This window comes from Herpetosiphon giganteus (genome assembly GCF_016907925.1).
Classification (GTDB): Bacteria; Chloroflexota; Chloroflexia; order Chloroflexales; family Herpetosiphonaceae; genus Herpetosiphon; species Herpetosiphon giganteus.
Window position 1 is genome coordinate 115344 of record NZ_JAFBCZ010000012.1, and the last position, 49131, is coordinate 164474.

The 49131-nt window shown below is 50.1% G+C and carries 48 protein-coding genes and 1 tRNA gene (1 of these 49 cut by a window edge); 20 read left to right on the forward strand and 29 right to left on the reverse strand.

The genetic code is table 11. The annotated features are described in order from the left end of the window. The 3 genes in view from JOD20_RS12905 to JOD20_RS12915 are tightly spaced (each overlapping or abutting the next) and all read left to right on the forward strand, a layout consistent with a single transcriptional unit that may run on beyond the window. Positions 1-273, forward strand: the 3' portion of a protein-coding gene (locus JOD20_RS12905; RefSeq protein WP_204755648.1) for a DUF2270 domain-containing protein. 483 nt of this gene lie to the left of the window's left edge; 273 of the gene's 756 nt are visible here — the last part of the coding sequence; the start codon falls outside the window, past its left edge; its stop codon occupies positions 271-273. Further along, positions 254-1693 carry a 1,4-alpha-glucan branching protein domain-containing protein gene (locus tag JOD20_RS12910; protein ID WP_204755649.1) on the forward strand — a complete coding sequence of 480 codons (1440 nt, stop codon included), beginning with the start codon at positions 254-256 and terminating at the stop codon, positions 1691-1693. The genes JOD20_RS12905 and JOD20_RS12910 overlap by 20 nt, the downstream gene beginning before the upstream one ends. Continuing rightward, positions 1690-2493 carry a PP2C family serine/threonine-protein phosphatase gene (locus JOD20_RS12915; RefSeq protein WP_204755650.1) on the forward strand — a complete coding sequence of 268 codons (804 nt, stop codon included), beginning with the start codon at positions 1690-1692 and terminating at the stop codon, positions 2491-2493. The genes JOD20_RS12910 and JOD20_RS12915 overlap by 4 nt, the downstream gene beginning before the upstream one ends. Here the strand turns inward: JOD20_RS12915 and JOD20_RS12920 are convergent. After that, positions 2438-3187 (reverse strand): class I SAM-dependent methyltransferase, encoded by a 750-nt coding sequence (locus JOD20_RS12920; protein WP_204755651.1) that lies wholly within the window; start codon positions 3185-3187, stop codon positions 2438-2440. The two genes, JOD20_RS12915 and JOD20_RS12920, sit on opposite strands and share 56 nt — an antisense overlap. Before the next feature lie 61 nt (positions 3188-3248). Next, the gene (locus JOD20_RS12925; protein WP_204755652.1) at positions 3249-4019 is read right to left on the reverse strand and encodes a hypothetical protein; all 771 of its coding nucleotides are present in this window, start codon (positions 4017-4019) and stop codon (positions 3249-3251) included. 175 nt (positions 4020-4194) lie between these two features. Here JOD20_RS12925 and JOD20_RS12930 point away from each other — a divergent pair, with 175 nt between their 5' ends. From JOD20_RS12930 to JOD20_RS12940, 3 genes are read left to right on the forward strand one after another with little or no spacing between them, the layout of a single operon-like run. Further along, a complete protein-coding gene (locus JOD20_RS12930) occupies positions 4195-4662 on the forward strand; it encodes a DUF3291 domain-containing protein (protein ID WP_204755653.1) in 468 nt (155 codons plus the stop codon). A gap of 3 nt (positions 4663-4665) precedes the next feature. Continuing rightward, positions 4666-5139 carry a GNAT family N-acetyltransferase gene (locus JOD20_RS12935; protein WP_204755654.1) on the forward strand — a complete coding sequence of 158 codons (474 nt, stop codon included), beginning with the start codon at positions 4666-4668 and terminating at the stop codon, positions 5137-5139. A gap of 52 nt (positions 5140-5191) precedes the next feature. Further along, entirely contained in the window at positions 5192-5704 is a 513-nt protein-coding gene (locus tag JOD20_RS12940; protein WP_204755655.1) for a hypothetical protein, read from the forward strand. Positions 5705-5782: 78 nt separating this feature from the next. Here JOD20_RS12940 and pepF read toward each other — a convergent pair whose 3' ends face one another. The 13 genes from pepF to JOD20_RS13005 form a co-directional block, all read right to left on the reverse strand. After that, positions 5783-7600, reverse strand: coding sequence for an oligoendopeptidase F (gene pepF / locus JOD20_RS12945; RefSeq protein WP_204755656.1), 1818 nt, complete (start codon positions 7598-7600; stop codon positions 5783-5785). 44 nt (positions 7601-7644) lie between these two features. Further along, complete coding sequence (locus JOD20_RS12950) at positions 7645-8403, reverse strand: hypothetical protein (protein WP_204755657.1); 759 nt, start codon at positions 8401-8403, stop codon at positions 7645-7647. Next, complete coding sequence (gene ruvC, locus JOD20_RS12955) at positions 8404-8901, reverse strand: crossover junction endodeoxyribonuclease RuvC (protein WP_204755658.1); 498 nt, start codon at positions 8899-8901, stop codon at positions 8404-8406. 45 nt (positions 8902-8946) lie between these two features. Continuing rightward, on the reverse strand, positions 8947-10098 hold the full coding sequence (locus JOD20_RS12960) for a lipocalin-like domain-containing protein (protein ID WP_204755659.1): 1152 nt from the start codon (positions 10096-10098) through the stop codon (positions 8947-8949). An 80-nt stretch (positions 10099-10178) separates the two neighbouring features. Continuing rightward, positions 10179-10760: a hypothetical protein gene (locus JOD20_RS12965; protein ID WP_204755660.1), complete on the reverse strand. Its 582-nt coding sequence runs from the start codon at positions 10758-10760 to the stop codon at positions 10179-10181. A 3-nt stretch (positions 10761-10763) separates the two neighbouring features. Beyond that, positions 10764-11324, reverse strand: a complete 561-nt coding sequence (locus JOD20_RS12970; protein WP_204755661.1) for a hypothetical protein — start codon at positions 11322-11324, stop codon at positions 10764-10766. A gap of 28 nt (positions 11325-11352) precedes the next feature. Next, positions 11353-11928 carry a hypothetical protein gene (locus JOD20_RS12975; protein WP_204755662.1) on the reverse strand — a complete coding sequence of 192 codons (576 nt, stop codon included), beginning with the start codon at positions 11926-11928 and terminating at the stop codon, positions 11353-11355. Between the two features lie 11 nt (positions 11929-11939). Further along, complete coding sequence (locus tag JOD20_RS12980) at positions 11940-12395, reverse strand: hypothetical protein (protein ID WP_204755663.1); 456 nt, start codon at positions 12393-12395, stop codon at positions 11940-11942. Between the two features lie 131 nt (positions 12396-12526). Continuing rightward, positions 12527-12976: a hypothetical protein gene (locus JOD20_RS12985; protein WP_204755664.1), complete on the reverse strand. Its 450-nt coding sequence runs from the start codon at positions 12974-12976 to the stop codon at positions 12527-12529. Between the two features lie 146 nt (positions 12977-13122). Beyond that, positions 13123-13713, reverse strand: coding sequence for a hypothetical protein (locus JOD20_RS12990; RefSeq protein WP_204755665.1), 591 nt, complete (start codon positions 13711-13713; stop codon positions 13123-13125). Between the two features lie 66 nt (positions 13714-13779). Beyond that, entirely contained in the window at positions 13780-14328 is a 549-nt protein-coding gene (locus JOD20_RS12995; protein ID WP_204755666.1) for a hypothetical protein, read from the reverse strand. A gap of 10 nt (positions 14329-14338) precedes the next feature. Continuing rightward, positions 14339-14929 (reverse strand): hypothetical protein, encoded by a 591-nt coding sequence (locus tag JOD20_RS13000; RefSeq protein ID WP_204755667.1) that lies wholly within the window; start codon positions 14927-14929, stop codon positions 14339-14341. Between the two features lie 99 nt (positions 14930-15028). Further along, positions 15029-15922: a hypothetical protein gene (locus tag JOD20_RS13005; RefSeq protein WP_204755668.1), complete on the reverse strand. Its 894-nt coding sequence runs from the start codon at positions 15920-15922 to the stop codon at positions 15029-15031. Positions 15923-16106: 184 nt separating this feature from the next. Between JOD20_RS13005 and JOD20_RS13010 the strand changes: the two genes are divergently transcribed. Then, positions 16107-17261 carry an acyl-CoA dehydrogenase family protein gene (locus tag JOD20_RS13010; RefSeq protein ID WP_204755695.1) on the forward strand — a complete coding sequence of 385 codons (1155 nt, stop codon included), beginning with the start codon at positions 16107-16109 and terminating at the stop codon, positions 17259-17261. Positions 17262-17415: 154 nt separating this feature from the next. Here the strand turns inward: JOD20_RS13010 and JOD20_RS13015 are convergent, their stop codons facing one another. Both JOD20_RS13015 and JOD20_RS13020 read right to left on the reverse strand, forming a co-directional pair. Beyond that, on the reverse strand, positions 17416-19053 hold the full coding sequence (locus tag JOD20_RS13015; protein WP_204755669.1) for a GAF domain-containing sensor histidine kinase: 1638 nt from the start codon (positions 19051-19053) through the stop codon (positions 17416-17418). A 161-nt stretch (positions 19054-19214) separates the two neighbouring features. Next, on the reverse strand, positions 19215-19622 hold the full coding sequence (locus JOD20_RS13020; protein WP_204755670.1) for a sulfite exporter TauE/SafE family protein: 408 nt from the start codon (positions 19620-19622) through the stop codon (positions 19215-19217). Positions 19623-19697: 75 nt separating this feature from the next. Here JOD20_RS13020 and rlmB point away from each other — a divergent pair, with 75 nt between their 5' ends. The 4 genes from rlmB (at position 19698) to JOD20_RS13040 (ending at position 25027) form a co-directional block, all read left to right on the forward strand. Further along, a complete protein-coding gene (rlmB, locus tag JOD20_RS13025; RefSeq protein ID WP_204755671.1) occupies positions 19698-20438 on the forward strand; it encodes a 23S rRNA (guanosine(2251)-2'-O)-methyltransferase RlmB in 741 nt (246 codons plus the stop codon). 514 nt (positions 20439-20952) lie between these two features. Beyond that, complete coding sequence (locus JOD20_RS13030) at positions 20953-21630, forward strand: M50 family metallopeptidase (protein ID WP_204755672.1); 678 nt, start codon at positions 20953-20955, stop codon at positions 21628-21630. A 66-nt stretch (positions 21631-21696) separates the two neighbouring features. Beyond that, positions 21697-23790, forward strand: coding sequence for an acetate--CoA ligase alpha subunit (gene acs / locus JOD20_RS13035; protein ID WP_204755673.1), 2094 nt, complete (start codon positions 21697-21699; stop codon positions 23788-23790). Positions 23791-23965: 175 nt separating this feature from the next. Continuing rightward, positions 23966-25027: a phosphotransacetylase family protein gene (locus JOD20_RS13040; protein WP_204755674.1), complete on the forward strand. Its 1062-nt coding sequence runs from the start codon at positions 23966-23968 to the stop codon at positions 25025-25027. 75 nt (positions 25028-25102) lie between these two features. Here the strand turns inward: JOD20_RS13040 and JOD20_RS13045 are convergent, their stop codons facing one another. Together JOD20_RS13045 and JOD20_RS13050 are read right to left on the reverse strand one after the other, a co-directional pair. Continuing rightward, positions 25103-27445: a pre-peptidase C-terminal domain-containing protein gene (locus JOD20_RS13045; protein WP_204755675.1), complete on the reverse strand. Its 2343-nt coding sequence runs from the start codon at positions 27443-27445 to the stop codon at positions 25103-25105. A 348-nt stretch (positions 27446-27793) separates the two neighbouring features. Beyond that, positions 27794-28444: an NAD-dependent epimerase/dehydratase family protein gene (locus JOD20_RS13050; protein WP_204755676.1), complete on the reverse strand. Its 651-nt coding sequence runs from the start codon at positions 28442-28444 to the stop codon at positions 27794-27796. A 296-nt stretch (positions 28445-28740) separates the two neighbouring features. Between JOD20_RS13050 and JOD20_RS13055 the strand changes: the two genes are divergently transcribed. Beyond that, positions 28741-29277 (forward strand): methylated-DNA--[protein]-cysteine S-methyltransferase, encoded by a 537-nt coding sequence (locus tag JOD20_RS13055; RefSeq protein ID WP_204755677.1) that lies wholly within the window; start codon positions 28741-28743, stop codon positions 29275-29277. Between the two features lie 11 nt (positions 29278-29288). Further along, positions 29289-30752: a DNA-3-methyladenine glycosylase 2 family protein gene (locus JOD20_RS13060; protein ID WP_204755678.1), complete on the forward strand. Its 1464-nt coding sequence runs from the start codon at positions 29289-29291 to the stop codon at positions 30750-30752. A gap of 146 nt (positions 30753-30898) precedes the next feature. On the opposite strand, the gene folK is transcribed toward JOD20_RS13060, so the two are convergent. The 3 genes from folK to JOD20_RS13075 all read right to left on the reverse strand — a co-directional run bounded on the left by folK (position 30899) and on the right by JOD20_RS13075 (position 33798). Then, positions 30899-31384, reverse strand: a complete 486-nt coding sequence (gene folK, locus JOD20_RS13065) for a 2-amino-4-hydroxy-6-hydroxymethyldihydropteridine diphosphokinase (RefSeq protein ID WP_204755679.1) — start codon at positions 31382-31384, stop codon at positions 30899-30901. Next, positions 31381-32508: a patatin-like phospholipase family protein gene (locus tag JOD20_RS13070; RefSeq protein WP_204755680.1), complete on the reverse strand. Its 1128-nt coding sequence runs from the start codon at positions 32506-32508 to the stop codon at positions 31381-31383. Before JOD20_RS13070 ends, folK begins: the two co-directional genes overlap by 4 nt. 87 nt (positions 32509-32595) lie before the next feature. Then, complete coding sequence (locus JOD20_RS13075; protein WP_204755681.1) at positions 32596-33798, reverse strand: leucine-rich repeat domain-containing protein; 1203 nt, start codon at positions 33796-33798, stop codon at positions 32596-32598. Between the two features lie 197 nt (positions 33799-33995). Between JOD20_RS13075 and JOD20_RS13080 the strand changes: the two genes are divergently transcribed. Next, positions 33996-35021 carry an AAA family ATPase gene (locus JOD20_RS13080; protein ID WP_204755682.1) on the forward strand — a complete coding sequence of 342 codons (1026 nt, stop codon included), beginning with the start codon at positions 33996-33998 and terminating at the stop codon, positions 35019-35021. Here the strand turns inward: JOD20_RS13080 and JOD20_RS13085 are convergent. From JOD20_RS13085 to JOD20_RS13100, 4 genes are all read right to left on the reverse strand, one after another. After that, a complete protein-coding gene (locus tag JOD20_RS13085) occupies positions 35018-35314 on the reverse strand; it encodes a hypothetical protein (RefSeq protein WP_204755683.1) in 297 nt (98 codons plus the stop codon). The two genes, JOD20_RS13080 and JOD20_RS13085, sit on opposite strands and share 4 nt — an antisense overlap. Positions 35315-35413: 99 nt before the next feature. Continuing rightward, positions 35414-35575 carry a hypothetical protein gene (locus JOD20_RS13090; protein WP_160319534.1) on the reverse strand — a complete coding sequence of 54 codons (162 nt, stop codon included), beginning with the start codon at positions 35573-35575 and terminating at the stop codon, positions 35414-35416. A 137-nt stretch (positions 35576-35712) separates the two neighbouring features. Further along, positions 35713-35788: transfer RNA gene (locus tag JOD20_RS13095), tRNA-Arg, on the reverse strand. Between the two features lie 122 nt (positions 35789-35910). Next, entirely contained in the window at positions 35911-36648 is a 738-nt protein-coding gene (locus JOD20_RS13100) for a hypothetical protein (RefSeq protein ID WP_204755684.1), read from the reverse strand. An 894-nt stretch (positions 36649-37542) separates the two neighbouring features. Between JOD20_RS13100 and JOD20_RS13105 the strand changes: the two genes are divergently transcribed. The 5 genes from JOD20_RS13105 (at position 37543) to JOD20_RS13125 (ending at position 44051) form a co-directional block, all read left to right on the forward strand. Continuing rightward, complete coding sequence (locus tag JOD20_RS13105; protein ID WP_204755685.1) at positions 37543-38838, forward strand: glycosyl hydrolase; 1296 nt, start codon at positions 37543-37545, stop codon at positions 38836-38838. Between the two features lie 128 nt (positions 38839-38966). Beyond that, positions 38967-41447: a DNA translocase FtsK gene (locus JOD20_RS13110; RefSeq protein ID WP_204755686.1), complete on the forward strand. Its 2481-nt coding sequence runs from the start codon at positions 38967-38969 to the stop codon at positions 41445-41447. Between the two features lie 153 nt (positions 41448-41600). After that, positions 41601-42785 (forward strand): phosphoglycerate kinase, encoded by a 1185-nt coding sequence (locus tag JOD20_RS13115; protein ID WP_204755687.1) that lies wholly within the window; start codon positions 41601-41603, stop codon positions 42783-42785. A 112-nt stretch (positions 42786-42897) separates the two neighbouring features. Continuing rightward, on the forward strand, positions 42898-43302 hold the full coding sequence (locus tag JOD20_RS13120) for a hypothetical protein (RefSeq protein WP_204755688.1): 405 nt from the start codon (positions 42898-42900) through the stop codon (positions 43300-43302). 308 nt (positions 43303-43610) lie between these two features. After that, a complete protein-coding gene (locus JOD20_RS13125; protein WP_204755689.1) occupies positions 43611-44051 on the forward strand; it encodes a hypothetical protein in 441 nt (146 codons plus the stop codon). A gap of 44 nt (positions 44052-44095) precedes the next feature. Here the strand turns inward: JOD20_RS13125 and JOD20_RS13130 are convergent, their stop codons facing one another. The 3 genes from JOD20_RS13130 to JOD20_RS13140 form a co-directional block, all read right to left on the reverse strand. Further along, on the reverse strand, positions 44096-45490 hold the full coding sequence (locus tag JOD20_RS13130) for a glucose-6-phosphate isomerase (RefSeq protein WP_204755690.1): 1395 nt from the start codon (positions 45488-45490) through the stop codon (positions 44096-44098). A gap of 101 nt (positions 45491-45591) precedes the next feature. After that, positions 45592-45900: a hypothetical protein gene (locus tag JOD20_RS13135; protein ID WP_204755691.1), complete on the reverse strand. Its 309-nt coding sequence runs from the start codon at positions 45898-45900 to the stop codon at positions 45592-45594. Positions 45901-46105: 205 nt separating this feature from the next. Further along, positions 46106-47794 carry an ABC1 kinase family protein gene (locus tag JOD20_RS13140; RefSeq protein WP_204755692.1) on the reverse strand — a complete coding sequence of 563 codons (1689 nt, stop codon included), beginning with the start codon at positions 47792-47794 and terminating at the stop codon, positions 46106-46108. A gap of 536 nt (positions 47795-48330) precedes the next feature. Between JOD20_RS13140 and JOD20_RS13145 the strand changes: the two genes are divergently transcribed. Then, the gene (locus JOD20_RS13145) at positions 48331-48966 is read left to right on the forward strand and encodes a class I SAM-dependent methyltransferase (protein WP_204755693.1); all 636 of its coding nucleotides are present in this window, start codon (positions 48331-48333) and stop codon (positions 48964-48966) included. Positions 48967-49131 lie beyond the last annotated feature (165 nt).

Genomic DNA, 49131 nt, shown 5'->3' on the forward strand with positions numbered 1-49131 from the left:
CCGCAGATTACCAATCGGCCATCGCTGGAAACCTTCATTTATGATGCCAGTTTGGGGCCGTTCGGTGGCAAATTGGTCATTTTATCGGTCTTAGGCTTCTATGCATGCTTGATTATCATGGCCCTGATTACGATTCCCCGTTGGGGTTCGCGCACCGAGATGGTGGGCCATGAACGGGTGCTGCGCAAGCTCGCGCTGCCAGAAGCCATGCCAGTGGGTAAATCCAAACGACGAGGAGGGCGACGTAAATCATATGGAAAAGCCCACGACTAACCAGCCAACCGATCTCTGCATTATTATGCATGCTCACGCGCCGTTTGTGCGCCAACCTGGGCCTTCGAGCCATGGCGAGGAAGAATTGCATGGCTTGATGGCCGATTGCTATATTCCGCTGCTGCGTGGCCTTGCCGACCTGATTGAGCAAAACAAAGCGGTTAAAATGGGCTTGGCCATTAGCCCCATTCTCTTGCATCAATTGAATGATCCTGTCGTGCAAAAGCATATGTTGCATCATCTTGATGAGGCGATTGCGCAGGCCGAGCGCCGCCTTGAAGCTGCCAAGGGTGGCGATGAACATAGTGCCTACTTGGCGCAATTTTATTTGCAATTGCACCAACGCACCTTGCACGTGTTTGAAAAGCAGTGGAGCCGCAATATTGTGGCCATGACCCGCGAGTTGGTCGAGGCCGAAGCGCTCGAAGTGCTGGGCCATACCGCCACCTACCCCGTGCCGCATTTGTACGATCGGCCAACTTTGCGCACGCAAGTGGAAGTTGGCACGATTGCCTTGATGCACATGCTCGGCCAAACCCCAAGCGTGCTCTGGAGCGCCGAAGATCCAGTTACGCCCGAATGGGAGCAGATTCTCAAGCCGCTCGATATGCGGGCCTTGGTGGGCACTGCCAACCCTGAATTGCGCGGCCAAGCGCTTTCGTGGCTTTCCGAAGCTCGCCAAACAACCGTTATTACGCCCGATCAACGTTTATTAACCCATATTCGCTCGGTTGGTTTGGGCTATCCTGGCGATCCGCTGTATCGCACGCCGATGCCAATTCCGCTGGATGATGGCATGCTGAGCCGTGATGGCAACGCCTATGATCCGTTTTATGCCTATGCCCGCGCTCGCCAGCATGCCCGCCATTTTACTGCGGTGCTAACTGAAACTGCCAGCAATGGCCAGCCGTTGGTGATTGTGGCGGATATGGAATTGTTTGGCAGCGGTTGGTTTGAGGGTGGGTTATGGCTGCGCACTTTGCTCGAAGAATTGCCAAGTCATTTTCGCTTAGTTACGCCAAGCACCTTGCTAAAACGGCATAAACCAAGCGTGGTTGTGCCACCACAGCATTTTTCGGGGATTATTGATGGTCGTTTGAGCGCTGCTCATCGCCAATTACAAGCTGCGGTTGCTGAATATCCGCAAGCCTATGGCGACCGCGAACAGGTGCTCAACCAAGCGGCGCGCGAGTTTTTGCTGGCCCAATCGGGCGATTGGGATCGTTGGGTTGGCACGCCAGGCGCTGATTATGCGAATGCCCGCCGTAGTGACCACCTGCAAAAGTTCGATTGGCTGATGCAGTTGTTGCCCCATGAAACCTTGTTGCCAGTTGCAGCGCGTGAATTTGCCGCCTTGCAAGAGCGCGACAATCCTTTTCCTACCCTCAATTATCGGTTGTTTGGGGATTTTGAACGATGACAACCTACACTTGGCTTGGCCAAAACCAGCCACATCTTGATACCATGTTCGTTCATGACCTTGGCTCAATGGTTTTTGCCAGTTTTGGCGGGGTAACCGCCCAAGGCGCACACAAAAACGAAGATGCCGCTGCAATCTTCATCGATCCTGCTGGGGCTTGGGAATTGGCCTTGGTGATCGATGCTCATCATTCGGCTCAAAGTGCGCAGCTGATTTTGAACACGGTGGTTGAAGCCGAAAGCCAACTGCGCGATTGCTTGAACCAACCCTTGAATCAAGCCTTTTTTAGCCTTGATCGGGCTTTGCTTGATTTGTTTCGCAGCAATAGCTTTCGGGCGCAGTGTGCCACAATTCAAGGCGAAGCTTCGTGCCTGTTTGTGGCGCGCAAAGATGAATATGTTTGGTATTGGGCGGTCGGCGATTGCATTGGCTATATTTTTCATCCCAGCATTGCGCGGCTTGGCGAGATGCAGCTCAATCAACGCCGTTTCTACGAATGGATTGGCAATGTCAATACCTGGGATGGTGTGTTGCCCTCGTATTCCACCGGCATTCGTTTGCTGCAACCTGGGCTGACCACGCTGATGCTCACCACCGACGGCTTGCTCGAATGCGGCAAACGCCCATTTGAGCAACCAACCACCTTGTATAACACCGTTTGTTGGCAGCATAGCACGCTGCCTCGCGCCGCCCGTGCCTTGCTCGAACGCGTGCAAACCGAAGGCGGTCGCGATAGTGCAACCGTCATTTTGTGGCAATTTGATAGCACCTGGGCTGGAATGAATCGCGACTTCCGCTAAACAAATGGGCCAAGCCACCCCAAATTGGCTGATGCTCGATGGACAAACCAGCTTGCTTGAAGGCTTGTAGCACATGCTTGCCTGTGCCAAAACGCTGAGCCAACGGTGCAAGCTGACGGTAAGGCAAGCTCGGCGCTCCCAAACCACGTGCCAACAATGGGACAACCGTTTGTAAATAGATATGGCCCAAACTGCTCACCCATGAATTGCCTGTGCCAACCTCAATCAAGCTAAACCGCCCATCTGGCCGCAGCAAACGCCGAATTTCGCCTGCAAAACGCACCAATTCGCTATAACAAAACGTTTTTAATCCAAAACAACAGACTACGCGATCAAGGCTTTGGCTCGGTAGTCTGTTGGCAAAAATATCACAATTGTGTACTTCAATTCGCTCCAGATAAATTGGGTGCTTCAAAGGTTGTGCTACTAGATCGAGGGCAATTAACGAGCCGCGTCCTTGTAACGCTTGCTCCAGCCAGGGCCAAGCCTCGCCGCCGCCACACAGCAAATCACCAACAACCATGCCTGGCTGAATCTGCGCCGTGGCGATACAGCGTTTGCGCCAAGCATTGATAATGCCCAAACTGCCGAGCGAACTAACCTGATCGTATGAGGGAGCCATTTGTTCAAACAGCGCTTGTAAATCGCTGTTATCAAACTGATCGGCTAAGCCATAATTGGGTGCTGAAATCATTGTGGAAACCTCACAAATAGCTGCTTGGTATCCACGATAGCGCTGGGATGTTACACCAATGTTACAAGGCCGCGTTGGCCAAGCGTTCGATCAAGCTGCGCATGCTCGGATCGACCTGCGTATGCTGGGCCAAAAATTCGACAATTGCCAAGGCTGAGGCTGGGCTATGCTGATAGCCTTGGACCCATGTGGCCAGCAACGGCTTCAAATCTGGCAGGCGTTGCTCGATGCGGCGTTCGTTGGCAAAAACATCGCCAGCAACAAGCCCAAATTGCGGCCATGTGCCAATTAATTCCAGCACTCGATCGACCGCAAAATGTTGGATAAAGCGCTGCGCCGAAAGCCACTCACCTCGCTGATAGCGGCACAAGCCAATATACAAACAGGTTAATGCTTCGCCCAATAACCAGCTAGGCTGTTGGCGATTGGGCGTTGGGAGCGCAAGCTGTGGCAAGCCAATCGCAGCATCAACGTGAGCTGCTTTCCAAATAATCTGGCCTGGTGCAAAGGGAATATTGGGCAATTCTGCTGGTTCGAACACCGCAAACTCACAAAAAATCTCGTCGCTATAAAGTACTTTATAGCCATCGACGGTATTTTGAAAGGCATAACTAATTGGCTGAATCGCCGCCAGCCAACCAAGATCATTCAAAAATTGGGCTTTGCTGCCAGCTTCGACGATGGCAAAAAAATCGAGATCTGACCATTGATCAAGCCGTTCGCGTTCTAAGCCAACCGAGCCAAGCCCGATTAAGGCCAAGCCATGGCCACTGGCTGCCAGCGCTTGACCAATCGCAGCCAAGCGTTCTAAAAGTTGTTGGGGGGTAGGCATGGCGTGCCTCCATTGATTAAGCCTCAAACTACCGCATAGCTCTAAGTTTGGGCGATTCAGCCTCGTATGGTAGCATACAACTCCGCCCTAAGCCGCATAGCAATTGTGTCACTGTATGTCACAATGCTGCTGTTTACTAGCAAGCGCATTGCATAGCGTCAAGCAAGGAGGGTTTATGCCCAGCTATCAGCTTGCCCAACTGAATATTGGCACGATTAAAGCGCCATTAGATACACCGCTCATGGCCGATTTTACCAATAATTTGGATCGAATTAATGCCTTAGCTGAAGCAAGCGATGGCTTCGTTTGGCGCTTAAAAGATGATTCTGGCAATGCGACTGATTATCGCCCACTCGACCCGCTGACGATTGTGAATATGTCGGTTTGGCGCGATCTCGATGCCTTGATGCACTATGTCTATAAATCGGAGCATGTGGCGATTATGCGGCGACGCAGAGAATGGTTCGAGCGCATGGATACAGCTTTTATGGTACTCTGGTGGGTTCCAGCAGGCCACGAACCAACTGTCGCCGAAGCCCTTGAGCGCTTAGAATACTTACGCGCCAATGGCGAGAGTAGTGCTGCGTTTAGTTTTCGCAAGCCATTTGCCGCGCCCGACCAACAGCTTTCAGCCGAGGCTTAATCAATGGCTGAACTGTATTTACGCCCAGTCGAAGAGGCCGATCTGCCCAGCTTTTTCGCGCAGCAACAAGATCCAGTGGCGATTCACATGGCTGCCTTTACCGCCAAAGATTCCAGCGATGATGCTGCGTTTCAGGCGCATTGGCAAAAAATTATGGCCGATAGCAGCATCATCAAGCGGGCAATTATCTGTGATAACCAACTGATTGGCCAGATTGCCCAATTTGAACAATTTGGCGAGCCAGAAGTGACCTATTGGCTCGATCGGCGCTATTGGGGCCAAGGGCTTGCCAGCCAAGCCTTGCAACTATTGCTCAACGAAATTACCCTGCGGCCATTGTTTGCCCGCGTCGCCCAAGATAATCACGGCTCGCTCAAGGTGTTAACCAAAGCTGGCTTTCAGATTATTGGTGAAGATTCGGGTTTTGCTCATGGCCGTGGTTGCGACGTAGCCGAATATGTGCTGCGGCTCGATTGATCCACCCTACGTCCGAGTTAGTATGAGTTTGTTTTTTTAGGAGGATAACGCAATGACTCAACCACCTATGCCACCGCAAGGTAGCTACCAATTGCCACCCCAAGGCAATTATCAAATGCCAACCAATGATCAAGCTGGCGGCAGCAAAGCCAAGGCGCTCTTGATTGGGCTGGGCGCTGTTGTTTTGGGTGCAATTATCTGGGGGCTTTTGGCCTATTTCACCGAACGAATCTTTTTCTACGTCGCTATTTTGATTGGGATGGGGATTAGCTATGCCATGATCTCGCCTTTTCGCAAGCCTGTCTCAAAAGCGATCCTTTTTTCCTTGGTTGTGCCAGCAATTCTTTTTACCTTGCTTTCATTGGAAATCGGTAGCCTGATTACCTTGGTGATCTTTTTGCAACGGGAGCCTGGAATTGAAATTCCATTAGGCCAAGCGATTTCGTTTGGCTTCGATGGGCTCTTAAGTGAAGAATGGTACAAAAGCAGCGATCATATTTTGACGGTTGTTTTTGGGGTCTTAGGGGCTGGCTTGGGCTTCTACAATACCTTGAAACGCTCGTAGGGTTTAAGATCCCCTCACCCCCCAACCCCTCGCCCGTGGCGCGGGCGAGGGGTTGGGGGGTGAGGGGATAAAGGAACCTTATTTATTGGCCAGCAATTGCTCCAAGCGATCAACATAGCTTGCCAACACGCGGAAGGCGGCCTCAACTGGCTCTGCTGAAGTCATATCAACCCCAGCCAATTTCAGCGCATCCAACGGGGCCAACGAGCTACCAGCGCTCAAGAATGCCAAATAGTTGCTTTGGGCATCGGGCTTGCCTGCCAACACACCTTCGGCCAAGGCATGGGCTGCGGCAATTCCGGTTGCATATTGATAGACATAGAAATTGGCGTACATATGGCCTGAGAAGGTGGCCCAGGTAATCCCCATGCGATCTGCATCGGGCACAACTTCTTCGCCATAGCCTTCGCGGAACAAATCGAACATGATGCCGTTGAGGGTGGCAGCGGTTAATGGCTCGCCACGTTGGCCGCGTTCGTGAATTTCAAGCTCAAATTGGGCCAAAATTGGCATGATGAAGAAATAGCGATGGAAATTGCTCATGGCTTCTTCAATCAAAGCAATTTGGAAATCTGGGTCTTGGTTGGTGTTAAACAAGTGGTTGCGCACCAAAGCTTGGTTGAAGTTTGAGGCGACTTCGGCCACAAACAAGCCATAGTTGCTATACACCGTTGGTTGGTTTTGCCAGGTCAGATACGAGTGCATCGAGTGGCCAAGCTCGTGGGCTAAGGTGCTCATGCCAAAAATATCGTTGTTGTAGTTCATCAAGATATAAGGCGGCGTGCCTTTCCAGCCACTCGAAAATGCTCCGGCGCTCTTGCCTTTGTTGGGGTAAATATCAACCCAGCGATCGTCGAGCAAGCCGCGTTTGGCAACGCTGGTGTAGCCTTCGCCCAACGGCTTCATGCCTTCAATAATCCAATCAACTGCTTCGGTGTAGGGAATATCAAGCTGTTTGGTGCTCAATGGCGCTTTAATGTCGTAGACATGCAATTGATCGTAGCCCAAGGCTTCGCGGCGTAAGCGCCAGTAGCGATGCCAAGTTGGGTAGTTTTTGCGCACCGTCGCCACCAATTGATGAAACACATCGGTTGGGATGTTGTTTTCGCCCAGTGCTGCGGCCAAGGCTGAGCTATAGTTGCGCACCCGTGCATTGAAGACATGTTGTTTGACACAGGTCGCCATACAATTGGCCATGGTGTTTTTGTTGGCCAAGTGGGCATCGCTATAGTTTTCAAAGGCGGTGCGGCGCACTTCCCGATCGGGGTCGGTCAGCAACAGGCCAATTGTGCCTTGGGTCAATTCCAATTCGGTTGCATCAGGGCCATGGGCCGCTGGATAGGCCAAATCAGCATCGGTCAAAATGCGGTGGGTCGAGTTGGCTGAATCAAAGGCATCACTGACCAAACCCAACACTTGCTCAACTTCTGCTGAACGCACATGGGCTTGGCGACGCTCAACTTCGTTGAAATATTGACCATAGCTGGCCAAATCGACGTTTTCTGCTTGCCATTGCTTCAGCGTTGCAAAGCCAATGCCAATAATTTCTGGCTCGATAAAGGCCGCGCTGGCCATCATGCGGGCATAAACCCCCATAACTCGATCCATTTTGGCTTTGGCTACTTGATCGGTGGTATCGACGCTATAAAACAGGCTGGCGTAAATGTAGAGCTTGCCTAGCCGTTCGTTAAGCTGATCGGCATAGTTTAGCGCTGCCAAGAGGGTTGGCGCACCTTCAGCCAAACGGCCTTGATATTGTTCGATCTCAGCAATCGATTGCGCATAGGCATCGAGTGCTTGTTCCCATTCAGCATCAGAAGCGAAAACTTTGGTTGCATCCCACGTATCGGCGAGGGCTACTTCCTGACGAGTTGGGACTGTTGCAGCGGTTGTCATTCCAAAACTCCTTCAACACACAGGTTTATGGCAATTGGCAACGATTATTCATCGTCATCATCATCAAAATCATCGTGATCATCGTCAAAATCAGCGTCGATGTCACCATTCGCAGGGCGGAGATTCAAGCGATGCAGCAAGCGCACCGCCAAAGCCCAGCCAGCTTCCGAAAAGTGCATGGTTTGTTTGTCGTGGCTGGTGGCCAACAATTCGAGCATCGCCCGATATTGGGGTGGCAAGCTAAATTCGAGTGGCAAGCTGTAACTGCCATCGTCATTGATGCTGCTATCGATTTCAATATCGGCATCGTAGGTGGCATGGGCATAGCCAAGCAACACGCCAGCATCTTCGCTCAAGGTCGCTAATTGCGCGCTATCATTCGGCAAGCGCTCAATCCGAAAATAATCGCCGCCAGTGCGCGAACGACGACGGCGGGCAACCCGATGTTCTTCAAAAGCCACAAACAAGCGTGAGCCGTTGGTTTGGGCTTCGACAGCTTGCCATGTCAACGTTTCGCCATCAAAGCGAAACCATTGATCGCGTGCTCCGGTCTCGATTTGCAACAGATTGCCTGGTGCTTGCACATTCGGCATTTCTGGCAGCCGATCGATTTTATCCTTGAGCGTGACAACCCGATAATTGCGGGTGCGCAAACGGGCAATCAAGCCCAAGCCACGGGCTGATGTGAGGGTAAACGAGTGGCCATTGACTGTGCCCTCGCCCCGCAAAATCGGAATCATCGCCGTATCGGCAATTAAAAAGGTATTGACGCTCACTTCTTCAAGATCTGGCCGACGAACCATCTAGGAATCCTCCTGAATTCGGTTAAGATACGGTGCTGCGTAGGCGTGGCACATGGCAACGGCAAGGGCATCGGCGGCATCATCGGGCTTGGGAATATGATCCAAATTGAGAGTCATTTGCACCAGATGTTGCATCTGCTTTTTGTCGGCGTTGCCATATCCAACCACGGCCTGTTTCACAGACAACGGTTTATATTCAAAAATTGGCAGTTTGGCTTGGCGCAACGCAAGCAAGGCCACGCCCCGCGCATGGCTTACGGCCATGGCAGTTGTCACATTTTTGGCAAAAAAGAGTTCTTCAACTGCCGCAACCACAGGTCGATACTCGGCCAAAACATGGGCTAAATCATTGTAAATGGTCACTAAGCGATCAGGCAATGGCTGTTTGGCTGGCGTGGTAAAAGCACCATAGGCAATCATCGTCAAATCGCTGCCATCAGCCTCAATAATGCCCCAGCCCATAATTGCTGTACCTGGGTCAATCCCGATAATTCGCATTCTGCTTCCTCAATGATCGTGCTGCTTGCATTATAACGGGTTTCGCTATTCAGCCCGTCCGCGTCCTGTATCGCCATAGCCAGTCAGTTCAACGTAGCCATAACCGGTCGCAGTGCCGCTAATCGCCACCGAGCCTTCCCAATAGCGAATCGTCAGCGGCATTTCTTGGTTGGCAACTTGCGGCGTAATGCTCAATTCAAGTTGTTCGCTGGGCAAGCTCAAACGCCATTGGCCTGGATACTGAATGCCTTGCTCGCTTTGCCATTGCTTGGTTACTTCGAGGGTTAGCTCGCTCTGAGCAATTTTGCGGGTCGAGCCATCGGCCAAGGTCAACATTCCACCCGATAGATGGTTGATTGAGCCATCTTGATTGCGAATATTGAAGTAGGTCAGTTCGCGTTGGTCATCAAGCTGGATTGCAAACCAATCCCAGCCAACCGCTTGACCTTCGAGCGCCCCCGAACCCCATTCGTGATCCATCCATGCTTTGCCAGTTACCGCAATTTCGCGACCATCAATGGTCAGCGTGCCGCTGGTGGTCATGTTGGTTAGCGAATAATAATACGAAGCATTGCCCAGCTCAGCACCTTTTTGGCTCAGGCCACGATCGCCTTGCAAGGTTGGGGTTTTGCTCGATTCAAGTTTGAGGTTAAGCGCAATCGGTGCTTGCTGCGCTGTGAGCTGCATGGTCATGCCTTCGGGGCCGCTGCCAACTGCCTGCCAATCTTCAACAAAAACCTTGAAAGGATCACCAGTTGCATTGGCCAGTTGGGGATTGCCACGCATAAAGCGCTCGAAGGCATAAAAGCGTTGATTGGCCACATCGGTTAATCCCAAGTGCGCCATATAAATGTCGCTGGTTGCCAAACTCGCGGTGCGACTAATCACCTGATCGGTGGCGGCTGAGCGAAAAAAGGTCAGTTGAAAGCCAAAACGCTGGCCATCAGCACTGACCAAATTGCCAGTGTAATACCACCATTCGGTGCGATAGCCAGCATGCAGGCCATGATCGGCGGGAAACTGAAATGGTCGTGGCTCGGTTGCGCGCACATAATCGCCCTGATTGGCTTGGCTCAACATCCCAACGGCACTGATCGAGGTTTGAATTTCGGTTTGGCTTGGTTGCAACAGCCACCAAGCGCCACCAGCAAGCACAGCCACAATCAGCAATGAACCTATAATCAAACGTATTCGCATACGACGTTACTCCTTGAAAACAGCAACGCATCCAGTGCAATGCTGGATGCGTTACATAGCAATCGTATCACGAAATTAGCTTATGAGAATAGCCAAATTAGGCCGGCAACCACCAAACTAAGCAAGCCAAAGAGTACAAAAATGCGCCGTTGAACGCGTGAAACACCACTAAAATCAAATGGCACTTGATAATCGTTGGTTGCTGGCAGTTGTTGCAACAACATTGGCCAAAGCTTAGCGATGTTTGCCCAGCGCAATGGATTGATAATCACAATCGTATTGCGCAGATCCTCGCTGGCTAAACGCCGCAGCTGTGGCTCGGGCAAATTGGCATGAGGCTGGCGCAAAATGAGGTAAGGCAGGGCTAGCCCGGCGATGCTCTGCAACGTGCCAACTCCTGCAACCTGCTCCCAATCAATCGTCACGGTATGGCCTGATTGTTTGATGATCAAGTTGGTTGCGCTGATGCTGAGCCGCTGATTCAGCCCCCGCCCAAGCCAAATCAGGATGCCGACTAAAAATAAGAGGCCAATCCCAAGTTTTACGCCTGGCGCAGTTAAGGCTTGTACGATCAGCATAATCAGCAGTGCGCTAGCCAATACAATAAAGCCGATGGTTGGCCACCAAAAACGCGGACGAATAGTTATTATATGTTTGGTCATGGATTATTGTAAGCTCCATGCTAGCAATGCTGCACCTAAACCAAGGATAAAAATTGCATACGGTAATATTGTATCCCAGCTTTTGCCAGCTATAGGCACAAACAACTGGTTTTTGGGTTTAAATGGAACTTTTGTTCGAATACGTTTAATGATTCTTGTATGATTTTCCCAAGCATCTAAAATAATCGCTCGATTACGATAATATTTGGGTAGATTTTGGCTATAGGGTAAATTTGGTAATTTCAGAGGTTGATTTAATGTAATGTAATGAAAATTACGATGGTAATTTGTGAATTCTTGGATATCTTCAATATCATTCCAATATATAAAAATATTCTTTTGAAAAATTTGGTAAATAATTAATCCATTATTAGTAACAGATAGTCTAGCGTATAGCCTATTGATCATATTAATTAAGCCAAGCGATAGATAGATACATAAAAATAATATTGTTTTTAATTCAAATGTATTATCGAAAAATAGAAATAATGGTAAGAAAATACATATAATAATACCAATTAAGATTAATCTATGATCTTTTGTTCGAAAAACTTCGTTTTGCATATATGAAATCCTTTATGGATTTATAATCCTAGCCCCAAAGAATAAGCAGCGGAATCATAATTGGAATCATAATCAGCGAAAATAAAAACACTCGTTTCATATAGTCCGAAAAACTAACCGTAAAAGGTACAATAAAATTATTATCTGCTGCCGATTGCATGTTTTGTTCTGCCAAATGCTTAATTTGCTGATGATTATCCCATTCTTGCAATATTAATGTACGCCGATGATATGGTTTAGGAATAATCGAAGGAAAAAGCGAATCCAACAAATCAATATCACGCTCAAAAAAGATATATTCAATTGGCCGATTGGATAGAATAAAATAGTGTAGATTTGAAATTTCATGCCATTTTGCAGTTTTAGTAGCATTAAACAAGCGTTTAACCGTAATCCCGTGTTCATCGACGATTAATTTTCGATAGTATTCGCTCAATGAAAAATACGCATACAACACAGACATAACAATAAACAGTACTGGAAATTTTCGCAGATTAAACATTGTTTTATAGACGATAATCATAATAATCAATAGAGCAAACCAGCCTATTGTGATTAACATTGTCTTTTTAAGCTTAGCTGCCCTAAATGTCATCGGTTGCATAAATCCCTTACCTAAATCTGAATATTGAATTTAACCCGAACTTGGTCGAATGTTTGCTGTTCGAGCTGCTGCTTGATCAATTCAAGCAATTCTGCGCTACGCTCCCAGCGATCAAGGTAAATCACCCGATAGGCATGATTATCGTTTGTCAGTTGGTTAATCAGTTGCTCGGCCACCAATTGGTTGGCTTGCTGCACGACCAAATATGGCCGTGGTTCGTGATCATGCTCAGTATAATTGATATAGGCAACCTCGTTCCAGCTAACCAACGTGCGCTGTGGCATTTGATACATATCGAGACCATGCTCGCTCACAATAATTCGTTCACGCGATTTCCAGAAGAGATTGATTAATAGCAAAACTAAACCAAGATTAATCACATATAATTCAATTTTTGCTGGCTCGCGAATCAGCCATAAGCTAAACGCTACTAATAAAAATCCACCAATCAAGCCAAAATTTGGCAATAACAAATGATCATTACGCTTAAAAATACGTGTTTACATATTTAGCTTAATCTATATTTGAATAGATAAAAAATAACCATTAGAAAAAATAAATATGTGGAAATTTAACCTTATTTCACAAATATAGTTCCTTAAAACAAGAATATAATTGTTAATGTTGCTACAATAAGACTAACAAGCATAACAATGAGGGCAAGCTTGGTGGTCGCAGTTTGACGGGTGCTGCTAAATGGCACAAACAGCTGATTCTCCGAGTTTTGGGATGGTAGCTGCTGCTTGATTAATTCTTGGACTTTGCTTGCTTGATCCCATAGATTAAGAATTAAGGTTGTTGCTTGGTTGGCTTTTGGTACATCGACATACTCTAATGGTTCGACAAGCGGAATTGGTTTGCGTAAGACGAGATATTGCACTTCTCGCGTGCCAAGCTTAACCTGCTGCTGCCCAATAATATCGGCCCACTCAATTTGAATCGGTTGGCGGAAGATGCGCCGAATAACCAAGCCATCTTGATCAATTAGTAATCGCGTCGTTAAGCCATTAATTTGGCTTAGGATGAGAATAATACATGAGATAAGCACAAATAGACTGCTATAAATATTTGTTGCTAGCCAAATTCCCAGTAAGATAATCGCAACTATCAAAACAAACAGCTTTGTTTTATACTTTGCTAATTTGAATACATGCTCTTCCATAAAAATTCCTTTTTATAATATTGAATCTGATCTTAGATTGAACCGATAATCAGTAGAGCTGTTAAATTTATGATAATAATATAAAAATTGATTTTATCGTAATACATAAAGCTTTTTGGATATTTTTTAATCTCTGGAATGACATGATATGAATCGTGATTTTTATATACTCGATGATAGATTGCTTCAAACAATTGTTGCTGTTTATTCCAACCTTCAAGGGTAATGGTACGGTGTTGTTGCTCAGGTTTTACTTCCATCAGCTTAACTTTTGGAAACTTAGCAATCGGCTCACGCAATACGATAAAGGGAATCAAGGTGAAGAGTTTCCCATTGGCAATCCCTACTGATTCGATTGCATTCCAAGGAATAAAAGCTCGCTGCCAGCCGCGTCGAATCAATAAACCTTTATCGCTAATGCGCAATAATGCGGTTGCTTGAACGAGACTTGGCAGCGCGATGGAAAGAAATATCCATATGACTCTTAATCCCGAAAATTCAAAAGACTGAGCAATTGTATAAATCAAAAATAGGACGATCGCCAAATAGGTTATGCCATAGAGGCGATAAGCCGAGCGAAAATTTAGTTCGGATGATTTAATCGAATCGTTTGCTGCTAGCATGCTGTCTCTCATTGTTCAAATCAATCGCTAGCCATTACGTAGGTAGATCTTTCAAAGTTACAAGCTTTAGCGAAATGTATTTAAGATGAACAGTGCGATTGCAATGGCTAGCGGAATGAGCAATGGTAAGGCTTTGCGCAAATTGTTCTCAACTGTAAATGGCACAAACAACTGATCAGCTGGGCTTTTGGCTGGCAAATGTGGCTCAATTAATGTTAACAAGCGGGTTGGTTGCTCCCAAGCCTCAAGAATAAAAATATTGGCCCGAAATTCCTTGGGTATAAAAATTGGCCTAATTGAGGGTATGGATTTGCGCAAGAGAAGATAGCGGATCTCACGCTGACCAAGGTTGAAATAGTGTTGCTCAAGGATGTCATCCCACGTAATGCGCAGATCGTCACGCAATAAGCGCCGAATAATCAGACCATCCTGATCAACAATTAATTTGATGCTTAACTCATAGATTGTGCTAGGCAAACTGACGAGAATGAGCAGCGTAAAGATCCAATTCAGATCGAAATTACTATAGATTAACATAATAAGCATTAATATTTTAACCAAGCCGATGGCGATAATTATTCGATAATTGTTGACTTTAAATGTAGCTGAATTCAATTTCGTGCTCCTATTTCAAGATTAAATAGACAAAAATCGATATACCGATAAGTAACAAGTAGCGATAAAAATTTTGATATGAATGAAACATTTGCAGACTTTTTGAGAAATCTGGAATGACCTGCAATTGTTGATTAGTCGCATTCAGGCTTGCATGCAAAGCTTTGGCGATTATCTCTGAATTGGCCCAGCCTTCCAAGGTTAATGTTCGTTGCTGTTGTTCTGGGGTTAGTTCTTTGATTTTAACGCTTGGTAAGCCTTTAATCGGCTCGTATAAGACGATATACGGGAGATTGATGCGTTTACCAACGACACCGACACCGAATGCTTCGACTTGCTCCCAATTAATTGCAAAGTATTGCCAGCCCCTGCGCATCACCAAGCCTCTGGCACTAATATCGAGATACGAAATGCTATTGACTAAAAACTGAATAAAGATAATTGGATAGATGATCATATTCAAGCTAGTAGTCCAATTACTTGTTGGATAACCTGTTGTTGCGACTATAAGGATGAACAGGGACAGAGAGATAACTACCAATCCAACTTGGAGGCGATGATAGGGTGGGCGTAAGCGTTGTTTGAACGGTGCTGATTGCATAAGTTCTCTCTCGGTACTCAACAGAATCGCTACTCTTTACGGTATCCAGAAACCAAGGTTGCAGCAGCAACCGGGTTGGCTGCTGCTGCGCGGTTGCGGTTAAATGCCTTGGCTTAGAATAGTATCGATCATAGGGCCAAGCTCTTCAGTGGTAATTCCACCTTCATATTTGTTGACGATCGTGCCATCTTTGCCCAGCAAAAACAACCATGGCTCGCTTTGCAAGCGCCATTCGCTCATTGCTGGCACCAACAACGGCGGATTAGCTTGGACTGATTCGCTAAATGGGAATTTATAAACTTCAACGTGGATGAAGTTCATTTTATCGCCATAGGTTTTTTGCAAACTGCCCAAAACCGTGACGCTTGGCCCACAGGTAGCGGTTTTGCAAAAGCCTGGTGTGCCAAACAAGATAGCGGTTGGTTTGCCGCTCTTAATCGCATCGGCAACACTCAATTGATATAAGGCTGGGTTTGGCTTGGGATCAGAGCTAATTTGGCTGAGATCGGGGTTGGTTTTCACGGTTGGAGTATCGACCGCAATCGCTTTGCTGCCAAGCGCCGGCGTTGGATCTTGGGCGAGCACTGAAAGCCGCAAGGTGCTAACGGTTGGGGTTTGGCCTGGCAAGGTTGCCTCGACCTCAACGCCCCAATCGCCTGCCTTTTTAAAATCGGGGTAAGTTACATAAATGCCTGCTGGCAAGCCTTGGCCAAAATATTCGGCGCTGCCTTCGCCTGCAACTTGGGTTTTCTCAGCATCGGTGCCATCAAGATAGTACAAGCGCAATTTTACCTGCACTTTGGGATCGTTGATTGGCGAGCCATCGACGATCAAGCCAATTGGCAAGCGATTGGGGCCGACCACCAAATTGGAGGCCGCCAACACTGCTTGGACGCGGCTTTTTGTCACAGGGGTTGCGGTTGGAGTTGCTGCGCCACAGCCCACCAAGCCAAAAATAATCACACCATATAAAACACGCCACCAACGCTGCATACTTGTGCTCCTCATACGGATTAATTGGTTATAGCTGCCAGCCAAAAATACTGACAATCTTCACTCTAGCACAGATTCAAGCGAAGACTATCAGTTACGCAACCGACCAAGCGCTCAGCCAGCCAAGGGCTATGCTACAATCGGGCTACGATTGCGATGCCCTAGCAAGGAGGCTGTGATGTCGCTGTATTTTAACTCTGATCATGAAATGTTTCGCCAAACCATCCGCCGTTTTGTCGAACGTGAAATCAACCCATTTGTTGAGCAATGGGAGCATGAACGCTGTTTTCCAGGCCATGCACTCTTCAAAAAATTAGGCGAATTGGGTGCGTTGGGCGTTTCGTACCCCGAAGCCTATGGCGGGGCTGGCCTCGATTATTGGTATAACGTGGTTTTGGCCGAGGAAGTTGGCCGCGCCGATTGTGGCGGTGTGCCAATGGCCATCTTGGTGCATACCGATATGGCCACCCCAGCCTTGGCCGAATTTGGCAGCGACGAGTTGCGCCAACGCTTTTTGGCTCCCGCGATTCGCGGCGAATTGATCGCCGCCGTTGCCATCTCCGAGCCTGATGCTGGCTCCGATGTCGCGTCGATTCGCACCCGCGCTGTGCGTGATGGTGACGAATATGTGATCAACGGCAGCAAAATGTGGATTACCAATGGCACCCAAGCCGATTTTATTACCTTGTTGGCGCGCACCAGCGATGAAGCAGGTTTCAAAGGTATGTCGTTGATTATTGTGCCAACCAACACGCCAGGCTTTCATGTCTCGAAAAAGTTAGAAAAATTGGGCAATCATTCCAGCGACACCGCCCTGTTAGCCTTCGATGATCTGCGTGTGCCGATTGCCAATCGGATTGGTGAAGAAGGCCAAGGCTTTGGGCTGCAAATGCAGCAATTTCAAAAAGAGCGCCTAATTGGCTCGGTTTCGGCGGTTGCAGGTATGGAGAAAATCGTTGCAATGACGATTAATTATTGCCGCGAGCGCCAGACCTTTGGCAAAGCCCTAATTGAAAACCAATATATTCATTTTCGCTTAGCCGAGTTGTTGAGCGAGATTGAAGCCCTGCGCCAGCTTAATTATCATTGCACCCGTTTGTTGATTGCAGGTCACGACATTACCAAAGAAGTTTCGATGGCCAAACTCAAGGCTGGGCGTTTGGTGCGCGAAGTGGCCGATAGTTGCTTGCAGTTCCACGGCGGTATGGGCTATGTTGAGGAATATCCGCTGGCGCGCTATTTTCGCGATTCGCGCTTGCTCTCAATCGGGGGCGGTGCTGATGAAATTATGTTGGGGATTATTGCCAAATATGCTGGGATGATCGGCAAGCGTCGGTAATTGAGCGGAGGAATATACCCTCACCCCAACCCCTCTCCCGTGTGCGGGCGAGGGGCTTTAAACCGTGGTTCTTGCGCAATGCGTCGGTAAAAACGATGCTCCCCCTCGCCCGTGTTTTCGTGGGAGAGGGGGTTGGGGGGTGAGGGAACACCTATCAATCTTGTTGTTCGACCAACATTGGCACACGAATGATGATTTGGGTGCCTTCGCCAGCAGATGAACGAATTTCAAACGAGCCGCCAGCGAGGGTTGCCCGCTCGCCCATATTCAATAATCCAAACGAGCCACGTTCTTCATACGAGGTTGTGATGCTTTGCAGATCAAAGCCGATGCCACTATCGCGCACAACTGCGGTCAGCATGTTGCGCTCGCTATCTTGAAACAGCTCGATCCAGACCATCGAGGCTTTGGCATGCTTGCGGGCATTATTCACCGCTTCTTGAATGATCATAAAGGTTGCGGCGGCGGTTTGTGGAGCCAAGCGGCCAATGAAATTGCCTGGCGTAAACCGCACTTGCATGCCCGAAGGATCGCGGAACTTGCTGGCATATTCGTGCAAGGTTGCAATCAGACCTTGGGTTTCGAGGCCCAGCGGGCGTAGCTCAAACAACAGGGTGCGCAACTCTTGATAGGTTTTTTTGACCAACGAGGCTAACGAATTCAGCTCATCTTCAACCCGCTCAGGCATTGCGTGCATCAATTTTTTGATGAACTCAATATTCATCGAAATCGCTGCGATCGATTGAGTTGGGCCATCGTGCAAATCGCGGTTGATTTGGTGGCGCACTTCTTCTTCTTTGCGAATCAAGCGATCGCGTTCTTCTTTGAGTTTGGTGTAGAGATTGGCGTTTTCAATCGAGATTGCCGCTTGGTTGGCCAGCATCGAAAGCGTGCGCAAATCGTGCTCGGTAAACGGGCCATTGCGCTTGTTGACGGCCTGAATCACGCCGACGGTGCGCTCGCGCGAACGAACTGGCACAGTCAGAATATTGCGGGTTTGGTGGGAAATATCGCTATCGACTTGGCGATAAAAGCGCGCATCGTTCTGCGGATCATCGACGATCAAGCCTTGGCCGTGGGTCACAACCCAGCCAGCAAAGCCTTGGTCGATGGGCATGCGATAGGAGCGTAATTCTTGGTTGTTGCTCGATGGCGTTTCAAAATATAGCTCTTGATGCACGTCATCAACCAACAGCAACGAGGCGCTTTCGCTATCGACAATTTGGGTTACTTTTTCAATAATTGTGCGCAAGAGGCTGCGCAAATCGATGTCGCTGGCAATCGATTGGCTCACTTGATAGAGCAAATTCATCTCATCAAGCTCGCTGCGGGTGGTGTTGAGCAAGGCTACGCGATCGGCGGCTCCGCCAGCAACGCCGACCAAAAGCAGCGCCAATTCGCCCTCGTTTTCTGGTGATACGCGGTCGGCTGAGACAATTAAGTGCAACAGGCCAACCTCTGCATCGCCAGAACGCAAGGTTAATTCGACCAAGGCTAGCTCATCGTTAATCCCATAGACCCCTAAATCCTGCTCGCCGCCAGTGGTGCGCTCAAACACCGATCGAGCCTGTTCAATCATCTCATAGCCATCGGCAGGCAATGCGCCATGCTCCAACGAAAACGGCGCATTCATCGGATCGATATAGAGCAATGCGCCCGCTTGGGCAGGCCAAAATTCAATTAAGCGTTGCAAAAACGATTCAAGCAATGCTTGCGGATTTTGGTAGGCCGTTGCGGTGAGCAACTGACTAAATGTTTGCCAGCGTTGAGCATCGAGAGTTATTGATGGCATTAGCGAGCCTCCTTGCAGTATCAACTCAATCTACCCTAGCCGTGCAACAGCGTCAAGCCTTGAGCATCTATGATTTGGATTAGCAATTGTGAGCAACCCAAACTCAATCAACTAATCGTTATGTTGATTAACTGTGGATGCTCAAGTGCGCAACCCAAGCCTTATTTCCAAAACAGATAGCGCGCACCGATGATAAATAGGAACGCCCCATAGAACTTTTTCATGGTTGCTGATGAAATTGGCGCAGCAATTTTGGCCCCAAAATAGGTTCCGAGCAACAAGCCAATGGCAATAATGATCGATGCTCGCCAATCCAAATTGCCTTCTTTATAGTAAACAAACGCGCCTAGCAAGCCAACAGGCAAGATCTGTGCGCCAATTGAGGTGCCAGTGGCAAATTTCTGATCGAGCGCCAGCAACAAGACCATGGCCGGAACCATAATTGCGCCGCCGCCAATCCCGAACATTCCGCCAGCCACGCCAGCGACCAAGCCAATTAGTAGCAGATTGATAATCATGCCAACGCTTAAGGTAATCACGCGCTTTTGCTCCTTTGGTTGCTGATCCATTGATTCCTCCATTGACAGCTTGACGCTATAATAGCGCAAACCGACGACTAACTTAGCACCGAATAGGAATCTACTTTGGAATTATTATATGGACGAAATGCAGTTTTAGAGGCGTTGCGCGCCAATCGCCGCAAATTGGGCCGTTTGCTAGTTGCCGATGGCATCAAAGAAGGCGAATCGATGCAGGCGATTAATGTGGTGGCTCGCGAACGGCGGATTCAAGTTGCCAAAGTGCAGCGCGGCGAGCTTGATAAACGCACTGCTGGCGCGAATCATCAGGGCATTGCGCTTGAATGTGGGCCGTATCCGTATGTTGAGGTTGATGATATTATCGAGCTAGCCCGTGAGCGTGGCGAGCAACCGCTGATTTTAATTTTTGACCACTTGCAAGACCCGCAAAATATTGGCACGCTGATGCGTACCGCCGAAATTGTCGGCGCGCATGGCATTATTTTTCCCGATCGGCGTTCAGCCAGCATTACGCCAGCAGTGATTAACGCCTCGGCTGGGGCGGTTGAGCATTTGTATGTGGCCCAAATTACCAATATTTCCCAAACCATCAAGCACCTGCAAGAATACAATATTTGGGTCGCTGGCGTTGAGGACGATGAGCGGGCGGTCGATTTTGATCGAGCGAATTTGCGCGGCGCTTTGGCCTTGGTGATTGGCGCGGAAGGCCCAGGCTTGGCTCGCCTAACCCGCGAGCGTTGCGATTTGTTGTTGCGTTTGCCAATGCGCGGCAAAGTTGCCTCGCTCAATGCTGCCACCGCTGGCTCGATTATTCTTTATCACGCTTGGCGAGTGAGGGCACAGTAGAACATAGAACATAGAGCATAGAACATAGGAAATTTGGCTATAGGCTCTTGGCTAGCGGAACATTTTCTTGGATTCTCACAATTGTGCATCCTATAGCCAAAAGCCTGTAGCCCATTACCTATCGATGTTTAACGCAGCGGCGCAGAGAATTAATGGCTATAGGCTATGTGTAATGGTTCATTGGATTGGCAATCAAGAACATGCCCTCACCCCCAACCCCCTCTCCCACTGAACGCGGGCGAGGGGGAGCAGACCCTTTTTACCACGTATTGCGGCAGAACCATGCGGTTAAAGCCCCTCGCCCATTGGATGGGAGAGGGGTTGGGGTGAGGGGATCAGGCCGTAGTTAACCTGATGAACCAGTACAGCTATGGGCTAGCGGAAGATTTGGATTCCAGTGGTCGTGTATCCGCTAGCCAAAAGCCTATAGCCTATAGCCTCATCCTTCGTGGATCAAAAATCAAAAGCCAAAAGCCTTTAGCCCATAGCCTAAATATCGCCCGTGGAGAACCCCATGCTACGCAACAACGAACTCTGGATCGCGATTGCCATCGCGGTAACATCAACGATCATCGCGCGGTTGCCAGTGCTGCATTGGCTGGTGTATCCGTTTGAGCTGTTCAATACGTTTGTGCATGAGCTTGGCCATGGCTTTGCCACCCTGCTGACTGGCGGCAAATTCGATCGTTTCGAGGTGTATGCGAATGGCGAGGGCGTGGCTTGGACAGCTGGCGGCATTCGCTGGATTGTAGCTAGCGCAGGCTATTTGAGCAGTGCTTTGGTTGGCGGAGCCTTGCTAATTCTGTCGGCGCGTGGCATTAGCGCCAATCGGGTGACATTAATTATTGGGATTGCGCTGTTTGTGCTGTGTGGCTTGTTTGTGCGCAATCTATTTGGCATTTTGGTGGGCGTGCTGCTAGCAGGTGCGTTTATTGCTGCCAGTTACAAATTGGCTTTGCATTTGAATGAATGGCTGTTGCTGATTTTGGGTGTGCAGACCATCTTAAATGCGCTCGATAGCTTATGGGATTTGCTGCGGCTCTCATCCTACCGCCGCCACGTAACCAGTGATGCCTTAATTATGCAGCAAGCGACGGGCGTGCCAGCGATTTTATGGGCCTTGGTTTGGAGCGGCATCGCGCTATTAATTTTGTGGCAAGCCATCCGATTTGCCTACTTCCGTGACATTTAGCCCATTCAAGCCGCGCCAGATGTGATATGCTCTAGGGGTGATCGAAGTAACCCGGAGGCAATCGCTATGCTGGAGGAGATTTTCGCTCCGCAATCGGTGGCTGTGGTGGGAGCATCTCCCGATCCATCACGTCTTGGTCACCGTGTCCTCAAAAATGTTATTGATAATGGCTTTCAAGGGCGAATCTACCCGATTCATCCCACCGCCAAAGCAGTTTTAGGCCAAACGGCCTACCCGTCGGTCGCTGCTGTTCCCGATGAAGTTGAATTGGCAGTTTTAGTTATTCCACCGCAGCATGTGCTTAACGTCGCCGAAGAGTGCGGCCAAAAAGGCGTGCGCGGTTTAGTCGTAATCACCGCAGGTTTCAAGGAAGTAGGCGGTGAAGGGGTGAAGCTTGAACACCAATTGGTAGAGATTGTGCAACGCTACGGCATGCGCATGGTCGGCCCCAATTGTCTTGGTGTGATTGATACCGTCAGCCATTTGAATGCTTCGTTTGCAGCATTAATGCCCGCTGATGGCGAAATTGCCTTTATGTCGCAGTCGGGCGCGGTTTGTACCGCCATCCTCGATTGGAGCAAAGAGGCGAATATTGGCTTTTCGCGCTTCGTCAGCCTTGGCAATAAATCCGATGTTGATGAAGTGGCGCTGTTGCAGGCCTGGGGCAACGACCCACAGAATAAAGTCATTTTGGCCTATCTGGAAGGTATTTCCGATGGCCCGGGCTTTATTCAGGCCGCCCGTGAAGTGACCAAACGCACGCCAGTGATCGCGATCAAAAGCGGCACGACGGCTGCTGGCACGCGGGCAATTTCCTCGCACACTGGCTCGTTGGCAGGTAGCGAAAGCGCCTACGAATCGGCCTTTGGCCAAAGTGGGATTGTGCGGGCGCGCACGATGGAGCAATTGTTTGATTTTGCTTTAGTCTTTGCCTATCAACCCTTGCTAGCAGGCCCACGGGTGGCAATTGTTACCAACGCTGGCGGCCCGGGCATTATCGCCACCGATGCGATTGAGCGCGATGGTTTGCAAATGGCCGAATTTACCCCCGCAACCATCAGCCACTTGCAAGCCAACTTACCGCCAACCGCCAATGTCTACAACCCCATCGACGTGATTGGCGATGCTAAAGCTGATCGCTATCGGACAGGGATTGAAATGGCCTTGGCCGACCCCAATGTTGATGCGGTGTTGGTTTTGTTCACGCCGCAAGCTGGCAGCGAAGCCGAAGCCACGGTCGAAGCCATGGCCGAGCTTTCAGCCAACCAAAGCAAGCCGATTGTGGCGAGCTTTATGGGTGCATATAGCATCAAGCCAGCGCTCAAATTGCTCAATCAACATAAAATTCCCAACTACGAATTTCCCGAACGGGCCGTGGCCGCCTTGGCTGCAATGTGGCAACATCGGCGCTGGCGCGAACAACCAGCCCTGACCTATGCCCGTTTTGATGTCGATAAAGACCATGTGCGCGATTTGTTTGCCCAAGTGCGCGAGGCTGGGCGAGTTGAGCTTGGCGAAATTGAGGCCCGCGAAGTGATGGCGGCCTATGGCATGCGCTTGCCCGATAGTCGGCTGGCCCGTTCGCCTGAAGAAGCCGCCGAAATCGCCAAGGAAATTGGGTTTCCGGTGGTGATGAAAATTAGCTCGCCCGATATTCTGCACAAAAGCGATATTGGCGGCGTGCGCGTGGGCATTGCCGACCCCCAAGCAGCCAGCGATAGCTACGAGTTAATCGCCTATCGTGCGCGTAAATTCAGCCCCAACGCCCGAATTTGGGGGGTGTTGGTGCAGGAAATGGCGCGTAAAGGCCGCGAAGTGCTGGTTGGGGTCAGCCGTGATCCGCAGTTTGGGGCATTAATTGGCGTGGGCATGGGCGGCATTTATGTCGAAGTGCTCAAAGATGTGGTGTTTCGACTTGCGCCATTGAGCCGCGAAGAAGTGCGCGAACAACTGCGGGCAATTCGTTCGTTCCCATTGTTGCAGGGCGTGCGGGGCGAGCAAACCGCCGATTTGGAAGCCGTCGAAGATATTGTGTTGCGGGTCAGCCAATTAGTCAGCGACTTCCCCGAAATCGTCGAAATGGATATTAATCCGTTGGTTGTCTACAACCGTGGCGAAGGCGTAATCGTGCTCGATGCCCGCATTATTCTGCAAGGATAGATTGAAAGGATGAGGGATGAAGGATGAATTATGAAGCGCAAGAATCGATCATCGATGGATGATCCAAGCTATCTTCATCCCTAATCTCGCATTATTTGATAAATGCTCGATGGAAAGGATGAGTTTTTCATCCCTCATAATTCATCCTTCATCCTTTTGATAAAGGAGTTTCGCTATGGCAACGCTGTATGTTGCATCAACAGAATCATATGTTGGCAAGAGTGCAGTTTGTGCTGCCTTGCTGCGCCAACTCAAGGATCGCCAGATTGATGCTGGCTATATGAAGCCAGTCAGTGTTTCGGTAACCCATACCCCAGAAGGCGCGTTTGACGAAGATGCTGCTTTTATTCGCGAGAGCTTTGGCCTGAGCGAGCCGTTGGAGCAAATTGCGCCAGTGCTTTTGCGCCGCACCACCATCGAAAGCATTTTGCGCGGCGAGCAGCACGATTGGGCTGGTGCGGTGCAACAGGCATTTCAAAGCATCAGCAATAATCATCAAGTAACAATTGTTGAAGGCACTAATAGCTGGGCCGAAGGCTCGTTGGTCGATCTCAGCGCCGATCGGGTGGCCGATTTAATCGACGCGCCGATGGTGTTGGTTTCGCGCTATCGCACCACCCTGACCGTCGATGCGATTTTGTCGGTGCAACGCTTCGTTGGCAAACGGCTCAAGGGCGTTATTCTCAACCAAATCGAGGAAACTCGGCTCGATTTTGTCCAATCGCACGTCGTGCCATTCCTTGAGCAACGTGGGATTGCGGTGCTGGGCTTGTTGCCGCAAGATATTGCGCTCTCTGGGATTCCAGTTGAGGATTTGGTTAGCGAGCTTGGCGGCAGCGTGATTGGTGCTGAGTATGGTCAAGGCAAAATCGTCGAGTCGTTGATGATTGGGGCGATGGGCGCAGAGGCAGGTTTATCGCACTTCCGCCGCCGCGCCAACAAAGCAGTGATCACAGGTGGTGACCGCACCGATTTGCAACTGGCAGCCTTGGAAACCTCAACCAATGCCTTGGTCTTGACTGGCAACTTCCGCCCGCAGCAATCGGTGATTGATCGCGCTGAACAACGCAACGTGCCGATCATCACGATTGCTGATGATACTTTGACTGCGGTTGAACGGATTGAAAACATGTTTGGCCATGTGCGCTTGCACGAACGCACCAAACTCGAACGTTTCACCAAACTGATGGCCGAGCGCTGCGATTGGCCACGCTTGGATGCGATTTTGGGCTTGTAGTTTGCGCAACAAAACCCCCGTGTTCTATGTTGAACACGGGGGTTTGCTTTTTAGCCTTGAAGCAAAAGATTGAGCCTAGCGGTAGCGCCATTGTTCGTAGTGTTGGCCGACGTTGCCCATTTCTACTTGCCAATCGGCGGGATTGCTAGGCGTGTAGGTCAGCACGCGGCGCTCAAACGCCTGTACCAACACAGTTTGCTCAACGCCGCCAACATAGACTTTGGCCCAGTAGGCTTCGCTGATCGGGTAGCCCAAGGCAAAGACCCAATCCATCACTTGGCCTTCTTGGACTTTGCCGTTTTGATTGACCAAGCCTTGGCGATTGACAAAATTCCAGAAGGCGTTGGGAATGTTGTGGCCAGTTTCGGGCACGTAATGCACCAATTTGGCAGCATCGTTGAGGTTGCCAGCATAGGCACTAACTTTGCCGCTACGGGCTAATTGTTGATCGGCGAATTGGCCAGTGCGATTGCTGGTTGCGCCAAGCAAATTGCTAAAGCTCGCATAGGTTGGAGCCGAAGCATCGCCTAAGTCGCCAGCAATATTAATTTGGGCTGGGGTGCGCTGCACATAATTGCTATCGCCAATTTGAATTTGGCCTTGGATCAATTCCTTGGCCAACAACCCGTTGGTCACAAACCATTGGCTTTGGCGGTCGCTCTCGAAATCGCTAATTTCCATCCGCGATTTATCGAAATATTGTACTTGGCGCAAACCACCAGGCGATTGATCGTAGACTTCGGCGCGAGCTTGGCCGCTGTTTGGCCCCCACAACCACGAGCGCACAGCTTGGCCGCTGGCCACTGGCGAATCGGCGTGCGTCCAAACTTTGTTGAAGGCTGGATCGGCAAATTTGCCATTGCTGCGGGTATCGAAGTTTGGCAATTTGTTGCCCGAAAAATTGGTTGGCGTTGGATAGGCCGAGGTTGGCGTACGGGTTGGCGTGCCCGTTACCGTGCCAGTTGTCGTCGGCGTGCGCTCATCATCGAAGGTTGGAGTCAGATCATCCTCATCGAGGGTTGGCGTAATTTCGCCATCATCAAAGGTTGCGGTTGGCTGCATCGTTGGCTGGCCTTGGTTGGCGTTGCTCTTGATTTGGAAGGTCAAGGTGTAATCGATAAATTGATTGCCAACATCGCCCACGTTCTTGACTTGCACAAAGTAGAAGCCATCGACGACTGGCGCGAAATCGATCCGCGAATCTAAGCCCGATTCATAATCGTCGTTGAAATCGATAATCGTCGTGCCATCACGATCAGCCAGCACCATCACCGTATCGGCACCAACGCTGAGATCCGAGGTAAACAGCGAATAGATTTTGCCCGATTTGCCGAAGAATTTGACCCAATCTGCATCGCCGCGTGGGCACAAACGATGGTTGGGATGCACTTCGCCAACCACAATCAAGGGCGCGATTTCCGGCAAACCATCTGGCTCATACAAATCTTCACAGATTTCGGGGATGAGCGTTGGCGTAGGGCCGTAGCTCTCGCTGTTGAGCACCACCGTGTAGAGCGCGTCCACAAAGCCGCGTCCGGCGGAATCGCGCACTTTGATATAGTATTGGCCGTTGGCTGGCGCGCGCCACGATTGAATCCGTGGTTTGATGTCGCTGGGATCGTTGTTGCGTGGAAAGTCGTCGTTGAAGGCCAATTGATTGCCATTGCTATCGTAAAGCGTCAACGAAAGGTCAAGGCCATCGGTCATTTGCGAGACATCGATGGTGTAGACTTTGCCCTCTAAACCGCCAAACAAAAGCCAGTCTTCGTCGCCAACCGGACAAATTGCATGAATTTGTGGCACATCGACTTCAATTCGGCGCGCTTGGCTACGGGTGTTATCTGGCTCGAATTTATCGTTGAGCGTGCCACCGCTACCGTTACACACTCGCCCTGGCGTACCAGTCGTCGTGGCAGTCGGCGTTGAAGGAGTGGGTGTATTAGTGCGAGTTGGAGTTGCGGTTGGAGCTACGACATTAAGCCGTATATCAGCAGAACGAATAATATTTGAAACTGTAGCTCGTGCTTGAATATTGAATGTAAATAAACCTCTAGCTGTTGCTGGTATCTGAATATTAGCAACAAAACTTGTGGATTCACCCGAAGTAATACCTGGTAATGGGGAGTTTGCTGGATTAAATGTTATCGTCCAGCCTCCAGGTGTATTTGGTTGTAAATAAGTATAGGTTTCTTGCGTGGTATTATCAGGTGCGGTTGAGCTATTACGGACAGTAAAAATAAGTTGAAGAGTTTGTCCTGCAACCGCATCCTGATCAACAATGCTTGGATCGATAAAAAAACTAGGAGCATTTGGTGCTTGGGGCTGAACTTGGGGCGGCGTGACAGGCCGCGCCCACACGCCAAGCGGCGTTAATAGGCCAGCGAGCACCACAAACATCAATAAACGCATCCGTTTCATAGGCAACTTCTCCGCTTCAAGGCAGGTGATTAATTGAAAGACATAGGGTTAAAAAGAGCAGCATTGCTATTCTGGCCCATTATAACGTCAAATATTGATTTTGGGGCAAGCGTTTAAAGGTTCCCTCACCCCAACCCCTCTCCCGTCCAACGGGCGAGGAGCTTTAAACCGCTGGTTCTTGCGTAATGCGTCGGTGAACAATGGATTCCCTCACCCCAACCCCTCTCCCGTCCAACGGGCGAGGGGCTTTAACGCGCTGGTTCTCTCCCAATTCCTTGGCGAAAAATGGTCGGCTCCCCCTCGCCCGCATTCAGTGGGAGAGGGGGCTGGGGGGTGAGGGGATCTCACTTACAACTGGTTAATCATGTTGTTTTCGAGAATTGGCTGAGGCGCACCGTTTTGGGCCACGCGCAGCATGGCTTGGGCCAATTGATCAGTCGTGGTCACATATTGGGGCATAAATCGTTTCAATACAGGATACAATGGGCCAATCAATCGATAGAGCAACCGATAGAGCCGCGTTTTTGAAACCACGCCATGTTGTGGTTGAATAAAGCCCGGGTGTAGCATAAAAGCCTCAAATGGCAATGCCAACAAGGCTTGCTCGGTTTGGCCTTTGATTCGTGCCCACATTGTGCGCGAATTGGGATTGGTTCCAGAGCCAGAAACATACAAAAAACGCGATTGTGGATTGAGTCGGGCCAAGGTTTGAGCTACGTGCATCGTTAAATCGTAGGTAATTGAACGATAGGCTGCCTCAGTCATGCCTGCCGCCGAAACTCCGAGGCAAAACAAACAGGCATCATAGCCAACTAATTCATGTTCAATCGAGGCTAAATCATAGAGATTGCAATGCACAATTTCGCCAAGCTTGGGGTGGCTTTGGCCAGTCGGCGTGCGACCAACACACAACACTTGTTCAACCGCCGGATTCAACAAACTCTCGCGCAACAGCCCTTGGCCAACCATACCAGTTGCCCCAAAAATAATTATTTTCATCGGCAGTTCCTTTGATTTTACGCTAAAGCCTAAAAGCCTTAGCAATCCACAACCTAAATATTAGGGGGTGCAGAGGGATGAAAACCCCTTGCGTTCCCCGCCTTGAGGCGGGGCGGAGGGGTGGTGATCAATCACCATCCACAGATTGTTTCGAAAATACAAAAACTTTATTTAAGCCTAGCACGATTTACTGCCAAACGACAGCCAAAATTAGTGCGAAGAAAAACGGTAGCCGCAAGCCCCAACCATCGTTATACTGAATTCAGTCAATCGGTCATAACCACAGGAGTGTCGCAATGCAACAACTAATGCTCGAACAAGTCGCAACGCCGATTGGCGATGTGGTCATTATCAGCAGCCCTCAGGGCGTGGTGTATCTCGATTTTGGCGATAATCAAGCCCGCTGCCAACGCTTGCTGAGCCAACGTTATGGCTCATTTGAATTAATGCCAACCTCTCAAAGCGATTTGAGCGCAGCAGTTGCCCGCTATTTTGCTGGCGATCTGGCGGCGCTTGATCTAATTAAGGTCGATCTGGCTGGCAGCGAGTTTCAGCGCAAAGTTTGGTTGACCCTGCGCGAAATTGGCGTTGGCCAAACCATGAGCTACGGCCAATTGGCGGCCAAAGTTGGCACGCCCAGCGCTGCCCGTGCCATCGGCATGACCAACGGCCTGAATCCGATTAGCCTGGTTTTGCCCTGCCACCGCGTGATTGGAGCCAACAAAAGCTTGACTGGCTATGCTGGCGGCTTGGAACGCAAACGCTGGTTGTTGCGCCACGAAGGCGCTCAATTTAAAGATCTGCCCAAGCAAACGAGTTTTGAATTAGTCTGAAAGCAGCAAAAATGTTAACTGAAATTGAGCCAATACTTCCAAGCCACAACGAAATGGTTGCCCATATGTTGCAATCGGATGCCAGCTATAACGGCAAATTTATTACCGCTGTCAAAACCACAGGCATCTATTGTTTGCCAAGCTGCCGTGCGCGCAAGCCCAAGCCCGAGAATGTTGAGTTTTTTCATAATCCCAATGCGGCGCAAGGGGCGGGCTATCGTGCCTGCAAACTCTGTCGGCCTGATGATTTTTATCGCGGCTTCGACCCTGAAGAACATTTAATCGAGCAATTGATCGCATCTGTGCTGGCCCAACCTGCTGCGTTTAGCGATGTTAAGGCTATGGCCCAAGCAGCGGGCGTTGGCCAAACCAAATTATTCGAATTGATGCGGGTTTATTATCACACCACGCCAGCAGATTTGCTGCTGCATGCCCGCATTGAGGCTGCCTGTGCTTTATTGTTGCAGAACGACCAAACGATTATTGCGATTGCCAATGAGGTTGGCTTTGATAGCCTTTCGAGCTTCAACGAAAATTTTCGCAAGCAGACGTTGCTCACGCCAAGCGATTATCGCCGCATACCCGAAACTGGCCATTTTAGCCTCGCCTTGCCAAGCGATTATCCAAGCCGTCAAATTTTGGGCCAACTTGGCCGCGATCCAGTCAGCTTAACTGATCGGGTTGAGGATCAGACGTGGCTTAGCACGTGCCGCTTGAATGCGCAAACTGGGGTTTTGCTCAGCGTCACAATCAACCAGCAGCATGCAGAATGTTCAATCGTGGAGCAGCCAACGCTCACGCCTAGCGACTATGCCACAATTCACCAGCATATCGTCGCTGGCTTGGGCTTGCGCAACGATCCTAGTCGCTTCGAGGCCCACGTTGCCAAAGCGCCAGCACTTTTGCCCTTGATTGAGCAACAACGCGGCCTGCGCATGCCCTTGGTGCATAATCCGTTTGATGCCTTGGTTTGGGCGATTTTGGGCCAGCAAATCTCGCTCGCAGTAGCTTATCGCTTGCGCCAACGCCTAACTGCGCTGGTTGGCCAACCATTAATCAATGATTTTTACCTTGCGCCAACGCCAAGCGCCGTTGCTGAACTAAGCGTTGAGCAATTATTGCTGTTGGGCTTCTCCAATTCCAAGGCGCGCTACTTAATTGATACGGCGCAGGCGATTGTGGCTGGAACTCTGCCCTTGGCCAGCTATGGCAGCAAATCGGCCACGCGGATCGAGCGCGAACTGTTGGCCTTGCGCGGCATCGGCCCATGGACAGCCCAATATGTGCTGATGCGCTCGTTTGGCTTTAGCGATTGTGTGCCGGTAGGCGATAGTGGCTTGACCAGTAGTTTGCAGGCATTTTTTCAGCTTGAGCAACGGCCTGATCGTTCAACAACGCTGGCCTTGATGGCCGCCTTCAGTCCTTATCGCAGCCTAGCAACCTTTCATCTCTGGCAGCGCTTGAAGCCAATGTAACGAAGTTTTGATCCACGAAGGGGATGAGGCTATGGGCTATGGGCTATCGGAACAAGTGTTGGTATTGCCAAGCAATCTCCGATAGCCTCAAGCCTATAGCCTATAGCCATTCATTACCTTCGTGCTCTTCGTGGATCAAAATGCCATTACGTTGTTGGCCGCAATTGCGTGGCTGGGTAGGCGATTGCCAAGACGCTGCCTTGGCTGGCCTGGGCTAGTTGTTCGGGGCTGACCAAGTTGGGGGCAATTTCAGCCAGTGGTCGCAGCACAAAATCGCGCTCGAACATCCGCGGATGGGGAATGATCAGATCAGCGCTATGCAATTGCTGATCGCCATACACCAAAATATCGAGATCAATCGGGCGTGGCCCGTAGCGCAAGCCTGGCCGTCGCCCACAATCGTGTTCGATCTGTTTGAGCAAGGCGAGCAGCGCATGCGGCGCTAAATCGGTCGTGCCAGCAACCACCGCATTCAAAAACGGCGGTTGATCTTCTACATAGGCGGCGGCTGTTTCGTAGACGCTCGAATAGCTGGTTAATTGAACTGCTGGCGCTAAGGCAGTCAAGCCAGTTTGCAAGTTGGCGAGCCGCTCGCCTTGGTTGCTACCAATCGCTAAATACACTGTGGTCACACTGGCCCCTGTCGTTGATCTAAGGCTCGCAGGGCATCGCGGTAGCCCATTTCAAACAAAGCTTGATGATTTTTGCCCTCATAATCGACGATCCATTCTAAGGGCATGAGTTTTTGCGGCGCAATCACCAATGGCTCGGTCACGCGATAGGGCATCGTGCCCGGCCAGCGCAATGATTGGTCGCCAGTTTTTTCGGCAGCTGCGGTCAGGCGATGGGCCGCTTCGGCAATTTGGTTATAAACTTTGAGTAGTTTAAACGATGCGCGATACGAAGCCAACAAGGCCCAATCAAGGGTCAACCACAACGATTGCGCCAAATCGCTAGGCATGGCTTCGAGATGTTGATCGCCATCGTTGGGGTCGGCATCCCACGGAGTCATCATCACTACAATAATTTCTACATCGCCGCCAGCATGCTCAATGACTGGGCCAAGCGGCGTATTGGCCAACACCGCGCCATCCCAATACATATCATCGCCAACTTGAGTCCACGGGTAAACCGCCGGAATGCTCGACGAAGCCATAATATGCTCGATATTGAGCTGATCTTGGGTTTGACCATCGAGTTTATGGTTGCAAAATACCCGCAACGTGCCGCGTCGCACATCAGTGGCGGTCAGCAGCAAGGTTGGTGCAGCTGGGCTATTAATGCGTTCGAAGTTCATCCATGTGCTGAGTGTGCGTCGCCATGGCGCGGTATCGAGCAAACTTTTGAATGGCGTTGTGCTAAAAATGCTGCGAAATTTATGCCAAAAGCTGGGGCTATGCAAATTGCGATCAGCCTCAGGCGTTTCCGCTTCAATCTGATCATCGCCGCCATGCTCGTCAGAGGTCAAAATCGAGCGTAGCAAAAAGCGCATCAGCGGGCGGCTAATCGTCGGCAGATCGTTTGAAAGCTGTTGCACATCCTCGGAGTGCATATGCAGCCAGCGTTGGCGCAGGTCGGCCACGGTCATGCCTGAGGCGAGGGCCGCGCCATTCACTGCACCAATTGAGGTGCCAGCAATAATATCTGGCCCTTGGCCATCGCGCATCCAGCCGCGTTCGACCAGCGCTTGCATTACGCCAACGTGATAGGCTCCTCGGCCCCCGCCCCCAGAAAGCACCAAGGCTTTTTTCGTCATAGCACCCTCGCAGCTTGGCAAAACTCAAATACACCATTGCTCAATGTTCGGCAAGGCGTTTGCATCTGTCAGTTATTGCAACGTGATTTAGAAGATGTCTTCCTCGTCTTCGTCGTCGCTGATGCCAAGATCAAGCAGCACCAAATTATTCAGGGTTGGCGAATGGCCAAAGGCTTCTTGGCTACTGCGGGTTAGTTGGTTGCCCCACAAATCAAGCTCTTGCAACTGGCCAAGATTGTTGCTGTTGGCCAAACTGGTTGCACCAGCATCGCCAATCGCATTTTCGGCCAGATACAGCACTGCCAAATTGCCCAAGCTTGTGCTGGTGGTCAAGGCTTGCACGCCAGCATCGCCAATCGCATTATCGTTGAGCAACAAGGCCTTGATGTTCGTAACATGTGCTGATTGAGCCAAGGCAGTTAAGCCTTCATCGCCAATCGTATTCGAGCGCAAATCGAGGCGTTCGGTGTTGGCCAGCACTGGCGAGTTGGCAATTGCGCTAAGGCCTGCTGCATCGATATTGGTCGACGAGAGATTGAGGGTCACAATGCTGCGCAGATAGGGCGATTCGGCTAGTGCTTTGGCTCCAGCAACACCCACATCATTATCGCTCAGGTCAAGGTGGGTCAAATTGCTCAATTGCTCGTCGGCGGCAAGGGCTTTAATTCCATCAGGGCCAATATTGTTGTTGCTCAAATTTAGGGCAGTTAATTGGCTCAGATGTTGGGCGTTGGTTAGCGCAATAATCCCAGCATCGCCCAACTCATTGTGATCAATATCGAGCAATTGCAGGTTGACCAAGGCCTGGCCTGCGACTAAGGCCGCGCCACCCTCAGCGCCAAGTTGATTGCGATAGAGCCGCAGCTTGGTTAATTGGGTTAGGCTAGTCGAGGTACTCAAGGCTTGCACGCCAGCAGCGCCAATTCGATTGCGATATAGCTCTAGTTCGGTGAGTTTACTCAGGTGAGGTGATTGAGCCAAGGCAATCAGGCCTGCATCGCCAATTTGGTTGCGTTGCAAGCGCAGTGTGCGCAATTGGCTTAAGTGGGGCGATTGCGCCAGCGCGATCACTGCATCATCAGTTAATTGATTTTCACTGAGATCAAGCACGCGGACTGTGGCCATGTGTGGTGAGCGTGCCAACGTGTGAGCGACAGCATCACCCCAATTGCGACCATTGAGGGTTAGTTGGGTCACGCCAACTAAACGCCGTTCACGTAAGGCGGCCTTGAGTTCTTCGACGGTGGACACATCATCCAAGGAGACTATGTAATTTTTAAGCTTTGCCATCGTAACGACCTCTGTGTCGGGTTATTTCATTGTTGGTTCATTGTAGCATACTGCCCTTGGCGATTGATTCCCCCGCAATGGCTAGGCTACGAAGCGTATTCGTAAGGGGTGTTGCTGGTTCGCGTCAGCATTCGCCTGCTTGACGTTGCCTACACTCTACCGTACACTGCAAGCAGTCTACTCAGGAGTTGTATCCTATGCCTCGCGTAATTGCCGTCACCAACTTCAAGGGCGGTATTGGTAAGACGACTACCACAGTCAATGTAGCCGCCGGTTTTGCCATCAAAGGTGCCTCAGTGCTTGTGATCGATGTTGATCCACAGAGCAATGTGCGTATGTGTTTTGGGCATGCCGAACCCCGCCGCTCGCTGTACGATGTTTTGATCGATAATAAGAAAATTCCTGATTGTGTCGTGCAAGTACGCCCAAATATCGACCTACTTGCTTCGAGCGATGCCTTGTTGCAGGCGCAATCGGATATTGGCAAACGCCCAGATTGGGGTCGGGTGCTCGAAAATGCCCTGCGCCCTGTCGTGCGTAATTATGATTTTGTGTTGATTGATTGTAGCGCTTCGTTGACTGTGCTGAACTTAAATGCGCTGATGGCGGCCTCGGACATTATCGTGCCAACCGCCTTGGAGCACTTGGCCTTGCAAGGCTTGCGCCAACTTGGCCGCAATATCACCCGCATCAAAGGCACAATGGGCGCGCTGCGCATGATTATCCCAACCATGTTCGATGGCCGTAATCGCCAATCGCATCGCTTGCTCGCGAGCTTGCGTGAAGAATATGGCACTTTGGTTACTGATCCAGTGCGGGTTAATGTGCGACTTTCTGAAGCTACCGCCGAAGGCAAAACAATTTATGAGTATGATCCACGCTCGAATGGGGCGATTGATTATGCTGCCTTGGTCGAAAAGCTCAGCGAGGTGTTTAATTTCCAAGCCAAGCCAATGCCTGAGCAAGTTGCGCAACCTGTGAATAATGGCTTGCCGAACCCTGCCCGAACTGCTGCGCCAGTTGAAATTCCCCCGCCACCACAACCAGCGCTCGTGAGCAATTTGCAAGCTGAAGAAAAGCCCAACTTTCGTGGCCCAGTCCGCGAGGAATGCCCGCATTGTGGCAGGCCCTTAGAACAAGTGATGCTGGCAGGCTATCGGGTTTATTTTTGCGACCATTGCAAATACAAGCGCCAAGAATTGGCCTCTGGCGTGCGGCGCTAAGAATATTTATGCACTCGTTGTAAGCCAAAGACGATAGCAATCATCCAAATCGTAGCAAAGCCAAGCCTTAAACGGGCTAGGTTGGTTGGGCTGACTGTCAGCCATGAACCCAATAATTGATCAAGTCCACTGGCAATTAATTCAACTCCAGCCAAGTTTAGGCCAAATAAGCTAGCATAGATCGCGAAGGTGATGATTCTTCGCCGTCTGCCATTGCTGATGCGCCAGGCTAAAATAGCGCAGCCAAGCACTACAACGCCGCTGGCCAGCCAACTCCAAAATTCAATTGTCATTGAGATACCTTAAATCAAACACACCTGGGGAAGTATAGCATGGGGCAATTGCAAGGGGAGATAAAACACAACCCTGTGTCGAATCAATAACAATTAAGCTTATTGGCCGCAAAATGTGCAAACAGCTTGGGCTTGTGGCTCAAACGCTGCTGCCAATGGCGCAGGATTGATCAGGCTGGTTGCCAAAATCAACAACGCCAATGCGGTGATGATTGCCAGAGCCAATGTGCGATTGAATGGTTGGGTTTGGATGTTCAACATAGCCTGCCTCCGAATTAACATTGCGTTAGAACTAAGGCTAGTATCGCACCCTGCTGTGACAAACAGCGTCACACTGGTTTAGGCCTTTGTAAAGCCAAAAAAAAGCCCTACTTACGTGGTTCGTAAGTAGGTGCTATTGGCGCGACCGGAGGGACTCGAACCCCCGACACTTGGTTCCGAAGACCAATGCTCTATCCACTGAGCTACGGTCGCAACGCCTATAGAATACCCTAAACTAGGCTTTGTTGCAAATGCTAAAAACCAAACGCCCATGGAATTCCATGGGCGTTCGGCTGTTCTCAATGCTGTGTGGAGGAAACCGAGGGCGAACTGGCTTATTTGGTTAAGGCTTCGCGAGCGCGTTCAAGCTCGGTGTTCAAGCGTTCTTCGCCTTTGGCGCGCAAGTTGGCAATCACATCGTCAACGGTTTTGCCATTGGCTTGCGCCACTTGCTCCAAGGTTTTGCCTGCTTGTACTTCGGCTTTGACTTGCTCAACCGTCAAGCCGGTTACTTCAGCGGTTGCTTGCACCAGCAAATGCTGGCCCCGCCCGCCGCGACCTGGGCCTTTATTGCCAACCACGCCTTTTTGGTTCATCAGGGTTGGCGCTTCGGTTTTGGCGTTGCTCAGGCGTTCGGTTTTTTGGGCTTCGGTGATTTTGCCGCTGCTGACTGATTCGTTCAGTTTGGTTTCTAATTGGGCCACAGCTGCATCAATGACTGCTTGTTCGCTGCTGCCGTTGGCGGTGGCGATTTCGGTCAATGAAGCGCCTTCAACCAACTTGGCGTGTACATCAGCAGCCGACAGTTTGGTCAAGGCTGCGGTTTGCTCAACCAATTGATGATGAATGCCCATGCCGCCGCGTTGACCCATACCCCCACCACGTCCGCCACGCTTGCCAAAGCCAAAGCCTGGGCCTGGGCCGACGTTTGTGCTGTCAGGCGTGGTTGGCTGAGTTGTGGTGCTATCAGGCGTGGTTGGGGTTTGGGCGCTGGTGTTGGTTAAGCGCCCTCCAACAAACACTAAGCTAAAAGCGATTGCCACAATTGCTAGCCATTTTCCGATTGTTTTCATACTGCCTCCGTTGTGTCGTGTTTTTCGATATGGCTTGAGCATACACCACTGCTGTGAAGAATATATGAAGTACAAGGATGAAGGATGAATTATGAGGGATGAATGCCGAAAATCAGAAGGCAAAAGGCAGAAGGCAATAGCCTCATCAAACATAATTTAGCTCAATCTGTGGCTAAACAGCCTTCGCGTCCTTCGCGTTCTTCGCGGTTACAACTTCTTCGTGCGCTTTGTGGATCAACTATTGTGCAGACTTTGATTAGATCTGTGGCGTATAGCGCTTAAACAACCGATATGGAATAAAATAGAATTGAAAGATACATTGAACGAGATAACTAAGAATAAATGTAAGAATTTTTGTGTGATCATAATCATCTATAATCAACCAATATGCTAATCCCACCCATAGAAATAGAACCCAAAATGCAATTAATGCTACGCTCTTGCGATAGCTATCGAGATTAACTTCCTTTGTTCGAAACCTATACCAAAGCACAACTGTATAAATTAAACCTGCAATTACATTCATTGGTAGGAAAATAAATAACCATGAAAGCAATATTAATTGAACGATTGATATTTGTTGAACTTCAGCGGGTGTTTGGGTAACAATATAGTGAATTGTGTAGATTAATGCTGCTATAATACTGGGCTTGAATTGCTGAGTCATCACGAATAATAGAAATTTTTTGAAATTTTGAATCAAAAATTGATTATTGCTATGATTAATTCTATACATTGATTGCGCTCCAGATCTTTTTTGGAGTTAGAAGCACAGTATAGAATTGAAATAAACTAATCGCTGTAACAAATCTGTAATAAATCTGCTAGCTAAAGCGCTCTTGCTTATCAATACTTAACGTTGGAGTACGTTATGCAAGTAGTAGGAGCAAGTTTATGCGACGAATATGCCAACGCTTATTGGGCTTTATGCTCATGATTTTTTTGCTGACTCAGCTGCCAGCAATGAGCTATGCCGAGCCGCCAACCGACCAGCCAAGCGATTGGTGGGGCATTGTCGTGCGCGACCCAGCCTACGAGTGGAATACGAATCCAGCCTATCCTAACGCCGTCAATCAAGCTTTTATCAATCGTATGTTTGATGAAATTGTGGCCATGGGCGGGCGCTGGGTGCGCTTCGAGTTTCACGGCACGTGGGATGGTTCAAGTTATGGCAGTTTTAATCTGGCTCAAGCTGATTATTTCGTTAGTGCTGCGCATAGTCGGGGCTTGAAGGTGCTGGCTTTGCTGGGAACCGATATTTTGCGCGGCCCGCAGGCTGGGGTACAGCATTTTGATGGCGGCACGGTTTCCGGCAGCATTCCAACCAGCAATCCCGACCGCGAGCTGAATCCCTGCCCAGCAGCGCCGATTGGCTGCGGTGTGAATGCTTATCAAAAAGCATGGCTCGAACGCGCGATCAGCATCGCCGATTATTACCGTGGCCGTATCGATGCCTATGAGATTTTCAACGAGCCAAATTTCTATTTTGCCTTGCGCGATGCCACGAACGGCCAGCAAGATGAGATGAATCCCTATTATCTGGCCCAAACGATCACCAAGTTGTATCGGATTTTGCGCGATGCCAACCGCAATGATCAAACGCCGCTGATCGTTGGTGGTTTGCACCCGTTGACTTCTAATGAATCGAATCGGACTGATCGCAACTATCTGCAAGCGCTCTATCAAGCTGCGCCGTTCAGCAATTGGGCCAATAGCCATAACGGCAAATATCCCATTGATGGCGTGGCCTATCATCCCTACCCAGCAGAGATGCGGCGCTTGGTCGATGATAACGACTTTTTGCCTTTGGTGGGGCCGCGCTTAGATAGTTTGGTTGCGACCATGCGCATGTTTGATCAAACCAGCAAACTTTGGCTGACCGAAATTGGCACTCGTGGCGACCCAACCAATGCCAATGAGCTGCAACGCCAAGCAGATTTTATGCGTCAATTTGTCGCAACGATTTATAGTCGCCCAGAAATTGCTAACTGGTTTTGGTTTAAATATGAGGATTTTCCGCCTGCCAGCGAGGCTTGGGGTGTGGTGCACATCAATTACGATAGCAACGGAGCCTATGATCTGAATGGTGCGGTAAGTTTGTATAAACCAAGTTTCTATGCCTACCGCGATTTAGTGCACAATTTTCGTCAGCGGGTTTGGATTCCACAAGTGCTCAATAACGTTAATTAGCGCATTCTGACGGCCTAAAACCCGTTTGCAGGCCAGCAGCAACAGGCTGCTCAATTCGACCGTGTGTGCTATAATCGAAGCAAACAACTGCCAACGAATTGAGTACATCACTTGGGGATAGAGTAGCAATGTCAACGCGAAAATCTGCGCCAAAGCGCCAAAGTGGCAAAAAGCCAGCCGCAACTGCCCGCAAACGTGGCGCAGCCAAACCAACCATTACCCCGCAAATCCAGCTTTCCCAAAATCTTCAGCGTGAGATTTTTGCGGTTATTTTGGTGTTTCTGGGATTATTGACCTTGCTATTCAGTACATTTAGCGGCGATCAAGGGGTCATTGGCACGCAATGGAATACCGCTGTGGCCCGTGCTTTTGGCACTGGCAAGGTGCTGGTTCCGGTGGCGCTTGGCATTTTGGGCGGCTTGATGATCTTTCAAGAGCGATTTAGCGACAATCGCCTGAGCGGCGCGAATATTCTCGGCACGCTGATGGTGTTGCTTTCGCTTTTGATGCTGCTGGAATATCCTGGCTACGAGATTCATCGCGAACACCCTGAGTTTCATGTTGGGGCTGGCGGTGGCGTGGTCGGCCAAACCTTGCTTACGATCTTGATTAGCGGCATCGGCAAGGGTGGCGCATTGCTCTTTTCGGTTACCGTCGGCCTAATCGGCATTATGCTGACCTTTAATTTAACCTTGCGCCAAATTATGGCCGCGCTGTTGTATTACACTGGCGGCTTGCGTATTTTAGGCCGCCGCTTGGTTGGTGCGCCGGTGCAGCGTGCGCCAATGTTTGATGATTATCCCGAGGAGCATTACCGACCGCTGGAATTGCCCGCGCCTCAAGCTATGCCCAAGGTCAGCAACAAACGTCGTCAAGCGATTATTGAAGATACCACCAGCCAAGAAGTGATGCTTACGCCGATTGCCGAGCGGCCTGCGCAAGCCAGTTTGTTCAATCGCGATCTGCCTGACCCAAGCCGACCACCCCGCCGCAAAGAAGTTGCGCCGCCGCCGGTTGTGCCAACTACAATGGCTCCAACCAAGCGCCTCAAGCCAGCCAACACCGATGAAGCCAAGCCGAATCAAGCCAACGCTAGCGCCGAGGAAGCTGCTTTTATCGAGCCAGACGAAGCCTTGACCCATCGTGCATGGCCGTTGCCAACCCTGCCAACCCTCGATGATTTTGTCGAAGGCCAGATTGGCGATGAAGAAAAGCGCGAAAAAGCCCGTATCATCGAAGAAACTTTGGCCTCGTTTCGGGTTGAGGCGCGCGTGGTCGAGGCCAACACTGGGCCAGCAGTGACTCAATTTGCACTCCAGCCAGCGATCGGGGTCAAAATTAACAAAATCACCAGCTTGCAAAACGATTTGGCCTTGGCTCTTGCTGCACCATCGTTGCGAATTGAAGCACCAGTGCCAGGTCGCTCAGTTGTGGGCATCGAAATTCCTAACTCGGCGATTGCGACCGTGGCGATGCGCGATGTGATTGGCAGCGAAGATTTTGATGTCAAACGTGGCAAGCTCAAAATTCCGCTTGGCAAAGATGTTTCGGGCAACGTGGTGATTGCCGACCTCGCCAAAATGCCGCACTTGTTGGTGGCTGGCAGCACTGGCTCTGGCAAAAGTATTTGTATCAATTCAATCATTATTTCGCTCTTGATGAAGCACACGCCCAACGAGCTGAAATTCATCATGGTCGACCCCAAAATGGTCGAATTGATTGTCTACAACAACATTCCGCATTTGCTCACGCCGGTGGTGACTGAGCTTGAACGCGTGGTTAGCTCGCTCAAGTGGGCAGTGCGCGAGATGGAGCGGCGCTACAAGGTCTTTGCCAAGGGCGGTTTTCGCAACCTCGAAAGCTATATGCAAGCGGCGCGCAAACGCCCCGACCTTGAGCCAATGCCCTATATCGTCGTTATCATCGACGAGTTGGCCGACTTGATGATGCTCGCTCCCGATGAAGTTGAAACCTTGATTTGTCGCTTGGCCCAAATGGCGCGCGCCACTGGGATTCACCTAATTTTGGCGACCCAACGCCCATCGGTCGATGTCGTAACTGGTCTGATCAAAGCCAACTTCCCAACTCGGATTGCCTTTGCCGTGACCTCACAAATCGATTCGCGGGTTATTTTGGACACGCCTGGAGCTGAGCAATTGCTTGGTCGGGGCGATATGCTCTATCTGGCGGTCGATGCAGCCAAAGCAATTCGGGTGCAAGGCACATTTGTTTCCGATGGCGAAGTGGAGCGGGTGGTGCAATTCTGGCGCTTGCAAATTCCCCCAGAATTAGCCCAAGCGAATGGAGCCAATGCTGGCAATGCCACGAATGCCCAAGCAGCGCCAGCAGCCAATAGCCAAACTAGCATGGGCGATGTGTTTTTGCAGGCAGACGAGCAAGATGAACTCTTGCCCAAGGCGATTGAATTGGTGCGCCAACATCAACGGGCTTCGGCTTCGATGCTGCAACGACGTTTGCGAATTGGCTATAGCAAAGCTGCCCAATTGATCGAACTGCTCGAACAACGCGGCATTGTCGGGCCAGCCGAGGGCAGTCGCTCGCGCGAGGTGCTGAATCCAAATCAAGGTGCGCAAGCTAGCGACGAATAACGGTGATATTCCTGCACCTGTGGCGGAGAGCCTGCTACCCAGCAAATCGACGAAATCGTTTATCATGGGAGCATAGGCTATGCGGTTCTTGGTTCGTAGTACTGATAGCGCCCAGTTAGCCTATCACCTATAGCCTTGTACAAGGAGATCACTGTGAACAAGCAGACCATTCGTGATGTAGCGTTGAGCGGAAAACGAGCTTTAGTTCGGGTTGATTTCAATGTGCCTCTTGATGAAGCACGCAAAGTCACTGATGACACACGGATTCGGGCAGCGTTGCCAACGATCAACTATTTGCTCGAACAAGGTGCCAGCGTGGTTTTGATGTCGCACTTGGGTCGACCGAAGAAAAAAGTAGCCGAAGAATTTCGGCTCAAGCCAGTTGCCGATCATCTCCAATCACTGCTGGATGCCCCAGTGAACTATATTCAGACCACAACTGGCGCTGAGGCCGAAGCAGCTGCGAAAGATTTGCAGCCTGGTCAAGTGTTGTTGTTGGAAAATACCCGCTTCGACCCCCGCGAAGAATCGAACGACCCCGCCATGGCCGAAGAATTGGCCAAACTTGGCGATGTGTATGTGAACGATGCCTTTGGCGCTGCTCACCGCGCCCACGCCTCAACCGAAGGCGTAGCCAAATTCCTGCCTGCTGTAGCTGGTTTCTTGATGGAAGCCGAGTTGGCAGCCCTTGGCAAGGCCTTGGATGATCCTCAGCGCCCATTTGTCACCATCATCGGTGGTGCGAAAATCAGCGATAAAATCGGCGTGATCGAAAACTTGCTTGGCAAAGTCGATTCGTTGCTAATCGGTGGCGGCATGGCCAATACCTTCTTGCTGGCTCAAAACAAGGCTGTTGGCGATTCATTGGTCGAATCCGAGAGCGTGGCTGAAGCAGCCCGTTTGATCGACGAAGCTCAAGGCCGTGGCGTGAAATTGTTGTTGCCAAGCGATGTGGTTGTGGCCGATGCCTTCAGTGCCGAAGCCAATACCCAAGTGCTGAGCGTCGATGATGTACCCGATGGCTGGCGGATTCTCGATATTGGGCCTGAAACGCGCCAAACCTATTCCCAAGTTGTTAGCGAAGCCAAAACCGTGATTTGGAACGGCCCAATGGGCGTGTTTGAGCTAGAGCCATTTGCCGCTGGCACGCGCGCCGTTGCCCAAGCCTTGGCCGATAGCAGCGCAATCACCATTATCGGTGGTGGCGATTCAGTTGCAGCGATTGAGCAAATGGGCTTAGGCGAAAAGATGAGCCACATCTCAACTGGTGGCGGTGCAAGCCTTGAATTGCTCGAAGGCAAAGTGCTGCCAGGCATCGCCGCGCTCAACGATAAATAACGCCTTCGATTCATCCAGCACTCAGCCCCGCAGAACCTATGCTTCTGTGGGGCTTTTTGGTAGCGATAACCTTTAACCTGCAAGCATTCTTTGAGCTGAGAGGAGCAGCGCTATGTATGAAGTGCCGCATAATACAAAGCCACTGCGAACATGGCCAATGATGCTGATAAGCTTATATTATATGGTTTTGGGCTGTTTAGCGGCAATCAACAGCATCTCTTTTTTTACTACGATGATTGATAGTGATATGTTGGATAGTCATCGAATTATGAATACGTTTTGGCTTACCCTGATAGTGCTTGCGAATGCTGGCCGTTTGATTTTCTTTGTAGGATTAATGAATTATCGCCGCTGGGCATATTGGGGAAGCTTGGTGATTGAAACGCTGATGCTTATCCATGCTGGTTATGCTTTAGCCTTCAGTAACATTCGAATCTATGAATGGATAATGATCAGCATTGGAATGATTGGGCTTGTGATTCTTGGCTATCTCTTGCGTCCTCAGATTAACCATTAATTTCTGCAATCAAATAACGCATAAGTGTAATGGTTTATTGAATTAACGACGGTTTGCCCCCTCACCCCCTAGCCCCCTCTCCCGCCCGCGGGCGAGGGGGAACCACGAGAACAGTGCTCCCCTCGCCCGCGTTCAGTGGGAGAGGGGCTGGGGTGAGGGCATGCTTCTGGCTGTTAATCGAATAACCATTACACATAAGCGTTACACGCAATTAATCTGCGGACACTCGTAGCATTGTTATGCTATGGGTGTTTTTTGGGTTGGTAATTGTGCGGCAATCACATACGTCTCTAGCTAAAAAGGAGCGAATGATGTATCAAGTGCCCAAAAACCCTCAGTTGCAACGCCAAGGGCCTATTTTATCGATTTGTGGCTATAATGCGATTGTGGGCAGTTTTTTTGCGCTCGCTAGTTGCTCATATATCGGCACAATGCTGATTGGCATTGCTGTTTCGCTGCCAGCAACCTTGAGCTGCGGCATGAATGCTGAGATTTTTTGGATAGCGCTGTTGTTATTGCTCAATGCGAGTCGTTTTGGCTTGTTTATTGGTTTATTGCGGGCGCGACGCTGGGCCTATCGGTGTATCGTGCTGGTTGAAGGCATCACAATCATCAATATGCTCTATGAGCTTTTTGTGGGCCAAGCGCCAATGACGATTTGGCCTTTATTCACAATCGTAACGGGAGTGGTTGCGGTGCTGATTTTGAGCTATCTTTCGCAACCACATATTCAAAAAGCAATTAACTAAAAAACCTGCCATGCAAGCGACATGGCAGGTTTAATTAATCAGATTTAGATCACGAATTCGCTGCGGCTCCGGCCACGAGCTTGCTCGATTTCGTGACGGCGAGCATCGTAGCCTTCGCGGCCCATCAAGGCGTAGGTGGCGATTTTGCCAGCCTCAACCCCTGGTTGGTCGAAGGCGTTGATGTCGTACAACTCGCCAGCAAAGGCGGTTTGCATTTCGAGCATGTAGTAGAACTGGCCAAGCGTAAAGGCATTAACCGCTGGGAAGTGATGGGCAATGCTTGGCCGACCAGCTTCGGCAATTGCCAACTGGGTTGCTTCGCCTTCGGCTTTGAGCAATTGGCTAAAGCTCTTGCCATCGAGATACGAAAGCTCGTTGATGTCGGGATAGGCATTGCTCAATGGTGCTTCAACTTGGAACTGATCAACAAACAAGAAGTGCATTAATTTATCGAATGGGCCTTCTGCATACAATTGCACTTGCGAGTGTTGGTCGGTTGCGCCCAACGATTTGATTGGCGTAGGGCCAACATTGACCACATTGCCAGCCCGATCAACCCGCTTGCCCAAACTTTCGGCCCACAATTGGCGGAACCAATCGGCCACATCGCGCAAACGCTGGGCATAGGGCATCATCACGACCATATTTTTGCCCTTTTTATCGAGCAAAAATTGAATCAAGGCGCACATTGCGGCTGGATTTTTGCGTGGGTCGCGCTCTTGGCTACGTTTGTCGGCATAAGCAGCGCCAGCCAACAATTCATCAATATCAATCCCCGTAACTGCCGCCGGGAACAAGCCAACCGAACAAAGCTCCGAGAAACGCCCGCCCACACTGGCTGGAATTGGCAGCGTTGGATAGCCTTCGCGATCAGCAATTTGGCGCAAAGCTCCTTTTTTAGGATCGGTGGTCAGCACCAAGTGATCGACCAATTTATCTTGGCCGAGGCGTTTGGCCAAGGCCTCGCGGAAGTAGATGAAGGAGGCCATGGTTTCGGCGGTCGTGCCCGATTTGGTGATCACATTGAACACAGTGCGCTCAAGATCAAGCACATCGAGCAAGCCAGCGTTCAATTCTGGGTCGACGTTATCGGGCACAAACAGGGTTGGGCCACGGCGCAATTCACGCGGCAAATTATTGTAAAACGGGTGTTGAAGCGCAGTTTGGGTGGCGATTGGGCCAAGTGCTGAGCCACCAATGCCTAAAACGACCAAGGTATCGGCGCGGGCGCGCACGGCTTGGGCTTGGGCAATAATTTCACTCGTATCTTGGTAAGGCAGATCCATCCAGCCTAATTCGGCGCGTTGAGCGTACACAGCCTCAATCGCGGCGGCGGCGTGGGGCAATGCTGCCTCAATTTCAGCCTCAGTTAATCCATGTTCACCAATCACATCGGCCATCACATTGTTGTAATCAAAGCGAATAGCTTGAGTACTCATGACACTCCTTATCGTTGCGAAAGTGGGTCTTTGTAGCAGGCTGCTGCGGTGCAGTTTCTGGCTTCGTTGCCAAACGACCAACTATGCCAATCGTACCATACTCAGTGGCTGTTGGCGGTAGTATTCTCTTCACCAGCCACAAGCGTGCCACCATTGATCTCACAATTAATCAGTTGCCGTTTAGGACTAAACACCGCCTCAAGCTCAATCCGGCTGTAGCAGCGGTCGTCAACGAGGGTTTTGCGCACAAAGAAATTCTCGTCGTCATCGCGCTGCGACAGATCGTTGCGGCTATCGATGCGCAGCCGAATGACGCTACCACAGCGTTTGCAACGCACCTGTAAATAAATCCCAGCATCGCTGGTTGGTTGGCTGCTGCCACCACCAAAAAGCTTGCGAAAAAAACTCATAAACACTCCCCAAGAAAGTATGAAGGATGAGGGATGAAGGATGAATGTAACAGGCAAAAGTCAAAAGTCAGAATGCAAAAGTCAAAGAGCAAAAGTCAAAAGTCAAAAAGCCCAATCCTAAAAATCTGTGGCTAAAAACTTAACCTTCGCGCTCTTCGCGTGCTTCGTGGTTTCAAACCTTCGTGCGCTTTGTGCTCTTCGTGGATCAATTATCTTTAAAGCGTGGCAACAAGGCCCAGAGCAGCAAACCACCTGCCAGCCACCACATCCAAGGGTTATGCTGCTGCATCGTTTGCAAAATGCTGGCGCTAATGAGCAGCGCACTGGCGGCGATGCCCGCGGTAAGCCGTGTAAATGCGCGTTCGATGCGTTTGGTGGTGCGCTCAAGTTTAACAATTTCGGTGCGCACTTGCAGATCGCCTTGGGCGGCCTTGGCATAAAATTGCTTGGCATGACGGGGAATTTGGCTCAGATCAGTAATTAATTCGCGGCCTTCATTCACCACTCGTTCGCGCAAATCGCGACCACTGGTTTGCTCGCGGATAAAGCGCAAGGCAAACGGCTTGGTCACGCTGAAAATATCGAAATCTGGTGCTAAGCCAGCCGCTACGCCACCGATAATCCCAACCGTGCGGCCCAAAAAGAGCAACGATTGTGGCAACTGAAACGGTAAATCGTACAGCAATTCGCTTAATCCGCCGACGAAGCCCTCAACATCAATCTGTTGTAGCTCGCGAATAGTGCGCCCATAGGTATAGGAAAACCAAATTTCCAAAGCTTGGCGCAATTGCTGATCGTTGGCGTTGGCCATCACCACGCCTATCGAGCGTGCACCATCGATTATACGCTGTGGCTCACGCATTACCACGCCTGCGGCCATTGTGGCGAGGCCATCCATCACATATTGAGGAATTGCATCGACCATGCCAAAATCGAGGAAGGTGATAACAAAGGCGCGTTTGCCATTAGCCAACGGATCACCAACAGGCCGCACAAACAAATTGCCTGGATGCGGGTCGGCGTGAAAAAAGCCATCAGTAAAACATTGCTGCAAATAAGCCAAATAGAGCTTTTCGGCCAAATCGAGGCGATCGATGCCTGCTGCATCAAGCGCCGCATATTCCGAAATTTTAATGCCCTCGATCCGTTCCATCACCAAAATGCGCTCGGTCGAGTGCTCGCGATAGATTTGGGGCACGTAAATATGCTCGCTGCCTGCAAAATTGCGCCGAAAGCGCTCGGCATGCTCGGCTTCGCTCAGGTAATCAAGCTCGCGCAAGGTAATGCGTGAAAATTCTTCGATCAGCGCAGGCAAATCAGTGCGGCGGCGAATCGGGCCATAATATTGCATCCAACCAGCAACCCAACGCAGCGCGGCAATATCGATCGCCACAAATTGCTCGATCTGTGGGCGTTGAATTTTAATCGCAATTGGCTGCTCGTCGTGAAGCGTGGCAAAATGCACTTGACCAAACGAGGCCGCCGCAACTGGTTGGCGCTCAAAATGAGCAAAAATTTGGCTAATTGGTTGGCCCAATTCTGCTTCAATGGTGGCTTGAATCAGGCCAAAGGGCACAGGCGAAACTTCATCTTGCAGGCCAATTAAATCTTCAACCACCTCTGGCGGTAGCACATCAACCCGCGTTGAGGCAAATTGACCAAGCTTGATCATCACGCCGCCAAGGTCGATCGCTAAATCGCGAAAACGCCGCGAGAAACGCCGATAGCGCTCGATCCGCGTGCGATCCGCGTACCAGCGAAACCAAAATTGTCGTCCAAGCAACAGATCCCAGACGATGATATGGGCGACTAAGCGCACAAAAAACCACGCGACGCGGAAGAAACGGCGGCGACGTGGAACATTCGGCAACGACACCAACTCTGTTTTACTCATACTCGGTATTATAGCAGGCTGGTGATGACGATGTAAGGAATCAAGTGCGAAGAGTAAGAACATAGAGCAGAGAACATAGAACATAGGGAAATTATGAAGGATGAAGGATGAAAATCAAAAGTCAGAAGGCAAAAGCCAAAAGGCAAAAGGATGAATTATGAGGGATGAGGGATGAAGTGTGGGGGCATAACAGGATAATCATCATAATCTGTGGCTAAAACAGCCTTCGTGCTCTTTGTGTTCTTCGCGGTTCCCATCCTTCGTGGATCGGATTTTAACGCAGCGGTGCAGAGAGCAAAAGGATGAATTATGAGGGATGAAGGATGAAATGTGGGGCATAGCAGGATAATCATCATAATCTGTGCAATCTGTGGCTAAAATAAGTATTCGTGGAATTCGTGGAATTCGTGGCAAAAACGGCCTTCGCGCTCTTCGTGTTCTTCGCGGTTTCTATTCTTCGTGGATCGATCATGCGGTTTGATGCTACACTGGATTAGCTTCAAAAACCTTCTAGATCTATTGAAAGGGTTAGTTCAATGCCCGATGGAAATGCGTATGATCAGGCCTACTATGCCATGTCGCGGCCTGAAGCTGGGCGCAAAAGCCTTGTTGATACCTTGCGAGACCGCTATATTCGTCGCCATGTATTGCGTTTTCGCCAAACTGGCCGTTTGTTGGATATTGGCTGTGGCTTGGGTTTGTTTTTGCAATCGATGACCCCGCCGTTTGAGCCATTTGGCACCGATATTTCGGCCTATGCTGTGGCTCAAGCCCAACAACGCCTGCCCAATGCCAAGTTGTTCGTTGGCAGTATTTTGGATGGCATTCCATTTAGCGTTAATTTCGATGTGATTACGGCGATCAATGTGGTTGAGCACTTGGAGCAACCAGCTTTGGCGGTTGCCGCCATTCGCGAACGCTTGCAATTGGGTGGTTTGTTTGTGGCCCACTTGCCAACAATTGGCAACCGTTTGCAAGCGCGAATCTATCGCGGCTCGTATGATGCCGACCCAACTCATATCTATCGGCCAAGTGGCCGTGAGTTTCGCGGGGTTGCCGAGGCAGCAGGCTTTAAAACGGTGTTTGAAACCTACTCGCCGTTTGCTCCGGCGTTGCTCTGGCGCAACCTACCTTGGCATCCAGCCTATTTGGCAATTTTTCAAGCGCGCTAATGTGCTGATGCCCTCACCCAACCCCATGGTTCTCCCGCAATTTGTGGTAAAAATGGTCGGCTCCCCCTCGCCCGCTAGGTGTTTAAGGGCGGACAGGGACGCTTAAACCGAGGATACAGAACGACCTCGGGTGGTATACTGGATGGTGCAAACCCTATCCGCTAA

What these genes read in the sequence shown, in the direction of transcription:
- pepF (WP_204755656.1), bottom strand. Translation starts at nt 7,600, where the DNA reads ATGACAACCGCTGCAACAGTCCCAACTCGTCAGGAAGTAGCCCTCGCC.
- JOD20_RS12950 (WP_204755657.1), bottom strand. Translation starts at nt 8,403, where the DNA reads ATGGTTCGTCGGCCAGATCTTGAAGAAGTGAGCGTCAATACCTTTTTA.
- JOD20_RS12920 (WP_204755651.1), bottom strand. Translation starts at nt 3,187, where the DNA reads ATGATTTCAGCACCCAATTATGGCTTAGCCGATCAGTTTGATAACAGC.
- JOD20_RS12975 (WP_204755662.1), bottom strand. Translation starts at nt 11,928, where the DNA reads ATGCAACCGATGACATTTAGGGCAGCTAAGCTTAAAAAGACAATGTTA.
- JOD20_RS13030 (WP_204755672.1), top strand. Translation starts at nt 20,953, where the DNA reads ATGCTACGCAACAACGAACTCTGGATCGCGATTGCCATCGCGGTAACA.
- JOD20_RS13090 (WP_160319534.1), bottom strand. Translation starts at nt 35,575, where the DNA reads ATGTTGAACATCCAAACCCAACCATTCAATCGCACATTGGCTCTGGCA.
- JOD20_RS13085 (WP_204755683.1), bottom strand. Translation starts at nt 35,314, where the DNA reads ATGACAATTGAATTTTGGAGTTGGCTGGCCAGCGGCGTTGTAGTGCTT.
- JOD20_RS12910 (WP_204755649.1), top strand. Translation starts at nt 254, where the DNA reads ATGGAAAAGCCCACGACTAACCAGCCAACCGATCTCTGCATTATTATG.
- JOD20_RS12990 (WP_204755665.1), bottom strand. Translation starts at nt 13,713, where the DNA reads ATGCTAGCAGCAAACGATTCGATTAAATCATCCGAACTAAATTTTCGC.
- JOD20_RS13120 (WP_204755688.1), top strand. Translation starts at nt 42,898, where the DNA reads ATGTATGAAGTGCCGCATAATACAAAGCCACTGCGAACATGGCCAATG.
- acs (WP_204755673.1), top strand. Translation starts at nt 21,697, where the DNA reads ATGCTGGAGGAGATTTTCGCTCCGCAATCGGTGGCTGTGGTGGGAGCA.
- JOD20_RS13100 (WP_204755684.1), bottom strand. Translation starts at nt 36,648, where the DNA reads ATGAAAACAATCGGAAAATGGCTAGCAATTGTGGCAATCGCTTTTAGC.
- JOD20_RS13040 (WP_204755674.1), top strand. Translation starts at nt 23,966, where the DNA reads ATGGCAACGCTGTATGTTGCATCAACAGAATCATATGTTGGCAAGAGT.
- JOD20_RS13145 (WP_204755693.1), top strand. Translation starts at nt 48,331, where the DNA reads ATGCCCGATGGAAATGCGTATGATCAGGCCTACTATGCCATGTCGCGG.
- JOD20_RS12970 (WP_204755661.1), bottom strand. Translation starts at nt 11,324, where the DNA reads ATGCAAAACGAAGTTTTTCGAACAAAAGATCATAGATTAATCTTAATT.
- JOD20_RS13130 (WP_204755690.1), bottom strand. Translation starts at nt 45,490, where the DNA reads ATGAGTACTCAAGCTATTCGCTTTGATTACAACAATGTGATGGCCGAT.
- JOD20_RS12935 (WP_204755654.1), top strand. Translation starts at nt 4,666, where the DNA reads ATGGCTGAACTGTATTTACGCCCAGTCGAAGAGGCCGATCTGCCCAGC.
- JOD20_RS13045 (WP_204755675.1), bottom strand. Translation starts at nt 27,445, where the DNA reads ATGAAACGGATGCGTTTATTGATGTTTGTGGTGCTCGCTGGCCTATTA.
- JOD20_RS13080 (WP_204755682.1), top strand. Translation starts at nt 33,996, where the DNA reads ATGCCTCGCGTAATTGCCGTCACCAACTTCAAGGGCGGTATTGGTAAG.
- JOD20_RS13015 (WP_204755669.1), bottom strand. Translation starts at nt 19,053, where the DNA reads ATGCCATCAATAACTCTCGATGCTCAACGCTGGCAAACATTTAGTCAG.
- JOD20_RS12965 (WP_204755660.1), bottom strand. Translation starts at nt 10,760, where the DNA reads ATGACCAAACATATAATAACTATTCGTCCGCGTTTTTGGTGGCCAACC.
- ruvC (WP_204755658.1), bottom strand. Translation starts at nt 8,901, where the DNA reads ATGCGAATTATCGGGATTGACCCAGGTACAGCAATTATGGGCTGGGGC.
- JOD20_RS13050 (WP_204755676.1), bottom strand. Translation starts at nt 28,444, where the DNA reads ATGAAAATAATTATTTTTGGGGCAACTGGTATGGTTGGCCAAGGGCTG.
- JOD20_RS12930 (WP_204755653.1), top strand. Translation starts at nt 4,195, where the DNA reads ATGCCCAGCTATCAGCTTGCCCAACTGAATATTGGCACGATTAAAGCG.
- JOD20_RS13000 (WP_204755667.1), bottom strand. Translation starts at nt 14,929, where the DNA reads ATGCAATCAGCACCGTTCAAACAACGCTTACGCCCACCCTATCATCGC.
- JOD20_RS13070 (WP_204755680.1), bottom strand. Translation starts at nt 32,508, where the DNA reads ATGACGAAAAAAGCCTTGGTGCTTTCTGGGGGCGGGGGCCGAGGAGCC.
- JOD20_RS13125 (WP_204755689.1), top strand. Translation starts at nt 43,611, where the DNA reads ATGATGTATCAAGTGCCCAAAAACCCTCAGTTGCAACGCCAAGGGCCT.
- JOD20_RS13110 (WP_204755686.1), top strand. Translation starts at nt 38,967, where the DNA reads ATGTCAACGCGAAAATCTGCGCCAAAGCGCCAAAGTGGCAAAAAGCCA.
- JOD20_RS12925 (WP_204755652.1), bottom strand. Translation starts at nt 4,019, where the DNA reads ATGCCTACCCCCCAACAACTTTTAGAACGCTTGGCTGCGATTGGTCAA.
- JOD20_RS13135 (WP_204755691.1), bottom strand. Translation starts at nt 45,900, where the DNA reads ATGAGTTTTTTTCGCAAGCTTTTTGGTGGTGGCAGCAGCCAACCAACC.
- JOD20_RS12915 (WP_204755650.1), top strand. Translation starts at nt 1,690, where the DNA reads ATGACAACCTACACTTGGCTTGGCCAAAACCAGCCACATCTTGATACC.
- JOD20_RS13005 (WP_204755668.1), bottom strand. Translation starts at nt 15,922, where the DNA reads ATGCAGCGTTGGTGGCGTGTTTTATATGGTGTGATTATTTTTGGCTTG.
- JOD20_RS12940 (WP_204755655.1), top strand. Translation starts at nt 5,192, where the DNA reads ATGACTCAACCACCTATGCCACCGCAAGGTAGCTACCAATTGCCACCC.
- JOD20_RS13075 (WP_204755681.1), bottom strand. Translation starts at nt 33,798, where the DNA reads ATGGCAAAGCTTAAAAATTACATAGTCTCCTTGGATGATGTGTCCACC.
- JOD20_RS13105 (WP_204755685.1), top strand. Translation starts at nt 37,543, where the DNA reads ATGCGACGAATATGCCAACGCTTATTGGGCTTTATGCTCATGATTTTT.
- JOD20_RS13055 (WP_204755677.1), top strand. Translation starts at nt 28,741, where the DNA reads ATGCAACAACTAATGCTCGAACAAGTCGCAACGCCGATTGGCGATGTG.
- JOD20_RS13060 (WP_204755678.1), top strand. Translation starts at nt 29,289, where the DNA reads ATGTTAACTGAAATTGAGCCAATACTTCCAAGCCACAACGAAATGGTT.
- JOD20_RS13140 (WP_204755692.1), bottom strand. Translation starts at nt 47,794, where the DNA reads ATGAGTAAAACAGAGTTGGTGTCGTTGCCGAATGTTCCACGTCGCCGC.
- JOD20_RS13020 (WP_204755670.1), bottom strand. Translation starts at nt 19,622, where the DNA reads ATGGATCAGCAACCAAAGGAGCAAAAGCGCGTGATTACCTTAAGCGTT.
- JOD20_RS12960 (WP_204755659.1), bottom strand. Translation starts at nt 10,098, where the DNA reads ATGCGAATACGTTTGATTATAGGTTCATTGCTGATTGTGGCTGTGCTT.